At 47.0% G+C, this 57,671-nt stretch carries 55 protein-coding genes and 1 rRNA gene (1 of these 56 running past the window's edge); 29 read left to right on the top strand and 27 right to left on the bottom strand.

Translation table 11 applies throughout. The features are described 5' to 3' along the window. Positions 1-14 carry the 5' end (the start) of a pyruvate formate-lyase-activating protein gene (pflA, locus tag KNQ07_RS09920; protein ID WP_041261815.1) on the bottom strand. The gene continues 709 nt to the left of window position 1, outside the view, so 14 of the gene's 723 nt are visible here — the first part of the coding sequence; it begins with the start codon at positions 12-14; its stop codon lies off the left edge, out of view. A gap of 24 nt (positions 15-38) precedes the next feature. Beyond that, a complete protein-coding gene (gene pflB, locus KNQ07_RS09915; RefSeq protein WP_214766411.1) occupies positions 39-2,288 on the bottom strand; it encodes a formate C-acetyltransferase in 2,250 nt (749 codons plus the stop codon). A gap of 347 nt (positions 2,289-2,635) precedes the next feature. Here pflB and KNQ07_RS09910 point away from each other — a divergent pair, with 347 nt between their 5' ends. From KNQ07_RS09910 to KNQ07_RS09900, 3 genes are read left to right on the top strand one after another with little or no spacing between them, the layout of a single operon-like run. Then, the gene (locus KNQ07_RS09910; RefSeq protein ID WP_214766409.1) at positions 2,636-3,067 is read left to right on the top strand and encodes a hypothetical protein; all 432 of its coding nucleotides are present in this window, start codon (positions 2,636-2,638) and stop codon (positions 3,065-3,067) included. Positions 3,068-3,095: 28 nt separating this feature from the next. Continuing rightward, complete coding sequence (locus tag KNQ07_RS09905) at positions 3,096-4,271, top strand: DEAD/DEAH box helicase (protein ID WP_012369514.1); 1,176 nt, start codon at positions 3,096-3,098, stop codon at positions 4,269-4,271. Then, on the top strand, positions 4,268-4,909 hold the full coding sequence (locus tag KNQ07_RS09900; RefSeq protein ID WP_012369515.1) for a hypothetical protein: 642 nt from the start codon (positions 4,268-4,270) through the stop codon (positions 4,907-4,909). Before KNQ07_RS09905 ends, KNQ07_RS09900 begins: the two co-directional genes overlap by 4 nt. A 58-nt stretch (positions 4,910-4,967) precedes the next feature. Here the strand turns inward: KNQ07_RS09900 and KNQ07_RS09895 are convergent, their stop codons facing one another. The 5 genes from KNQ07_RS09895 to KNQ07_RS09875 form a co-directional block, all read right to left on the bottom strand. After that, positions 4,968-6,761 carry a GGDEF domain-containing protein gene (locus tag KNQ07_RS09895; protein WP_214766407.1) on the bottom strand — a complete coding sequence of 598 codons (1,794 nt, stop codon included), beginning with the start codon at positions 6,759-6,761 and terminating at the stop codon, positions 4,968-4,970. A 135-nt stretch (positions 6,762-6,896) separates the two neighbouring features. Further along, positions 6,897-8,792: an ABC-F family ATP-binding cassette domain-containing protein gene (locus KNQ07_RS09890; RefSeq protein ID WP_012369517.1), complete on the bottom strand. Its 1,896-nt coding sequence runs from the start codon at positions 8,790-8,792 to the stop codon at positions 6,897-6,899. A gap of 1 nt (position 8,793) precedes the next feature. Beyond that, positions 8,794-9,492 carry a lysophospholipid acyltransferase family protein gene (locus KNQ07_RS09885; protein ID WP_012369518.1) on the bottom strand — a complete coding sequence of 233 codons (699 nt, stop codon included), beginning with the start codon at positions 9,490-9,492 and terminating at the stop codon, positions 8,794-8,796. Between the two features lie 78 nt (positions 9,493-9,570). Further along, positions 9,571-9,828 (bottom strand): hypothetical protein, encoded by a 258-nt coding sequence (locus KNQ07_RS09880; protein WP_012369519.1) that lies wholly within the window; start codon positions 9,826-9,828, stop codon positions 9,571-9,573. 43 nt (positions 9,829-9,871) lie between these two features. After that, positions 9,872-10,177 (bottom strand): hypothetical protein, encoded by a 306-nt coding sequence (locus KNQ07_RS09875; RefSeq protein WP_012369520.1) that lies wholly within the window; start codon positions 10,175-10,177, stop codon positions 9,872-9,874. A 504-nt stretch (positions 10,178-10,681) separates the two neighbouring features. On the opposite strand from KNQ07_RS09875, the gene KNQ07_RS09870 reads away from it, so the two are divergent. The 6 genes from KNQ07_RS09870 (at position 10,682) to KNQ07_RS09845 (ending at position 17,517) form a co-directional block, all read left to right on the top strand. Beyond that, a complete protein-coding gene (locus KNQ07_RS09870; RefSeq protein ID WP_214766405.1) occupies positions 10,682-11,536 on the top strand; it encodes a S1-like domain-containing RNA-binding protein in 855 nt (284 codons plus the stop codon). A gap of 338 nt (positions 11,537-11,874) precedes the next feature. Beyond that, complete coding sequence (gene cshA / locus KNQ07_RS09865; RefSeq protein WP_012369523.1) at positions 11,875-13,467, top strand: degradosome RNA helicase CshA; 1,593 nt, start codon at positions 11,875-11,877, stop codon at positions 13,465-13,467. Between the two features lie 95 nt (positions 13,468-13,562). Next, positions 13,563-13,829 (top strand): hypothetical protein, encoded by a 267-nt coding sequence (locus KNQ07_RS09860; protein ID WP_012369524.1) that lies wholly within the window; start codon positions 13,563-13,565, stop codon positions 13,827-13,829. A 73-nt stretch (positions 13,830-13,902) separates the two neighbouring features. Beyond that, the gene (locus KNQ07_RS09855) at positions 13,903-15,093 is read left to right on the top strand and encodes an EAL-associated domain-containing protein (protein WP_012369525.1); all 1,191 of its coding nucleotides are present in this window, start codon (positions 13,903-13,905) and stop codon (positions 15,091-15,093) included. A gap of 14 nt (positions 15,094-15,107) precedes the next feature. After that, complete coding sequence (map, locus tag KNQ07_RS09850) at positions 15,108-15,854, top strand: type I methionyl aminopeptidase (RefSeq protein WP_290829809.1); 747 nt, start codon at positions 15,108-15,110, stop codon at positions 15,852-15,854. Positions 15,855-15,973: 119 nt separating this feature from the next. Beyond that, a protein-coding gene (locus tag KNQ07_RS09845) for an IS3 family transposase (RefSeq protein WP_214766401.1) occupies positions 15,974-17,517 on the top strand; the annotation gives its coding sequence in 2 pieces (ribosomal slippage) (positions 15,974-16,604 and positions 16,604-17,517; 1,545 coding nt in all). A gap of 75 nt (positions 17,518-17,592) precedes the next feature. Here the strand turns inward: KNQ07_RS09845 and menC are convergent. From menC to KNQ07_RS09815, 6 genes are all read right to left on the bottom strand, one after another. Further along, the gene (menC, locus tag KNQ07_RS09840; protein ID WP_214766399.1) at positions 17,593-18,672 is read right to left on the bottom strand and encodes an o-succinylbenzoate synthase; all 1,080 of its coding nucleotides are present in this window, start codon (positions 18,670-18,672) and stop codon (positions 17,593-17,595) included. Beyond that, positions 18,669-20,042, bottom strand: a complete 1,374-nt coding sequence (gene menE, locus KNQ07_RS09835; RefSeq protein WP_214766397.1) for an o-succinylbenzoate--CoA ligase — start codon at positions 20,040-20,042, stop codon at positions 18,669-18,671. Before menE ends, menC begins: the two co-directional genes overlap by 4 nt. 73 nt (positions 20,043-20,115) lie before the next feature. Beyond that, a complete protein-coding gene (gene menB, locus KNQ07_RS09830) occupies positions 20,116-20,940 on the bottom strand; it encodes a 1,4-dihydroxy-2-naphthoyl-CoA synthase (protein ID WP_012369530.1) in 825 nt (274 codons plus the stop codon). Continuing rightward, a complete protein-coding gene (gene menH, locus KNQ07_RS09825; RefSeq protein ID WP_214766395.1) occupies positions 20,937-21,734 on the bottom strand; it encodes a 2-succinyl-6-hydroxy-2,4-cyclohexadiene-1-carboxylate synthase in 798 nt (265 codons plus the stop codon). Before menH ends, menB begins: the two co-directional genes overlap by 4 nt. Beyond that, positions 21,731-23,377: a 2-succinyl-5-enolpyruvyl-6-hydroxy-3-cyclohexene-1-carboxylic-acid synthase gene (gene menD, locus KNQ07_RS09820; protein ID WP_214766393.1), complete on the bottom strand. Its 1,647-nt coding sequence runs from the start codon at positions 23,375-23,377 to the stop codon at positions 21,731-21,733. Before menD ends, menH begins: the two co-directional genes overlap by 4 nt. Then, positions 23,367-24,746 carry an isochorismate synthase gene (locus KNQ07_RS09815; RefSeq protein WP_214766391.1) on the bottom strand — a complete coding sequence of 460 codons (1,380 nt, stop codon included), beginning with the start codon at positions 24,744-24,746 and terminating at the stop codon, positions 23,367-23,369. Before KNQ07_RS09815 ends, menD begins: the two co-directional genes overlap by 11 nt. A gap of 160 nt (positions 24,747-24,906) precedes the next feature. On the opposite strand from KNQ07_RS09815, the gene KNQ07_RS09810 reads away from it, so the two are divergent. From KNQ07_RS09810 to KNQ07_RS09795, 4 genes are all read left to right on the top strand, one after another. Next, the gene (locus KNQ07_RS09810) at positions 24,907-25,800 is read left to right on the top strand and encodes a 1,4-dihydroxy-2-naphthoate polyprenyltransferase (protein WP_214766389.1); all 894 of its coding nucleotides are present in this window, start codon (positions 24,907-24,909) and stop codon (positions 25,798-25,800) included. Between the two features lie 196 nt (positions 25,801-25,996). Next, a complete protein-coding gene (locus KNQ07_RS09805) occupies positions 25,997-26,908 on the top strand; it encodes a guanosine-inosine kinase (RefSeq protein WP_012369535.1) in 912 nt (303 codons plus the stop codon). Between the two features lie 27 nt (positions 26,909-26,935). Continuing rightward, on the top strand, positions 26,936-27,361 hold the full coding sequence (locus tag KNQ07_RS09800; RefSeq protein ID WP_012369536.1) for an NUDIX hydrolase: 426 nt from the start codon (positions 26,936-26,938) through the stop codon (positions 27,359-27,361). 87 nt (positions 27,362-27,448) lie between these two features. Next, complete coding sequence (locus KNQ07_RS09795; RefSeq protein ID WP_012369537.1) at positions 27,449-28,357, top strand: YihY/virulence factor BrkB family protein; 909 nt, start codon at positions 27,449-27,451, stop codon at positions 28,355-28,357. Between the two features lie 83 nt (positions 28,358-28,440). Here the strand turns inward: KNQ07_RS09795 and KNQ07_RS09790 are convergent, their stop codons facing one another. Next, positions 28,441-30,390 carry a heavy metal translocating P-type ATPase gene (locus KNQ07_RS09790; protein WP_214766388.1) on the bottom strand — a complete coding sequence of 650 codons (1,950 nt, stop codon included), beginning with the start codon at positions 30,388-30,390 and terminating at the stop codon, positions 28,441-28,443. Between the two features lie 187 nt (positions 30,391-30,577). On the opposite strand from KNQ07_RS09790, the gene KNQ07_RS09785 reads away from it, so the two are divergent. Beyond that, entirely contained in the window at positions 30,578-31,507 is a 930-nt protein-coding gene (locus tag KNQ07_RS09785; protein ID WP_214766386.1) for a DMT family transporter, read from the top strand. Positions 31,508-31,669: 162 nt separating this feature from the next. After that, positions 31,670-31,957 carry a hypothetical protein gene (locus tag KNQ07_RS09780; RefSeq protein ID WP_214766384.1) on the top strand — a complete coding sequence of 96 codons (288 nt, stop codon included), beginning with the start codon at positions 31,670-31,672 and terminating at the stop codon, positions 31,955-31,957. Positions 31,958-31,997: 40 nt separating this feature from the next. Here KNQ07_RS09780 and KNQ07_RS09775 read toward each other — a convergent pair whose 3' ends face one another. From KNQ07_RS09775 to yfkAB, 3 genes are all read right to left on the bottom strand, one after another. Continuing rightward, the gene (locus tag KNQ07_RS09775) at positions 31,998-33,182 is read right to left on the bottom strand and encodes an MFS transporter (RefSeq protein ID WP_214766382.1); all 1,185 of its coding nucleotides are present in this window, start codon (positions 33,180-33,182) and stop codon (positions 31,998-32,000) included. Between the two features lie 40 nt (positions 33,183-33,222). Then, on the bottom strand, positions 33,223-33,405 hold the full coding sequence (locus KNQ07_RS09770; RefSeq protein WP_012369542.1) for a hypothetical protein: 183 nt from the start codon (positions 33,403-33,405) through the stop codon (positions 33,223-33,225). 79 nt (positions 33,406-33,484) lie between these two features. Continuing rightward, positions 33,485-34,597, bottom strand: coding sequence for a radical SAM/CxCxxxxC motif protein YfkAB (yfkAB, locus tag KNQ07_RS09765; RefSeq protein WP_214766380.1), 1,113 nt, complete (start codon positions 34,595-34,597; stop codon positions 33,485-33,487). An 86-nt stretch (positions 34,598-34,683) separates the two neighbouring features. Between yfkAB and KNQ07_RS09760 the strand changes: the two genes are divergently transcribed. Together KNQ07_RS09760 and rlmD are read left to right on the top strand one after the other, a co-directional pair. Then, on the top strand, positions 34,684-34,896 hold the full coding sequence (locus KNQ07_RS09760; RefSeq protein WP_012369544.1) for an SE1561 family protein: 213 nt from the start codon (positions 34,684-34,686) through the stop codon (positions 34,894-34,896). Between the two features lie 37 nt (positions 34,897-34,933). Next, positions 34,934-36,319: a 23S rRNA (uracil(1939)-C(5))-methyltransferase RlmD gene (gene rlmD, locus KNQ07_RS09755; RefSeq protein WP_214766378.1), complete on the top strand. Its 1,386-nt coding sequence runs from the start codon at positions 34,934-34,936 to the stop codon at positions 36,317-36,319. A 91-nt stretch (positions 36,320-36,410) separates the two neighbouring features. On the opposite strand, the gene KNQ07_RS09750 is transcribed toward rlmD, so the two are convergent. From KNQ07_RS09750 to KNQ07_RS09720, 7 genes are all read right to left on the bottom strand, one after another. Beyond that, positions 36,411-37,292, bottom strand: coding sequence for an aldo/keto reductase (locus KNQ07_RS09750; protein WP_214766376.1), 882 nt, complete (start codon positions 37,290-37,292; stop codon positions 36,411-36,413). 53 nt (positions 37,293-37,345) lie between these two features. After that, positions 37,346-37,936 carry a TVP38/TMEM64 family protein gene (locus KNQ07_RS09745; protein WP_214766374.1) on the bottom strand — a complete coding sequence of 197 codons (591 nt, stop codon included), beginning with the start codon at positions 37,934-37,936 and terminating at the stop codon, positions 37,346-37,348. 47 nt (positions 37,937-37,983) lie between these two features. Continuing rightward, positions 37,984-39,378: a sensor histidine kinase gene (locus KNQ07_RS09740; protein WP_214766372.1), complete on the bottom strand. Its 1,395-nt coding sequence runs from the start codon at positions 39,376-39,378 to the stop codon at positions 37,984-37,986. Further along, the gene (locus KNQ07_RS09735) at positions 39,375-40,061 is read right to left on the bottom strand and encodes a response regulator transcription factor (protein ID WP_012369549.1); all 687 of its coding nucleotides are present in this window, start codon (positions 40,059-40,061) and stop codon (positions 39,375-39,377) included. The genes KNQ07_RS09740 and KNQ07_RS09735 overlap by 4 nt, the downstream gene beginning before the upstream one ends. Before the next feature lie 136 nt (positions 40,062-40,197). Next, a complete protein-coding gene (locus KNQ07_RS09730) occupies positions 40,198-40,755 on the bottom strand; it encodes a GNAT family N-acetyltransferase (protein WP_012369550.1) in 558 nt (185 codons plus the stop codon). A gap of 259 nt (positions 40,756-41,014) precedes the next feature. After that, a complete protein-coding gene (locus tag KNQ07_RS09725) occupies positions 41,015-42,160 on the bottom strand; it encodes an amidohydrolase (protein ID WP_012369551.1) in 1,146 nt (381 codons plus the stop codon). A 15-nt stretch (positions 42,161-42,175) separates the two neighbouring features. After that, the gene (locus tag KNQ07_RS09720) at positions 42,176-43,084 is read right to left on the bottom strand and encodes a TIGR01777 family oxidoreductase (protein ID WP_214766370.1); all 909 of its coding nucleotides are present in this window, start codon (positions 43,082-43,084) and stop codon (positions 42,176-42,178) included. A gap of 126 nt (positions 43,085-43,210) precedes the next feature. On the opposite strand from KNQ07_RS09720, the gene KNQ07_RS09715 reads away from it, so the two are divergent. The 5 genes from KNQ07_RS09715 (at position 43,211) to KNQ07_RS09695 (ending at position 48,846) form a co-directional block, all read left to right on the top strand. Then, entirely contained in the window at positions 43,211-44,032 is an 822-nt protein-coding gene (locus KNQ07_RS09715) for a RecX family transcriptional regulator (RefSeq protein WP_214766367.1), read from the top strand. Between the two features lie 347 nt (positions 44,033-44,379). Beyond that, the gene (locus tag KNQ07_RS09710; protein ID WP_012369554.1) at positions 44,380-46,107 is read left to right on the top strand and encodes an ABC transporter ATP-binding protein; all 1,728 of its coding nucleotides are present in this window, start codon (positions 44,380-44,382) and stop codon (positions 46,105-46,107) included. A 17-nt stretch (positions 46,108-46,124) separates the two neighbouring features. Next, complete coding sequence (locus tag KNQ07_RS09705) at positions 46,125-48,185, top strand: ABC transporter ATP-binding protein (protein ID WP_214766365.1); 2,061 nt, start codon at positions 46,125-46,127, stop codon at positions 48,183-48,185. 59 nt (positions 48,186-48,244) lie between these two features. Next, positions 48,245-48,559, top strand: a complete 315-nt coding sequence (locus KNQ07_RS09700; RefSeq protein ID WP_214766363.1) for a DUF1811 family protein — start codon at positions 48,245-48,247, stop codon at positions 48,557-48,559. A gap of 2 nt (positions 48,560-48,561) precedes the next feature. After that, positions 48,562-48,846 (top strand): YfhJ family protein, encoded by a 285-nt coding sequence (locus KNQ07_RS09695; RefSeq protein WP_214766361.1) that lies wholly within the window; start codon positions 48,562-48,564, stop codon positions 48,844-48,846. 54 nt (positions 48,847-48,900) lie between these two features. On the opposite strand, the gene KNQ07_RS09690 is transcribed toward KNQ07_RS09695, so the two are convergent. Next, entirely contained in the window at positions 48,901-49,884 is a 984-nt protein-coding gene (locus KNQ07_RS09690) for a metal-dependent hydrolase (RefSeq protein ID WP_214766359.1), read from the bottom strand. A 114-nt stretch (positions 49,885-49,998) separates the two neighbouring features. Between KNQ07_RS09690 and mutY the strand changes: the two genes are divergently transcribed. The 4 genes from mutY (at position 49,999) to KNQ07_RS09670 (ending at position 53,930) form a co-directional block, all read left to right on the top strand. Next, positions 49,999-51,015: an A/G-specific adenine glycosylase gene (gene mutY / locus KNQ07_RS09685; protein ID WP_012369559.1), complete on the top strand. Its 1,017-nt coding sequence runs from the start codon at positions 49,999-50,001 to the stop codon at positions 51,013-51,015. Further along, complete coding sequence (locus KNQ07_RS09680; RefSeq protein ID WP_012369560.1) at positions 51,015-51,440, top strand: SRPBCC family protein; 426 nt, start codon at positions 51,015-51,017, stop codon at positions 51,438-51,440. The genes mutY and KNQ07_RS09680 overlap by 1 nt, the downstream gene beginning before the upstream one ends. Positions 51,441-51,557: 117 nt before the next feature. Next, positions 51,558-52,100, top strand: coding sequence for a nucleoside tri-diphosphate phosphatase (gene ntdP, locus KNQ07_RS09675; RefSeq protein WP_012369561.1), 543 nt, complete (start codon positions 51,558-51,560; stop codon positions 52,098-52,100). 42 nt (positions 52,101-52,142) lie between these two features. Next, the gene (locus tag KNQ07_RS09670; RefSeq protein ID WP_214766357.1) at positions 52,143-53,930 is read left to right on the top strand and encodes an ABC transporter ATP-binding protein; all 1,788 of its coding nucleotides are present in this window, start codon (positions 52,143-52,145) and stop codon (positions 53,928-53,930) included. Between the two features lie 53 nt (positions 53,931-53,983). Here KNQ07_RS09670 and KNQ07_RS09665 read toward each other — a convergent pair whose 3' ends face one another. Then, entirely contained in the window at positions 53,984-55,282 is a 1,299-nt protein-coding gene (locus KNQ07_RS09665) for a glutamate-1-semialdehyde 2,1-aminomutase (RefSeq protein WP_214766355.1), read from the bottom strand. A 174-nt stretch (positions 55,283-55,456) separates the two neighbouring features. Here KNQ07_RS09665 and perR point away from each other — a divergent pair, with 174 nt between their 5' ends. Next, on the top strand, positions 55,457-55,879 hold the full coding sequence (gene perR / locus KNQ07_RS09660) for a peroxide-responsive transcriptional repressor PerR (RefSeq protein ID WP_251027441.1): 423 nt from the start codon (positions 55,457-55,459) through the stop codon (positions 55,877-55,879). A 16-nt stretch (positions 55,880-55,895) separates the two neighbouring features. Here perR and KNQ07_RS09655 read toward each other — a convergent pair whose 3' ends face one another. Beyond that, positions 55,896-56,258, bottom strand: a complete 363-nt coding sequence (locus KNQ07_RS09655) for a DUF2614 family zinc ribbon-containing protein (protein ID WP_012369565.1) — start codon at positions 56,256-56,258, stop codon at positions 55,896-55,898. Positions 56,259-56,392: 134 nt separating this feature from the next. On the opposite strand from KNQ07_RS09655, the gene KNQ07_RS09650 reads away from it, so the two are divergent. Together KNQ07_RS09650 and KNQ07_RS09645 are read left to right on the top strand one after the other, a co-directional pair. After that, positions 56,393-57,262, top strand: a complete 870-nt coding sequence (locus tag KNQ07_RS09650; protein ID WP_012369566.1) for a nucleotidyltransferase-like protein — start codon at positions 56,393-56,395, stop codon at positions 57,260-57,262. A 347-nt stretch (positions 57,263-57,609) separates the two neighbouring features. Further along, positions 57,610-57,671: ribosomal RNA gene (locus KNQ07_RS09645) — 16S ribosomal RNA — on the top strand; the annotation flags it as partial.

Below are 57,671 nucleotides of genomic sequence, written 5' to 3'. Positions count from 1 at the left end.
GTTCCGTGTGTCATAGCCATTTCAGTCCTTTCTTTCAGTTAAAGTGCACCGTGGAACGTCCGGTTGATGACGTCAATTTGCTGTTCGCGGGTCAACTTGATGAAGTTGACGGCGTAACCGGAAACGCGGATCGTCAATTGGGGATAAAGTTCCGGATGTTCCATCGCATCGAGTAATGTTTCCCGGTCGAAGACATTGACGTTTAAGTGATGACCTTTTGAAGTGGTTCCGCCCATGTAGCCGTCAAGCAGTCCGACTGTATTACGGATTCGTGTCGGTTCATCTTTCCCGAGTGCTTTCGGGACGATGGAGAACGTGTAGGAAATGCCGTCAAGGGCATGTTCATACGGTAATTTCCCGACGGAAGTTAACGCGGCGACGGCTCCCTTCGTATCCCGGCCATGCATTGGATTGGCTCCCGGTGCGAATGGTTCACCAGCCCGTCGTCCGTCCGGCGTATTACCGGTTTTTTTGCCGTAAACGACATTCGAAGTAATCGTCAAGACGGATTGAGTCGGTAAAGCATCACGGTACGTCGGATGTTTCCGGATTTTTTCCATAAACAGTTTGACGAGATCAACCGCCATCTGATCGACACGGGCATCATTATTTCCGAATTTAGGGAAGTCACCTTCGATTTTAAAATCAACCGCGATTCCATCCGCATCACGAATCGGTGAGACTTTAGCGTAACGAATGGCGGACAGGCTGTCGGCCACGACGGACAGACCGGCGATACCGCAAGCCATCGTCCGTAAGATTTCCGGGTCGTGCAACGCCATTTCGATGCGTTCGTAACTGTATTTATCATGCATGAAGTGAATGACATTCAATGTATTGACATAGAGTTCCGCCAACCAGTCAAGCTGACGGTCGTAAGCAGCCATGACCGTTTCATAATCCAGGACATCATCTAAAATCAGGTTCGTCTTTGGAGCAACTTGAATTTTAAGTTTTTCATCGATGCCGCCGTTTAACGTATAGAGCAACGCTTTTGCTAAGTTCGCCCGTGCTCCGAAAAATTGCATCTGTTTCCCGATTTTCATGGCGGAAACACAGCATGCGATGCCGTAGTCGTCGCCGTAAATCGGCAACATCAAATCATCATTTTCATACTGGATCGAACTGGAGAGAATCGACATCTTGGCACAGAATTCTTTAAAGCCGCGCGGTAGTTGTGTGGACCAGAGGACCGTCAGATTCGGTTCTGGAGCCGGACCTAGATTGACAAGTGTCTGCAGGAAGCGGAACGAACTTTTTGTCACGTTGGAGCGACCGTCCTCACTCATCCCGCCGATTGATTCCGTGACCCAGGTCGGATCACCGGAGAATAAATCATTGTAGTCCGGGGTCCGGAGGAATTTAACGATCCGCAGTTTCATGACAAAATGATCGACCAGTTCCTGGGCAGTCTGTTCCGTCAAACGTCCTGACTGCAAATCCCGTTCGATATAGATGTCAAGGAACGTCGAGACGCGGCCGAGTGACATCGCTGCCCCGTTTTGTTCTTTGATTGCAGCGAGGTAAGCGAGGTACATCCATTGGAACGCTTCCTGGGCGGTTTCAGCCGGACGGGATAAGTCGCAGTCATATCGTTGACCGAGCTCGGTCAGTTCCTGTAACGCCCGAATTTGTTCGTTCATCTCTTCACGGTCGCGAATCATCGATTCCGATAAGAAGCCGCCACGGTCCTGTAAATCCTGTTTCCGCTGTGCGATCAGGAAGGAGGTACCGTACAGGGCAACACGTCGGTAGTCACCGATGATCCGACCGCGTCCGTATGCATCGGGAAGACCGGTGATGATTCCGGCTTTACGGGCGGCACGCATTTCAGGAGTATAGGCATCAAATACACCTTGATTATGTGTTTTCCGGTATTCACTGAACGTTTTGGTGACGAGCGGGTCCGCTTGAAAACCATAGGCTTCCAAGGCATCATTGACCATCCGGATGCCGCCGTTCGGGTGAATCGACCGTTTGAACGGTTCGTCGGTTTGCAGACCGACGATTTGTTCGAGCTCGCGGTTGAGATACCCCGGACCGTGAGACAGAATCGTTGAAGGTGTCGAGGCATCGACAGCGTAGACACCGCCGCGTAAACGTTCTTCACTTGTTAAATTCATGATTTGTTGCCACAGTGTTTCCGTAGCAACGGTAGGGCCGGCGAGAAACTGATCGTCTCCCCGGTACTCTGTCCGGTTGCGGCGAATGAAATCAGCCACGTCAATCTGATTGTTCCACGCGCCTGTTTCGAATTGTTGCCATGCTGGTGTTTTTTCAAGTAACATCATGAACACTCCTTTGGTTGTAAGGTGAACAGTGCAAGATACATCCCTTATGTGAATAGTGTAACAAACATAAAGCGGGAAGAGTTTTACATCCCGGTGAAAGCGTAGGAGACTTCAAAAACGTTGGTATAAAAGGGATTCTTCAAATGTGTACCAGTGGTCGGAAGGTGTCCGGAAAACAGAGAAAGGTCGAAATCTAGCCGTTTTTTCCAATCTGTATCACTATTTTCATCCTGTTCTGAACAAGACAGTTGGAATCGTGATAAAAGTCACACCGGGTTATCTTGTATTTTTATGACGTATCGTTGACAATGAAAAAGGGAATATAGACCGTGGAGGTGCATAAAATGGATTTTTCAATGTTGGAAGACCGTGCCGATTATAGAGCAGGTGATTGGGTGACGTTAAAGGTATCAACTGAAGGAACGCCGCGAACGGGTATGATTACGGAGTTTGAGGAAGACGGCTTTTGGATTCGTTTTGAAGATGACTTTGATTTTGAAGACTTCATCGGATACAACGAAAAATACTTGGCGAAGCTGATCCGCCGTCCGAGTGATGTCCGGTCCGATTATCCGGTACTCCGTCAGTTTCCGAAACTGGCGGATGAACTGCAAGACCGGGTCATTCAAGGGTTCGATATTTTGACGGAAGAAATAAAGAGTGACCAGGAAGTGGTCTATCACATCCGGCTCATCGACGCAGGGAATGAATATACACAAACGTTACGTGGTCTGCGTGACGAAACGACCGATCAATTTGAATATGTCACAGAATGATGCAGAAGAGAGTAGGAGAATACACGTTATGGACTTTATGAAACCTTTTATTACGGAAGCATGGGAACGCGCCCGCTTCGAAAAAATGATGCCGGTTCAAGAACAGGCAATCCCATTATTACGCGAACGAAAAGATGTGTTGGTCGAAGCACCGACCGGAACCGGGAAAACATTGGCCTATGTCATCCCGGCACTGGAATTGATTGATGAAAATGAACCGCATATCCAAGTCGTGATCACCGCACCGACACGTGAACTGGTCATGCAGATTCATCAGGTCATTCAACTGTTTTCGCAAGGAAGCGGCATTAAATCCGGTGCCTTCATCGGCGGTGTCGAACTCAAACGCCAGCACGAACGATTGAAGAAAAAACCGCAAATCATCGTCGGAACACCGGGCCGCCTCGTCGAACTGATTGATTCTAAAAAAATGAAGATGCATAAAGTGAAACTGATTGTTTTGGATGAAGCCGATCAAATTTATGAGAGCGGAATGAGTGCTTCGGCCACACGGATTGCCAACAGTGCATTGCGTGATCGTCAGCTGGCATTCATCTCGGCGACGTTGCCGGAACGAACGGCTGAATGGGGCAAAACGTTATTTGCGAACGAGCCGGAACGGATTAAAGTAGAACGTGTCATGAGTACGCAAGTGAAGTTCGGTTATATCGAGATGTCACGCCGCCTCAAACCGGAATACTTGCGCCGCCTGGCCAACATGCAGGGAGCGAAAGTGTTGACGTTCATCAACAACCGTTCATTCCTCGGACCGTTAAACGGTGAATTGAGTAAGTTCTCCTTAAAGTACCGTATTCTTGACGCCGAAAAAGGAAAACGCGAACGGATGGAGACGCTTCGTTCATATAAACGCGGAGAGTTCCCGTTACTTGTTACGACGGGGCTTGCCGCCCGTGGCCTCGACATCGAAGCGGTCACGCATGTCGTTCATTATGATTTACCCGAATCCTTCGATGATTTCGTTCACCGTTCAGGACGGACAGGGCGCGGGAACGCATCCGGTATGGTCCTTGCTCTTGTGACGGATCACGATTTGAAACACCTGAAGACATTGACTAAACAAATGGGTGTGGAACTAGAAGAAATGGAGATTTACCGTGGGGAAGTGATTCCGAAACGGGAAGAAACTGAACCAAAAACCATTAAACGCCCGGCGAACCCACACCGGAAAGGACCGACACGATGAAAAGCGAGCGAAAGATCATTCCTTTTCCAACGACCGTATCGGAAGCGGAGATGAATACGGCACTAAAAAAGATGTACCAGGAAGCCGCAACGGCCAGAAGTACGGATTGGGTCGCGTTCATCGAAGAGATTGCAACGGAAGGACGATGGTATTTAAAGGACGCTGAACTGTTCCGTGATCTATTCGTTGATTGGGCCATTTTCTATGAAACGGACGAACAAGGCAAAACACCGCACGGTCGTTTTTTAGAACAGGTCAAGGAAGACATGTCACCGAGTTTATACCGTGCTTTAAGAGGGTTGGCGGATCCGGTGCCTTCTCTGTTTCTTGTTGAGGAAGACCGGGTCGTCGACATCATGTCAAAGCAGACCTATCAGACCGATTTAGGAGAAATTGAAGTCGAACCGGGGGATTTACTGGTCGGTAAACTTCTTTATATCTCGGGGAAATGGCGTTTTGCGATTGCTTACATGAAAGTCGCCAAAGCATTAGTGCCGGAAGTCCGGATTCTTTTGGCGGATTTCGTGGATGAGGTAGGAGAAGATGCCTTGTTACGCCAATATCCTGAATTCTGTGCCGAGTTAATTGATTTATTACTCGATATTGAAGAAGGAAACATCGCCCCACGCCCGGAATGACAAAAAAATCGGCCTTTCCGTACTCATTCGGAAGGGCCGGTTTTTTGAGTGGAAATCATTATTCCATTTCGGAACGATACACACCAATCCCGTTTTTGTCTTGATGCTTCACACGATACATGGCTAAATCCGCCTGTTTGAGCCATTGTTCCAAATCGGCTTCCAAATCGTGGCGTGCCACACCGACACTGGCAGAAACACGTAACCGTTGTCCGTGATACTGGTACGGTTTCGACAACTGATTCAATAAAACTTTGCAGCGTCGTCTTAAAGATACTTCATCTTTCGCCGAGGTCAGCAGAGCAAATTCGTCTCCACCGAGCCGGTAAACCGATTCGTCAGCGGATAATTCTCCGGCAAGACGTCGTGCGACTTCTATCAGAATAAAGTCCCCGGCTTCATGACCGTACGTGTCATTAATTTGTTTGAAGCCGTCGAGATCAATCAGGGCGAGATAATTCAAGGTGGCTGTTTTTTCATGAAACGTTTTTTCCAACGATCGGCGATTGCCGATGTGGGTTAAACCGTCATGATAGGCATGGTATTCGATTTGCTGTTGACGTGCCATCCGCTCTGTTACGTCATGGAGGATCAAGAAGTGACCAAAGGCAGTATCGCCAATCTGAATCGGGATCGAAATTAATTCGAATTGTTGATTCGCTTCATTTTGATAATGATTCGACCCTATCTTCAAGGCAGTTTGAACATGGTGCAGTTCGCCCGTCACATAATCAATCGTCATGTCTGAAAGGCCAAAAATCCGTTGAGCAGCCTGATTCGCATAAGTCGGTTCCTGATTCTGATTAAAGCGAACGATTGGATCAGGATGTCCCATGAACAGCGGAATGACTTGTTGTTCACTGGCTTTGATTTGTTCAGTTCGTCGATCCACCCGTATCGCCAATTGTTCATTTCGGGTATCGAGTTGACGAACGATCGATGTATGTTGGCGCGTGATAAGAATCTGGCGAACAATCAATAAAAATAAGATGATAAAGACATCCTGTTTTTGTCCGTCCTCATCCAGGAAATAGTGAAGGAATAATGGTAAAGATAACAGCGGGAGCCAAGCACGTTGGACGATCGGCGACTTATTAACCCCTTCAGCGATATGGTCAATATGCCAAAGGATCGCTGCGCTCTGAGCCAAACGGATAAGGATGGGCGAGAAAACCAGATACTGCATCGTAAATGCCGGAAAATAAACGGACGATATTTCATACAGACCTCGAATGAAAATCGATAAGAACAGTAAAAATAGTGTCGTCCGGGATACCCAGTGGGTGTCCTGGATAAAGAAAAAATAAAAGAACACGAACAGACCGAGTGATGTATTGATGATGACGACAAGCGAATAAGGGAACGGATTGACAGCGGGATCGACCAGTTCATTCAGAATATGAAACGCAACTAAAGCAAGAAAGATGACTAAAATGATGGCATCGATAAAAGCCAAAAGGTGTTGACCGAAACTCTTTTTAGAAGCAATCCGGTAAAAAATAGCATACAAAAATAAATAATGAGACAAGGAAAATAAAGCGAGGCTGTAGAATCCGGAAAAACTTTCGGGCGGACTGAACAAATGAATTGTTTCTAAGACGGATCCGATGACGGATAGACATAAAGAACCAAGCGCAAGCAACCAGAAATTCCGTCTAGGAACGATGAGAAACTGTTCTTTTTTATAGGCGACTAAAATGAAAAAGGCAATCAAGATCATCGACAGATACTGCAGAATTTGTTCGACGACAAGGTTGGGAATCGATTCGTTTGCAGAGGAAATCACTACGAGCAGCGTAGAAATGATCAGCAACGGCGGAAACCATTTTATGAAATAGGGGGATCGTTGCATGAAACTGCCTCCTCACTTGAAGTGTGTTGTCCTTTTTTTTATCATACACTGCTTTTGTCCGGTTCATGTGAATCAAAAAAATAAATCGTATCCGTTCGTCGTGTTGACGAATGGATACGATTCTTAAGAAAAAAATTAGTTTTTATAGTTTTCGTATGCCTCGACTTTTTCGGATAAATAAGTCCAGTATTCCATCAACTGATCGATTTTTGCTTTCGCTTGTTCGATTTGCTGATAAAGATCGTTGACCTGACCTAAATCACTTCCGGAAGAAGCCAGTTGTTGCTCAAGAGATTCCGCCTGAAGTTCCGCTTCCTCGATTTGAGATTCAATCGTCTTCCAGTCGAGCTGTTCCTGATAACTTAGTTTTTTGGGTGTCTCGGCAGGCGGTGCTTCGACGGTCGGCACGTCTTTTACGATAGGTGCCTCGATGACGGAAGGGAGTTCCCGTTGCTCTAAATAATCGGTGTATTGACCGTAGTACGATACGATTTCACCGTTTTCAAATGCTAATAACCGGTTGACGACACGGTCAAGGAAATAGCGGTCGTGACTGACTGTGATGACGGTTCCCGGGAACGAGTCCAAATAATCTTCCAACACGGATAACGTTTCCGTATCCAAATCGTTGGTCGGCTCGTCAAGGAAAAGAACGTTTGGTTCATCCATCAAAATCGTGAGCAGTTTCAACCGTCGTTTTTCACCACCGGATAATTTACCGATTGGTTTATATTGTGCTTCCGGTTTAAACAAAAATTGTTCAAGCATCTGACTTGCCGTGATTTCCTGACCGTCCAGGGTCGTGATGACTTGGGCGATCCGTTCGACTTCTTCAATGACCCGGCGGTTAGGGTGACTGAATTCTGCGAATTGACCGTAAAAGCCGACTTTTACTGTTTCGCCGTGAATAACTTCACCGCTCGTCGGTTCCAGGCGTTTGGCAAGAATTGATAACAAAGTGGATTTTCCACTCCCGTTTCGTCCGACGATTCCGTATCGTTCCTTCCGGCCAAATAACCAGCTGAAATCATTGAACAACGTCCGGTCGCCAAATTGCTGACTGACATCCACCGCTTCGATGACTTTTTTCCCGAGTCGGGTGGAGCCGACCTGAACTTCGAGCGCTGCTTCGTCTTCTTCGTAAGACAGTTCTTGCAGAGCATCCACCCGTTGAATACGTGCCTTTTGTTTGGTCGTCCGTGCTTTCGCCCCGCGACGCAGCCAGGCGAGTTCCCGCCGAAGGATGTTTTGTCGTTTTTCTTCCATCGAGGCTGTCCGTTCCCGGCGCTCCGCCCGTTTCTCGAGGAATGATTCATAATTGCCAACATAGAAGTAAGCTGTTCCATTCGCGATTTCCATCATATGATTCGTGACACGGTTCAAGAAGTAACGATCGTGGGTGATCAGTAAGATCGCCCCGCGATATTCCTTAATTTGCGATTCAAGCCAAGTGATCGTCTCGGCGTCAAGTTCGTTGGTCGGCTCATCGAGGAGTAAGAGATCGGCTTCGTCGAGCAACGCTTCAGCCAGTCCGACCCGTTTTCGTTGTCCGCCTGACAAGGAACCGATCGTAGCTTCAAGATTCGTGATGCCGAGTTTATTTAAAATCATTTTGAGACGGGACTCAGTATCCCAGGCGTTCGCGGCATCGATTTCTGTTTGTGCGCTGATGAACCGTGTCAGTAACGTTTCATTTGCCGGATCTTGCTCAAGAGCCAACCGTGCAACTTCATAATGACGAAGCGCATTGATAGTGGGGGTATTGCCGGATAACAAAACCTGCATGACTGTTTGATCTTCCGGATAATCCGTTGACTGCGAAAGCAGGCGGATCCGGTAGTCATTTGGATGTTGAAGCTCACCGGCGTCCGGTGTTTCTTGTCCAGCTAAGATATGAAGCAACGTTGATTTTCCGGTACCGTTGACACCGATGATTCCGATCCGGTCACCGGGACTCACGGAAAAGGTGACATCCTCGAATACGATTTTATCGGCGAATTCTTTTTTTAGTTGATCGACTTTAAGTAACATGTCAGACTCCTTCTACAATTTCCTTGATTTGTTGTTCGACCAGAACGACCAGTTCTTTTTGCGACATGGATGTCGGGTCGATCGGTTTTAAAATCGTCACATCGACGGTCGCCGGTCGAATGCGTCCGGTTTCCTCCATGACACGATAGCTTCCTGAAATCGCAATCGGAACGACTAATGCTCCGCTCGATGTAGCCAGTGTAAAACTGCCTGCCTTAAACTCGGCGACAGGTCCTCCTTTAGAACGTGTGCCTTCGGGAAAAATAATCATCGATTGACCATCTTTAATCGTGTCGATTCCGGCCCGGATAGCTTTGAGAGACTGTCGGCGATCTTTGCGGTCAATCATGACACATCCCATCAGATTCATCCAGACATTCACAATGGGAATCTTGTTCACTTCAATTTTTGAGATGAAGGCTTTTGGTTTGTCGATTTTTCCGAGGAGGATCGGAACATCAAAATTACCTTGATGATTAGCGATGAAGACGACTGGTTGATCGGCCGGGATGTGTTCCTGACCCGTCATCCGGACCTTGACTCCGGCAAGCCGGAGTAATGAGTTTGCCCAGGCATGAGCCACTTTTTGTGTATAGGCGTAGCGTGCAGCGTGCGTTCGACGTTTTGCCCCTGGAAGAAACGGTAATGTAAGGGGTAGAACCAGTCCAAAATGAATGAACCAGATGATTGTGCGTAACATAGTGGCATCAGACTCCTTTTTTTGCTTTCAATGATTATTGTACAAAAAAAGACCGGGTATCGCACCCAGTCTTCGTCATTATTCCCAATAACGAGGTTCCGACTCTTCTTCGGTTTCTCCAAGTTCAAACGTCAAACGACGGGTCGTTGGGTCAATCGAGAAAGAAGCGTTAGTATTATCAATCTGTTTGATTTCCATCGACTCCTCGTCAAGGATCAATGTCAGTCGGACCTTATCTTCGTGATCGACAAGCAGGACGCCGTCTTCTTTTAACCACAGGTCGATGACAGGCGAGTAACGAAGGGTCCAACCGTTGGATAAGGGAATTTCATTCATAATGACTCAGTTCCTCCTAATCATACGAAGTTAAAGCGGTTCTTTATTTATCATGCTGTTCTGTCGCCGATAATGCAAGTGGTGGAATGGATTCACGTTGATCGTAAGACAATTGATACGACTGTTCCCGTTTTTTCATCCGTTCATACTGCTTTTTGACTCGGCGATGCTGCACATATTCATGATAGGACTGGTGAGATGTCCGAAGGAGCTGTCTGAAGGAAGAGAGCGATAAGCAGATGGCGAGTGTAAAAACGAATACACCGATTGAATCTGTATAATAGCCGGTCGTATAACTCAAATATGTACTGATGAGACCTGTAAACGTCGTGAAAAGATAAAACCACATGACACGCCCTCCTTATTTAGATGATATACATCTTCTAAAGAATTCGTGACGAAACCGTGATTTCCTGTATCGTCCTGTAAAACTTCGGGAAAAATAAAAAAATCCACACGCTTAGTGTAGATTTTATGGAGTGTCAATATGTTGAAGTGCAGGTGTCTTCGGAGACAGGTCTGTACTGTTCGAACCTTCTGCAAAAACGATTCCGATCGTTGCGAGGAATGCAAAAAAAGCAAATACCAATGTTTTTGTGAAGCGTCTTGCGAAAGAACGCGATTGAATGTTATGAAACATGTTTTTCCCCCATATTTAACTAAACTAAACCTTCTTTTTCCTATTGTTTTATCATATATCTTTTTTTCAAAAAAATCACTCAAATCAGAACCGTTCACAAAAATGTCATATTTGGTCACTTTTGCTTCATGTCGGAGAGGGGAGGAAAAAGAGTATAGTATGATAGGTGATACGCAGGAACAGATGGAAACAACAGAAGGGAGATGACCACTCATGGCATTACGCGCAGGACAGGTTGTCACATTAAAAGTAGAACGAGAAGCAGAGTTTGGTGTTTTCTTAAGCAACGGGGAAGAGGACATCTTACTTCATAATAATGAACAAACAAAAAAGCTCGAACTTGACGAAGAAGTGGAAGTCTTTCTTTATCAGGACAACGAAGGGCGTCTCGCTTCTTCGATGACGATTCCGGAAGCATCGTTTGAAGACTACGTCAAAACGACGATTAACGGTACGCGTTACAATACAGGCGTATTTGCAAACATCGGTATTCAAAAAGACGTGTTAGTATCTCTTGATGATTTGCCGCAACGCCGGACATTTTGGCCGGAAGAAGGAGATCAACTCTACATTCGTCTCAAACATGACCAAAAACTTCGTTTACTCGGAGATCCGGCTCCCTATGCGTATTTTAACTTACGGGCAAAACCGGCACCGGAAGAGTGGAATAACATGGATGTCGAAGGACTTGTCTTTGCTCAGCGGGATCCCGGCGTCAACGTCTGGGTCAATGAACAGACGATTGGTTTTCTCCATGAACAAGAGATGGAACGGTGGCCGCGACTTGGAGAAGTTATGAAATTACGGGTGACAAATGTGAAGCCAGATGGTACAGTATTACTTTCAGCAAGACCACGTGCTCACGAGGCAATCGACATCGATGCGGATTTGATCATGAATCACCTGCTTGAACATGGTGGTCAGATGTCGTATGGTGATAAGACACCTCCTGAGACGATTGATGAGGTATTTGGCCTAAGTAAGGCTGCCTTCAAACGTGCTTTAGGTCGATTGTTGAAAGACAAAAAAATAGAAAAACATGAAACGGGTATTCGGTTAACGAAATAAGTTAACCAACTTAAGCCTACGTTTCGAATAAATAGTTAGGAATTCATCATTTTGGTGGTTGCGGCTGGTACTTACCGGCGACCATTTCCAAATAAAACCCCATCACTAGTGGGGGCAAACGGCGCGAATTCAAGCGTTGTACGGTCCGGGCATCATGCCTTTCCCTCGCCCTTATGGCAACGATTATGATGGTGACTTCCCTAAACATTATTATACGCAGAAATAGCCCCTATCTTTAAGGAAGAGGTTCTGCTATAATAGGTAGTCGATTGTATTCGTTACGGTAGCGTCTGTTTAGTGGCAGACGCTTTTCATATGACAAAGGAGAGTATTTAGCATTGACAACATTTCGTGAATTAAATCTTAGTGAGGCACTTATCAAAGGTGTCCTAAAAATGGGCTTTGAAGAAGCAACTCCAATCCAAGCAGAAACAATTCCAGTCGGTCTTAGCGGCGTTGACTTAATCGGTCAAGCACAAACAGGAACAGGGAAAACAGCTGCATTCGGTATTCCAACGATTGAGCGTCTTGACGCAAAATCACGTTATATCCAAGCATTGATCCTTGCACCGACTCGTGAGCTTGCGATTCAAGTAGCAGAAGAACTTAACCGCATTGGTGAAGTAAAACGTGTTCATGCATTGCCAGTATACGGTGGTCAGCAAATCGACCGTCAGATTCGTGCGCTTCGTAAGAACCCACAAATCGTCGTCGCTACACCTGGTCGTCTAATGGACCACATGAACCGTAAAACATTAAACCTTGACCACGTCCAAACAGTTATCTTGGATGAGGCAGATGAAATGTTGAACATGGGCTTCGTGGAAGATATCGAAAAAATCTTGGGTACACTTCCGCCAACTCGCCAAACACTTTTATTCTCTGCGACAATGCCGCCGCAGATTCGTAAAATCGCAGATCGTTTCATGACGACTCCGACTCACATCAAAGTAAAAGCAAAAGAAATGACTGTCGAAAACATCGACCAATCATTCATCGAATTAAAAGAAAGCCAAAAATTCGACGTCCTTTGCCGCTTGATTGATACGGATTCTCCGGAACTCTCGATCATCTTCGGTCGTACGAAAAAACGTGTCGATGAGATGACAGAAGGTCTAATCCAACGTGGTTATACAGCTGACGGCTTACACGGTGACTTAACACAAGCAAAACGTGACCAAGTCATCCGTCGCTTCAAAAAAGGAACAATCGATATCCTTGTTGCAACTGACGTAGCGGCACGTGGACTTGATATTTCAGGCGTTACACACGTCTACAACTTCGACGTCCCGCAAGATCCGGAGAGCTATGTTCACCGTATCGGTCGTACAGGTCGTGCTGGTAAAACAGGATCAGCAATCACATTCGTTACACCACGTGAGTTTGGTCAAATCAAAACAATCGAACGTGTAACAAACAAAAAAATGTCACGTCGTCATGCACCGACGCTTGACGAAATCTTGGAAGGCAACTTGAAACTTGCTGCACAAGAGTTGATCAAACGTGTAGAAGCGAAAAACTCACAAGAGTATACAACACTCGCTCAAGAACTTCTTGAAGAGTATGAAGCGGTTGAATTAATCGCAGCAGCGCTTAAAGGATTAACGAAAGAGCCGGATGCAACGCCAGTTCAAATTTCGTCAATCGAACCAATCCGTGTTAAACGTTTTGGCAGCAACGGTGGCGGTGGTAACCGTCGTCCTTACGGCAACAAAGGTGGATCAGGTTCTGGTTCTTCTTCTAACCGTGGTGGCGGATACCGTGGCAGCAACCCACGTGGTGGGGAGCGCCGTGAAGGCGGTCGTCCTTCTGAAGGAAACCGTAGTTCTTCATCAGCGTCATCAGATCGCCGTGAAGGTGGATACGCTGGCCGTAACCGCAGTGAAAGTGATCGCAACCGTGGTGGACGTAAACCACGTTTTGAAAAGTAAGAAGTTTGAACCGATTTGTCACAGACAAGTCGGTTCTTTTTTATGAAATCTCGTGCTAAAATGAGCAATGAACGATATAGAGAGGGCGGAATTTTGTGTATATTATCTACGCTTTGGCATTTATTTGTCTCATTGTGCTAGTCGTCGCGACAAAACAGATCAGTGAGCGGACGACGAAAGGGCACTTCCGTTATATTCCTTTAGCAACCCTTCTGTTTGGCGGGATTATCTTTCTTGTCTTGGCGATTGGAAAAGGTGGGGCAACCGGTATTCAATACGGCGTGCTGAGTATCATCTATTTAACGGCGACATTTGGTGTCTATTTGTACATCGCAGTCAGAAAAGATACGACCTTATTTTAAAGACAGGACCTCTCTGATTACAGAGGGGTTCTTTTTTTGATAAGATGGAACAAGAGAAAAGGGGGGCAGAAGAATGGATGCCTTAGATGTCATTGTTCATCCCGAACAAATTGAAGCTTGGTTTCAGCCGATTGTCGGAGCGGCGCCTTTTAAAGTAGAAGGGTATGAAATTCAATCCCATTTCCGGGGAGAACCGTTAAAACCGTTTTTTCAAGAAGATGATGTACCAATCGAATACCAACTCGAAGTGATGAGTCATGTCATTCGACATGCCTTTCAAAAAGTACCGACGGATGCCCATTCGTTTGTTCTGGTCCGCTGTCGCCCGGCCTGGTTATTTGAGAACGGCGGCGAAGATTTTTTAAGTATTCTGCGTGATGCGCAGATTGATTTCCCGGAAGACCGGTTATACGTGACATTAACAGATGTTCAGGTCGATGATTTTGACCGCCTCGGCCGGATTGTCGCCTATTATCAAAATTCCGGTTTGAAGGTAGCGCTCGACCGGGCGGAAGCAACGAGTCTCGAACGGGTATTTTCGATGTCACCGGACATGCTGATTGTCGATTTGGCATCGATGATTGAGAAAAAAACGGTCTCGGCCAGTTACCCGCATTTATTGCAGACGATGGAACATCTCTGCGATCAGCTGGGTGCTCCGCTGCTGTACAAAAATATCAGCCACCTTGGTCAGTTGCGTTATGCCTGGCAGCACGGCGGACGTTATTACATGGGGAACCTGCTCGGTGAAACGACGCCGGACTGGGTGACGACTTGCCCGGGAATGGACATTTTGCTGCATGAGGTTCCGATGTTTTATAAATATGACCGGGAACAAATGAACCGGCTGTTTCAGCTCGAACAGGACTGGACCGTTCGATTCAACGAATATTGCCAGTCCGTCAGGCCGGAGGAAGACCTCGACAGCTGGTTGTTAATGTTAGCGAAAAAGATGGAGCCGGAATTCATTCGATTCTATATTACGGATGCCAACGGGTTCCAGCAGTCATCAAATATCAGTAAAAAAAGCGGCGAATGGAAACGTTATTCGTTTTACCAAGGATACAATTGGAGTTTCCGACCGTATTTCATCCGTACGACAGTAGCGATGGAACGACGGCATACCGGCTATTTATCGGACCGGTACGTCGACTTCAGTTCCGGGGAGCAGACACGGACTTTCAGTATGCCGCTGAATAATGGGATGTTCTTATTTGCTGATATTTCAGCAGACTATTTATATCAAGAACGATTGAGTGAATGAGGAGGAAATGAATGATGTTGGATTATGATTACGATGCATTACGTGAAATCGGACGGATTGTCGCCATTGCACGCGATGAGATGGCAGATGCCGTCAAACCGGGGATTACAACGAAGGAATTAGATGAGATCGGGGCACGGATTCTGAAAGAACACGGGGCGGAATCGGCACCGATCGTCATGTATGACTTTCCGGGAGCAACTTGTATCAGTGTAAATGAAGTGGCGGCACATGGTATTCCGGGAGCGTACGTCATCAAAGAGGGAGATATTGTTAATGTTGATGTCTCAGCCGTAAAGAACGGTTATTACTCCGATACCGGCAAAACGGTTATCGCAGGACAAGCCCGTCGTCCGGAAGATGTTCGGTTGGTCGAAGTTTCGTTGTCTGCCCTTGAAAAAGGATTGGAGAAAGTAAAGGCCGGAACGAAGGTCAATCAGATTGGGAAAGCGATTTATGCCGAGACACGGAAAAGCGGCTTTACCGTCATCCGGAACTTGGCGGGACACGGTCTCGGAAAGACATTACACGGCGAGCCGGAATCGATTTCGAACTACTTCAGCCGTGAGGAAAATGATTTGTTGAAAGAAGGACAAGTCATTGCCGTCGAAACATTTATCTCGACCGGCGACGAATTCTGTATGGAAGACGAGAAAGACGGCTGGACCTTATATACACCAAATAAAAGTCTCGTTTCGCAATTTGAACATAGCGTCATCGTCTTAAAAGACGGATATGAGATTTTAACGAAAGTCGATTGAGTCTAAATTTATGAACTGCTGAAAATAAACAGGAGTATCAAGTCCCTTTTGATATGCTCCCCAAAAAGTAGACAGTTGAAATAACAAAAACTGTCCACTTTTTGAAGGGAGCTATTTCTATGTCTAAATCTAAGTTTTCGCCGGATGAAAAATTACGGATCATTAGGATGTGTGAGGATAGAATGGACTCGATAAAATCGATTGCCTCGCTCTTCGAGCTTTCAGTCACGACCTTGAATAGATGGAGAGCAAAATATCGTACATACGGCTCCTCGTCACTCCGTGATCGAACAGAATGGACAGGTTATCCAGAAGAACTAAAAATGGAGACTGTACGCGCAGTTCTGACTCAAGAGGAATCGCTCACTAGCGCTACAGTACGGTTTAATATTTCGAGTTTAAGCGTACTTGCAAGATGGATTCGGAAGTATACTAGTCATAATACTCAAGGGAAACCATTGAAGGAGCGATCCATTATGACTAAAGGTAGAACCACTACGTTTGAAGAGCGTGTCCAGGCAGTTATGGACTGTATACAAAATGGGAAAGACTATCAAAACATCATGAAGACCCATCGGGTCTCCTATCAACAAATCTATAGCTGGGTAAGGAAGTTCGAGAAGGACGGAATGGACGCACTGATGGATCGTCGCGGACGTCAGAAGCCGGTAGCAGAATTGACGGATACAGAGCGTTTTGCGTTGGAACTGAAACGACTAGAGAAAGAAAATGAACGACTACGCATGGAGAACGATTTCCTAAAAAAGTTAGAGGAGATCGAGAGGAGGTCACGTTAAGTCAAATTCGTCTTCAAGATAAATATGAAGCCATTCAATCATCGGTAGAGCAATTCGGTTATCCGATCATCGCCCTATGTCATCTAGCGGATGTCTCGCGTGCTGCCTACTACAAGTGGTTGCGTCGTATAGGTATACCGAAAACACATGAGGCTGAGAACATGAAAATCATCGAAGAGATGAACCAGATCCACCTTTCGGTGAAAGGAATATATGGCTATCGACGAATGAAATTGAACTTGAAACGTCGTTTCGGAAGAAACGTTAATGCGAAGCGTGTCCGGCGCCTGATGCACATCGCGAGTATTCATTGTGTCATACGCCGGAAACGTCCTTTGTACATTCGTAATCGTCCTCAACAGATTGCCGAAAACATTCTGAACCGTGATTTCAACGCGGCAGGACCGAATCAAAAATGGGTGACGGATGTCACGGAATTGAAGTACGGTGCCTCTCAGAAGGCGTATTTGAGCGCCATCTTGGACCTATATGACGGCTCCATCCGTGCCTTCGTTCTAGGGCACTCTAACAATAATCAGCTCGTGTTTGATACATTCGAACTCGCCCTGCAGGGCGCATCCGGAAGTCGTCCCTTGCTTCATAGTGATCGAGGGTTTCAATATACTTCACATGCGTTTCGACACATGACACGCGTGGCAGGCATTACACAAAGTATGTCTTGGGTTGGTAAATGTATTGATAACGGTCCGATGGAATCATTTTGGGGCGCCTTGAAATGCGAAAGTTATTACCTACATAAGTTTGCGGAGTTCGACGAACTCCAGCTTGCGATTCAGAAGTATATTCACTTCTACAATGAAGAACGGTACCAACAACGATTAAACGGCTTGGCTCCATTAGAATAGAGAGCTCAAGCCGTTTAAGAGATTTTTATTATTTATCCTGTCTACTTGACGGGGAGCAGTTCAATACTCCTATTTTTAAAGTTTTTTTGTTGAAACGGCCAATCGTTCGAGCCGTTCCCGGGAAACCGGATGTTCAGCATATCGGATAGACCCGTTTTCGACGATATAGTCCTGTTCGAGTAAATCTTCAATGAAATACTGATCGGTTCCAGACATATCAATCGGATAAGCAAGTCCCGGTAAGGTGGCGAATGCCAACGTTTGGCGCCGTCCAATCCCGCTCTCGAACATGCCGCCTAACCAGTACGATGGCGAAATGCTTCGCACATCGAGCGCTGCTGTCAGACCGCCGAGACGAGCCGGCTTGATATTGATGATTTGACCCGCCTGCAATGTTCGCATCAGTAAAGCATCCTGTGTCGTCTGGATGGATTCATCGAGACAAAGCGGTGTCTTCAGTAAGGAGGCGGCATGCTGATGACTTAACCAGTCGTCAGCGGGAAACGGCTGTTCCATCATCAGCATCGAAAATGTATCCCACTCTTGAAGGAGCGGTAAATCAGCTACCTGAAAACTTCCGTTGGCATCAAACATTAACGGAGCATCCGGAAAAGATTTGCGAACCTGTTCCAAAACCGCAGTATCCGTCGGAGCGAGTTTCAACTTAATCCGTTCGAATCCATCGTTTAATGCTTGACCTACTGCTTCCACCGTTTGCTCGGCTGAGGAGCGACCGAGTGCTTTTCCGCACGGAATCGACCGGTTTTCGTCACCACCGAGGTAAGCGGCAAGAGAGGTCTGCTCCGCTTGGGCAAATAATTCATGAACAGCCCCGTCGAACATGGCTTTTGCCATCTGGTTTCCTTTAATCGGCTGAAAGCGTGCAGCAACGGCAGCGGGTGAGGATAAAGGTGCTGCAGCAAGCAAACGGTACAGGAGCGGGGACAAGGTACGAAGAGAATCCTGTGTTTCCGCCGTGTACCAAGGTGTCTCGAAAGCGACGCCTTCCCCGTAGCCGATGCGTCCTTCCTGGTCGGTCAGCCGTAAAATGGTCGTCCGTCGTTTCGACAAGGTAGAGATGGCGGTCTGCATCGGCTGGCGAAACGTCAGATAGACATCAAACAGCTCCGCACTGCGCAGGGTAATGGTCGTCATAGCGACTCCTTCAGTTGACGGCGAATCAGTTTACCGTTTGCATTGCGCGGTAATGTATCACGGTAAAAGTAGCTGACGGGACATTTATATTTGGCTAGTAATCGTTCCATTTCTTGCCGGACATCAGTTTCTGACAGTGTACTGACGATGAAGGCAACCGGTACCTGCCCCCAGACCGGATCAAACCGTCCAACGACACCGGCTTCCGTGATGCCGGAGATTGATAATAAGGCGGCTTCGACTTCTGCCGGATAAATATTTTCACCACCGGAAATGATCAAGTCGCTTCTTCGATCTAATACATACAGGTAACCGTCGGCATCGATCCGTCCGAGATCACCGGTCTTCAAATAACCGTCAGCAGTAAAAGCGGCGGCTGTCGCTTCCGGATTAGCGAAATATCCGTTCATGACAGTCGGTCCCTTGACTTCAATTTCCTGATACCGATTGATCCGGATTTCCGTCGGAGCGATGGCTTTACCGGCAGAACCGATTTTCCGGATCGCTTCTTCCGGCAGGAGTGTCGCCACTTGTGAAGCGGTTTCGGTCATACCGTATGTTTGCATGACGGGAATGCCGCGGTCTAACGCCCGTGTCAGAATCGGTAACGGGACAGGCCCTCCGCCCGTCAAAACAACGCGTAAATCAAACCGTCGTAATCCGGCTTCGAGCAACCGATCCAACATGACGGAAACTAGAGAAATATGTGTGATGTGTTCTGTCTGGATCCATGTAATGGTCTTGTTCGGTGAAAAATGAGGCTCAAGAATAAGCGGAACACCATAGATGACGGAGCGGTAAACGACGGCGAGACCGCTCATATGAAATAACGGCGTGACGACCAGGAACCGGTCATCCGGATAGGAACCGGTATGGCGGGCCGCATTCATGGCACTTGAAAAATGATTGAGCATTGTCTGTTCGACTGCTTTTGGCCGCCCGGTCGTACCGCTTGTAAATAACATCGACTGAATATAATGTTTTGGCATATGCCGGACGAGAACATCAGGTGCCGGCTTCACGACATGAAACGGCAGCCGTTTAACCGGCGGATCGATCGGACGATCTGAGATGACGAATCGGACATCGGCTTGTTGGAGTTGCAGATGGACTTCCGCTTGGCTCAGACGAATATTGATCGGAACAATCGTCAATTCAAGCAATTGAGCCGCGTGGACAGCAATGATATAGCTGCTGCTTGAAGGACCGTATAAAGCGATGCGGTCACCGCGTGACAGCAGGGGAGCCCAGGAACTGGCGAGTTCATGCGCTTTTGTATAAAGGGCAGACCAGGTCAGACGCTCGTTGTCCGTGATGAGGGCAAGATCATCCGGCTGTTCTTTGGCACGCGTGTAAATCCAAGGATACACGGATTGTCACTTCCTTTCTGAATGATGATAAGAAAAAGGTTCAAACGTCTTTCGACATTGAACCTTTTTTGTATTATGGGAATCGTGGGAACTGTCCGAAGTCAGGATCACGTTTTTCTTTAAACGCGTCACGGCCTTCTTTTGCTTCCTCTGTCGTGTAATACAGTAACGTGGCGTCACCTGCAAGTTGTTGAATACCTGCAAGGCCGTCTGAATCGGCATTAAACGCAGCTTTTAAGAAACGAAGTGCTGTTGGTGAATGCTGAAGGATTTCAGAACACCATTGGATTGTTTCCTGCTCCAAATCAGCCAGTGGAACGACCGTATTGACGAGACCCATATCAAGTGCTTGTTGGGCATCGTATTGACGGCAAAGGTACCAGATCTCACGTGCTTTCTTATGACCAACGACGCGAGCGAGGTAACCAGAACCATAACCAGCATCAAACGAACCAACTTTAGGACCAGTTTGTCCAAATTTGGCGTTGTCTGCTGCGATCGTCAAATCACAGACGAGGTGAAGAACATGTCCGCCACCGATTGCATAGCCTGCTACCATAGCGATGACCGGTTTCGGAATAACACGGATCAGACGTTGTAAATCAAGGACATTTAAGCGCGGGATTTCATCCTCACCGACATAACCACCATGTCCGCGAACTTTTTGGTCGCCGCCTGAACAGAAAGCAAGATCGCCTTCACCGGTTAAGACGATGACACCGACGTTTTGATCGTCACGTGCACGTGAAAAAGCATCGATCAATTCGTGAACCGTCTTCGGACGGAAAGCATTCCGTACTTCTGGACGGTTGATTGTAATTTTAGCAATCCCATTCCATTTTTCATACTTGATGTCTTCGTAGCTACGGGCAGCTGCCCATTCTGGAACGTATCTCATTTCAATTCCCCCATTTGATTAATTAAGAGTAGTTTCTCTACTATTGTAACAAACTTTTCCGGTTGGTCGATATGTGGGGCATGTGATGCACCTTCAATTAAATGAATTTTTTCCGATGGAGCGGCTTCGATGGCAATTTTTTTAAATTTATCATCGTCGTTTCCGACAATCCAATCAATCGAGGAGGTGTCAAGTAAATGCCAGACCGGAGCCATATTGCCGGTTCCTTGAGCGATCAAAGAAGCGGCCAGCCCCTCCGGTGATTGGGCAAGGCGTCCACGGCGAATCGATTCTTGTACTTCAACCGGCAGATGACGTTGGCTTGCAAACAGCGGGAGCGACTCCCAATAATCGATGAAATCGGCTAAACCATCTGTCAGTAAACGATCAGCGAGACGACGGTCGGCTTGACGGCGTAATCGTCGCTCATGTGCCGACCGGAGACCGGGAGTCGTGCTGACAGCAATCGTCTGCTTTACCTGTTTCGATGTCGCAGCAAGCAGAAGCGCGATTCGTCCGCCCATCGAATAACCGAGAACGGACCAGTCTTCCTTACGGGTCGCAAGCAAACTTTTTAAATCTTTTACTTGTTCCGTCAAGCGCATACGTTGATAAGAAGCGGATGCGGTACGGCCGTGGCCGAGCAAATCAATCCGGTAAACGGTATAGTCTGACTGCAACCGGCTTCCGAACAGATCCCATGTGGCACTGCTCCCGGTGAAACCGTGCAACAGCAAAAGCGGCGGACCGCTTCCGCTGATCTCGACATGGTATTCCTGATGCCGCAGTTTCATCGGAACGTCTCCTGCAGTGCCTCGTTTGTCTGCTCCCAAATCAAACGGTGCAGGCGGACATTCTCCGGACGATCGGTGACGATTTCCAAGACCCGTGTCGCAGTCGCTTGTTGTTGCAGGGTCGAATGAAGATGCGTAATCGAGGAAATCCGTTCATACTCGACACCGTAACCGGCAGCAAGATGACTGAAATCAACGTCTTGTGCTGTTCCGAATAAAGGTTCGAACAACGCCGGATCGAGATTTTGTTGCGGCAGAAAACTGAAAATCCCGCCACCCGTGTTATTCACTAACAGAATCGTAATCGGAACGGTCTGCGCCATCAGCAATCCGTTGATATCATGCAAGAACGCCAGGTCACCGACAAGCAGATAACGGTTTTCGGCTTCATAGGTCGCGCCGAGAGCACTTGAAAGAATGCCGTCAATGCCATTGGCACCCCGGTTGGCAAGAATACGAAGCGGTGTCCCCATCGGTAAAAAGGTATCCAAGTCCCGAATCGGCATACTGTTCGAAACAAACAGACTGCCGTCTGTTAAATCATTTAATGCCCGGACGACATTATATTCCGTCAGCTGATTGGCATCCAGAGAAGAAAAAACAGTCTGTACGGTGTTCTCTGCCCGTTGCAGGGTCTCGAGATAAGAGGTTTCATGCACGGTCACAGGAGCGGTTTTCAGTTGGCTCGGATGACCGCTTAAAAAATGAGCCTGCAACTGGGGATCGCGCCAGTTTCCGGGATGGCCGAGAACTGTCGTCGGAATTCCTTTTGACCAAAGCAGATACGGTTTTGAGGTCGGCATCGCACCGAATCGTAAAATGTGTTCCGGGCGGATTTTATCGTGAATCGCTGTTGCCTTTAACCACGTATCGTAATAGCCGAAAACCGTATCGTTGGAAGAACGGCGGCCTTGACTCAACGGATCGGCCAAAACAGGAATTCGTGCACGGTTTGCATAGTCCAGAATGATTTGTGTATCGGCAAGAGAAATTTGAGGTCCGATGACAATCAAAAGACGCGAGATTGATAAAATTTCAATGAGTTTTTCGGTAGGATTTTCCGCCTGTGGTTGATTCAGTTGTCCGACAGGCTGACCCGTTTGTAAGAGATCCAGTTCGGGAATTAATGGTTCCCGAAGCGGAATATTGATATGAACCGGACCGGCGGGCTCTGAAAGCGCGAGAAGAACGGCTCGTTCCGCCGCGTGCTGGACGTAAGGAAGAGCAGTCTCTTCCGGTAACGGCAAATCAAAGGCATGGCGGACCTGTTTTCCGTAGAGAGCGACTTGATCGATTGCTTGGGGTGCGCCGACACCACGCAACTCGTGGGGGCGATCCGCCGTCAATACGATCAAAGGCAGCTCGAAAATATTGGCTTCCGTCACGGCCGAATAATAATTCGTAGCTGCTGTTCCACTCGTACAAATCAGGGCGACCGGACGCAAGACATCCTCCGTCCGTGTCAAACCAAGGGCAAAAAAACTAGCCGACCGTTCGTCGATGAGGACGTGGGTACGGCTAAAAGGGTGAAGAAAGGCAGCGATGGCAAGTGGTGTCGAACGGGATCCGGGACTGATGACGAAATCCCGGACACCGCTTTTCACTAAATTATCGATTAATGCGTGCATCCATTTACTCAACATAAATATCATCCTTTTCTATCGTACAGAGATGCGACAGAGCCTGCAGCATCGGTGATAGTTTCGTTTCGGTTTCTTCGAGTTCACTGTGAAGAACGGATCCTTCGACGAGTCCACAACCGGCATAAAGAACAGCCGAGCGATCGGTAAACAGACCGGAGCGGATGGCGACGATGAACTCACCGTTTTCCTGTCCGTCCATCCAACCGACGGGAGAACCGTACCAGCCACGCTCGAACGTTTCAATTTCGCGGATGGCGGCGACGGCTTCCTCTTTTGGTTCTCCACCGAGAGCAGGTGTAGGGTGAAGTTTTTCAATCAGCTGAAAGAGACTGACTTCAGGTGACAGCGTAGCGTTGATCGGAGTGTACAGATGCTGGATGTGACGATTCTTCAGCAACATCGGTTCATCCGGTTTGTCGATCGTCGTCGAGAGTCCTTGGAGTGTCTGTTCGATTGAATCAACGACAATCGCATGTTCATGACGGTTTTTGTCGTCCTGTAACAGCGACTGTCCGAGTGCGGTATCTGTCGTCTCGATGGCATGTCGAGGAGCAGATCCGGCGACGGCAGCTGTCTTAAGTTCAAGACCGGATTTTAAAATCAATCGTTCCGGTGTCGCACCAAGGAAAGCTTCGTCTGCCGTCGGTTGAAAGAAGAAGATATAGCTGCCTGGCTGCGATGATTCGAGTTCCTGAACAAGTCCGGCCAAGTCGATCGGTTGATCAAGCTCGTAGACGACTTCACGGGCCAAGACGATTTTTTTGAGTGATGTTTTTAAGAGTTGTGTCGCTTGATGGAAAGAAGCTTCGAAAGCATCATTTCCGTCACGCGTCAGTCGAATCCGGGTCACGAACCGGTCGGATTTTGGAGTATGCAGTTCTGCATATTCGACAGCCAACTGATTGAGGATTTTTTCTACGTTAGATTGCGGTTCAACGAACGCAAAAACCGTTACCGTCGTACGACCATGTTGTTCCAGATAAAGATACTTCGGAATGGTCATTGAAGCTTCCCCAAAAGAAGACCAACGAAATTCAGTGTGTTTCAGTTCCGAAAAAGAGAAGCCGCAAAAGGCAAATAAATCGGTGCCGACATGATCCCGATTCAAATTTGACCACATGGACTGCATCCGTAAAAACCGGTCCTGTCCTGCTGTTTTTAATTGTTGCGTAATACCAAAACCGATGGCGCGCATCGATCGATCAGGTGTCGTAAAATAAAAGCGTTCTTCCGTCCCGAATGACAGCGCGCTAACATCCTGCGCCTCGACATTCCAAGAATACGCGGCGATGATAGACCGTTGATATGCATTCGCATGACCAACAGCACGTTCAATACATTGTTTAAGCTCATGTTGAGCGTAGGCCATACCGCTCATTGCCCCCTAGTCTAAAGATACTGTGATACGTTTCACTTATTCTCAGTGTAAACTTTTTATGTGAAAAAAAGAAGGAATAAGCTATCTTGGATTGAGCATTGACAGTAAAAAACGAAACCCGATACACTTAGACAGGAAAGGGGTTTATTATATGAATAAATCAATCGCTGTATACTGGCGAATGACACGACCACATACGCTGACGGCAAGTTTTGTACCTGTCGTCGTAGGAACGGCCATTGTGGCACCGCGGATCGAATCGTTACGGATGGATCTGTTTTTTGCCATGTTGATCGCATCGATGCTGATTCAGATTGCGACGAACTTATTTAATGAATATTACGACTACAAGCGCGGGCTTGATACGGAAAACTCGGTGGGCATCGGCGGATCGATTGTCCGTGACGGTTTTAAACCGGGAACGATTTTGGCGTTTGCCTTCTCGTTGTATGGTATTTCGGCCTTGCTTGGTATCTATTTGTGCCTTGAAACAACATGGTGGTTACTACTAATCGGCATCGTGTCGATGTTCGTTGGTTACATCTATACGGGCGGACCGTTACCGATCGCCTACACACCATTCGGGGAAATCGTCGCCGGTTTCTTCATGGGCTATGTCATCATCGCGATTTCAGCTTATTTGCAGATCGGGTATGTTCCGACGGAAGCGATCGCCATTTCGATTCCGGTATCGATTTTAATCGGCTCGATTTTGCTCGCAAATAACATACGGGATCTCGACAATGATAAAGTCAACGGCCGAAAGACAATCGCCTGTTTAGTCGGGCATCAAAAAGCCGTTTATGTCCTGATTGCCTTTTTTGCCGCTGCAATCATCTCACTTTTGATTGCCGTACTGGCCTTTAACGTCACCTGGTGGGCATTGCTTGCTCTTTTAAGCATTCCGCTGATGATCAAAGCCGTAAAATTATTCTGGCGTGATCTGCCACCGCAGGAATTGATGCCGGGTATGGCTCAGACCGGAAAGGTCAATACGATTTTCGGATTATTGCTTGCGATCAGTTTGACGATTGCCAACTTGTGACCGGAAAACTGTTTTTATGAACGGAATCCCGAATGATGGACGGATAAAACTGTCTTCGTCGGGATTTTTTTGTTGGTATAGTCAATGGTTTGATTGGTTGTAACAGTTTTGAAATTTTACTATAATGGAAGCAATGTGCCTAGAACGCGTATAAAATCCTTCGGGTTCATGAAATTTTTTTAGAGGTGGAACAGGAATGAATAAAATTGCGGTAATCGGAAAAGTATTCGTCGACATAAAAGGAACTTCGTTTGCGCCTTTGCATAAGGATGCCAAAAACGTCGGGGATATCACCTTCTCGAACGGTGGTACAGGACGAAACGTAGCACAAAATCTAGCTGTTCTCGGAAATGATGTTCGTTTTATCTCGACGGTTACGAACGATCAAATTGGTGTCGGGGTACTTGAAGAGTTAAAATCTTACGGCGCCAACGTCGATCATGTAGAGATGCTCGAAGATCATGGAATGGGAATGTGGCTTGCAGTGATGGACAATGAAGGAGATTTGCAGACGTCGATTTCCAAACAACCGGACGCCAAACTCCTTGAAGAAGCCATTCTTCGCCAATCTGTCTATGCGCTGGACGGAGTGGACGCAGTCGCAATCGATTTGGATTTATCGGTTACAGTGCTTGAACGATTGATTCACATCTGCCGCAAAATGGAGTTGCCGCTTTATGGTGTCTGTGGACATTTGAGTGTCATTGAACGCAACCGTCATCTGTTGCAAGGATTCACAGGATTCATCTGCAGCCGTGAAGAAGCTGAAATTTTATCGGATTTATCGATTGTGACGGTAGAAGACGCAATCCATGTAGCGAACGAACTGGCGAAAAAAGGAGCCCCTTTCACCGTGGTCACGATGAGTGAGTTAGGTGCTGTTTATGTCGATCGCCGGACGGCTACTTCCGGTCATGTCGGAACAAAAAAAGTGAAAGTAGTCGACTCAACAGGTGCAGGAGATTCATTCTTTTCCGCTGTTCTTTCCGAATTGACGGAATCGAAGCGGGCAGAAGAGGCACTACAGCTTGGAATGAAAGTTGCCGCACAAGTCATTGCATCGACGGAAAACGGACTGATTCCGGAAATGCTTGAGACCCTTCGTTGAGTCCTCAGCTTGTGAGGAGGAGAATCAATGCCGATTCAAAGAAGTGCGATTATTTTAATTAATGAAGCAGATGAAGTTGCCTTGATTCGTCGGGATAAACCGGGTGAGACGTATTATGTATTCCCCGGCGGTGGACGGGAAGCCGGAGCGACACTGGAAGAAACGGCGATTCGGGAAGCCCATGAAGAGCTTGGTGTGGACGTAGAACTTGAAGGTGTTGCTGCGAACGTTCACTTTAACGGCTTGGAAAATCCGTATTACTGGGCAAAAATAACGGGTGGTGTATTCGGGACGGGAACCGGAGAAGAATTCGAAGATGAGTCGTCCGGGTATACACCGTTGTGGATCAAACGCGAAGCGTTAACCGATTTACCGATTCGTCCGACATCGCTTGTGCAGGAATTGACTAAGATGACGGATCGTTTCTATAATATCGAGCTCAAGGATAATTGAGGTTTTAGTTGAAATAAACAGGGAAAAAGTATAGTAAGACAATGAGGTGGTCCTAGACTGCCTCTTTTTTATGAAGGAGAGATGACGATGGCACATACACGTGATCCTAAAGGATTAGCCTTGAATCTAAAGCAACGGATGTCCGATCACAACATTACGGATTATGCAGGAACACTTGCATATTATTGGTTTTTATCCATTTTTCCAGGTATCATTTTTGTTATTTCAGTATTATCATTCTTTGACATTGATCAACAGACGCTTGAATCCCAAATTCGTGATTTAGCGCCGGGTGGGTCGGTGAATACGTTTACTGATGTCATTTTCCAGGCCATTAAAGAACCACAGGGCGGTCTCCTATCCGTCGGTGCGATTCTTGCCATCTGGTCGGCGTCAAAAGGTGTCGATCGTCTGATTACGACCGCGAACCATGCGTACGGAGATTTCTCGCCGCGCGGATTCGTCGCAGCCCGTGGAATCGCCTTGATTTTAACGATTGTTCTCGGTATCGGCATGTTGCTGTTGATCGTCTTGAACGTTTTGGGCGGTCCGATTATCAGCTACTTAGCCAACTTTGTCATTCCGATTGATATGGGACAAAAAATTCTGCTGACGGTATTGCGGTATGCCATTTCCACTGTACTGTTGATTCTGATTTTGTCGATTTTCTACCGTGTTGCGCCGAAACGTCCCATTACATTTAAGGAAGCCATTCCGGGAGCTGTCTTTGGTGTCATCGTGTGGCAACTGTTATCGGTTGGATTCGGATTTTATGTCTCGAATTTTTCGAACTATAACCAAACGTACGGTTCACTCGGAAGTGTCGTCATTGTACTGTTGTGGTTGTATTTTACAGGACTCATCATTTTACTCGGATCTGAACTGAACGCCTCGTGGGAACGGTTCATGAAAAAAGCAGATCCGCAAAAAATGGAAGAAAAACGATTAAAAGAACAGGCGGATCTGGACTCGATTCCGACCAATACGTTTGGCTGATTTTAATCGTCCCGTATTTTGAGCGACCGTACCAAAAAAGCATCTACTGTCGATAATCCGACGGTAGATGCTTTTTGATTGGATTAAGCTGCCGCTTGTTTTGAAAGCGGAGCATGAATTTTCTGAGACGGCGTATCTTTTTGGAGCAGGCGTAATCCGTTCAAAATGACGAGGATTGTAGAACCTTCATGACCGACTACTGCAAACGGCATGATCAGGAACTGTGACAAGTTCGAAATGATTAACAACAGGATGACGCCGATGGCGAGCGTGATATTTTGTTTGACGACACGATTCATTTTACGCGCTTTGTTGACAGCGTAAGCGAGGCGTCCTAAATCGTTTTTCATCAAAACGACATCGGCTGTCTCAAGAGCAGCATCGGTTCCTTCACCCATTGCAATCCCGACGTGAGCCAAGGCAAGGGCGGGAGCATCGTTAATTCCGTCTCCGACCATCGCAACGGTTTTTCCTTCAGTCTGATACTGCTTGATATAACGGACTTTGTCTTCAGGAAGACATTCCGCTACATAATCCGTCAGACCTGCTTCTTTCGCAATCGCAGCGGCAGTCACCGGGTTATCCCCGGTCAACATGATCGTTGTGATACCGAGAGCATTTAAAGAGGTGATGGCTGTTTTGGCTTCAGGACGAATCGTGTCCCGTAATGCGTAAAGCGCAATGATTGATTGTCCGTTGCTGACATAAACCATCGTATTTCCTTGTTCTTTTAAGGTTTGCTCCATCGATAGGAAAGGATCAATTAATCCTTCGTGGAACGCATATTTTCCGATCCGGTATGTCTGACCGGAAACCGTGGCTTCGATTCCGTAGCCGGTCACATCCTTAAAAGTGGATGGGTCGATGATATCCGTTTTTAAATGCGTGACAATCGCTTGTGCGAGCGGATGATTCGATTGTGCTTCGATGGACGCGACCGCTTGTTTGACGGCGAATGCATCCACTCCGTCAGCATAATGGCTTTCCGTGACGACAGGTTTTCCGGTCGTTAATGTTCCGGTTTTATCAAAGACGATCGTATCGACTTGTCCGAGTGTCTCGATGTGTGCACCACCTTTAAATAAAACACCGTTTCGGGCAGAGGCAGCGATTGCTGCCAAAGCAGCTGGTGTAATCGAAGCGACCAAAGCACAAGGAGAAGCGACGACAAGCAAAATCATAGCCCGGTAAATGCTCGTTTCAAATGTCCAACCAATTAAGTAGTGGGGAACGACCATCATCAAAGCAACGACGAGTAAGACGATTTTGACATAACGGCTTTCGAACCGTTCAATGAATTGTGCAGAGGGTGATTGCTCGCTTTGAGCGTTTTGAACCATATGAATGATTTTTTGGAACAACGACTCGTCTGCAGCTTTTGTCATCTCAATCGTCAAAACACCGTTCATATTGACGGTTGAATTGTAGACGGTATCCCCGACATGTTTCTCGACAGGAATCGATTCGCCTGTAATCGAGGCTTCCTCAATGGCGGCTTGACCGCGGATGATCGTTCCATCGACAGGGATGCGTTCGCCCGGTCGGACATAGACCAGTTCGCCGACAATCAATTGCTCAAGGCCGACAACTTCAAGCTTACCGTCAGCGTTTAAACGAGTAGCTTCTTCCGGTTGCAGGGACATCAAACTTTGTAATGCCCGTTCGTTTTTATTCATCGTATAGGTTTCAAGGGCACCGGATAAAGCAAAGATGAAAATCAAGATAGCACCTTCCATCCAGTAACCGATCGCCGCTGCACCGATGGCAGCCAAGATCATCAACAATTCTACGTTTAAGGTTTTATCATGATACGTTTCGGTTAAACCTTCTTTTGCTTTCGCATAACCGCCGATCAAATAAGCGGAGAGATAAAGCGTGACATAACCGGCAGCCGGAATGTTGAGCTTCTCGAGTGTGTAGGCAATTAAAATCAATATTCCACTAAAGAGTGCTAAAATCAATTCGTGATGTTCCTCCCAAGCATGGCGGAGAGCGGAACGCTGATGGACATCAGTAGTAGTAGAGGTAGTCATATGGGAAAACTCCTTTCAAGTCTAAATGAGAAAAGAAATCATTATGTTAAAACAATGAGAATGTTAATTACCAACGTTTTCTCATGAATGATAATGAGTTTCATTGTCGCTAGATTATAATAATTATTATCTGTAAAACTACTATACCATGTCTATGTCAAAAGGAACAGGAAAGGAATCAGTAAAAATGAAAAAAATATTGACCGATCGATTTGGTATGGTTGTGCTCGCTTTAGTGACGACATTCCTTTGGGGAAGTGCATTTCCCTTCATTAAAAAAAGTTATGCTTTACTTGCCATCACCTCAACCGAATATGGAGAACAGCTGTTGTTTGCCAGTTACCGTTTTTTCCTCGCCGGTGTCTTATTGTTAATTGTCAGCGTCCTGATATTTAAACAGCCGATTACGTTGAAAAAGCGGACACTCGCTTACAGCCGGCTTGGTTTCTTCTTGACGTTTCTCCAGTATGTGTTTTTTTACATCGGGCTCTCCTTATCAACAGGCGTGCAAGGATCAATCATTGCCGGATCGACTTCCTTCTTTCAAATGTTGCTCGCTCATTTCCGGTATGAAGACGACCGGTTAAATCGATTTAAGGGACTCGCTTTATTTTTAGGATTTACAGGCGTCATTTTAGCGAACTGGCCGCAAGGGTCTGCCGGTGTCTCGTTTGGTGCCGGAGAAATCCTGTTGATTTTAGCGATGATTTCCGGGGCATTCGGAAATTTGATCGCCAAGGAATATTCAGCCAGTTATCCGGTCGCCCCGATGACAGGTTGGGCCATGGTCATTGGATCAATCGGCTTATTCACCGTCGGAGCGGTCTTAAATGGAGACTGGTTCCCGTTTAACTTCACCAGTACGACCGTCTGGATGCTGATCTATTTAGCGTTCTTGTCAGCGACGGGATTCACATTGTGGAATCTCTTGATGAAATACAATCCGGTCAGCCGGGTGTCATTGTTCATGTTTTTTGTACCGATTTACGGTGTGACGTTATCCGCGCTCATTCTCGGGGAATCCATTCCACCCCAGGCATTCCTTGGATTAGTATTTGTAGTCGCCGGTATTTTGGTCTCGACCTATCTGCCGGTTTGGTTTCAAAAGCGCAGTTGACGAAGATTCTGAATCGTGCAAAAATAGTCTCAATCAATCTGCTATTTTTAATCGTTCGTTGCTAAGCCGACTCGTTCGGCTTTTTCTGTACGGTCATAAAACCACCGATTCGGCCTTGCTGCAAAGGCTAGTGCAACTAAAAAACGAGAGGAGATGAAAGAAGTGGAACGGAATGAGATCGTTCGAAAGATCATTGCCAACCGTCGTCCGCGGGATGAGTTTGCCCGGTTTGTCGTCACTTGTGTCAGTCAACAATTAAAGGAGACGCATGGAAATGTCGGTGTGGAAATCGTTGAGGCGGAAAGAGGATACGACTCCATTTGGTCAATCAACGGTCGAGAGGTCGTCGTCTTGCTGGAAACGGAAGAATTGAAACGGGCAAAAGAACAACCGTATGCAATCGACGATAAGCTCTGGCGCAGTTTTCGACAAGAAGGAATCGTGAAATAAAAAGACGGTCGTTCCGCATGGGACGATCGTCTTTGTTTGTTTACGACGAGCGGGGAGTCTTTGACTGAAAAAGAAGATAGGCGAGTGTCGCGAGAACGAGGACGAACAAAATAAAATAAAATCCCGGAGGTAACATGACGAACAAACTACCGGAAATCGGTCCGAGAATCGAACCGAGACTAAAGGAAATCCCGGCAAGCAGGTTACCGGTCGGCAACAGATGACTGGGTAACTGTTCCGTCATGTAAGCGACGCCGAGCGAATAAGTCGAGCCGAGTGCCATACCGCTGACAGCAAAAATCATAAATAATGCTCCGTAACTTTGAAAGAAAAAACAGGCTGCCAAAAACGCAAACGCTCCGATACTGAGGACGGTAATCAGCGTCCGTCGTTTTCCGAAATGATCAGCGAGACGTCCGAGGGGTAATTGCATCAATAAAGAGCTGACGACAAATGTCGTAATTAGACTGCTTGTCTGAGATAATTCATAACCGTTTCGTGTTGCGAAGACCGGGAAGCTGGCATTTAATGTTGCTTCCAAAAAACCATAGGTGAAGCCGGGCAACAATGTAAACCAAGCGCTCGTCAGGACAAGACGGTAACGGGAAGCGGCGGACTGAAGTTCTTCTGGCATGATATCAGAAGGTTTTTCATTCGGTAACCGTCTTAAAGCAATCAAAACGAGAACGGTTAATGTTCCCGTCAGAACGAACGGCAGCCAACTGATCCAGTCGACAAGCGGCGCTGCGAGTGGACCAAGAGCGAAACCGAGACCAAAGGCCATACCGTACAGAGACATCGTCCGGCCGAGTTTATGATTGGGTGTAATCGATGTGACCCATACTTGAGAACCGTAATGGAGGGTTTGATCCCCGAAGCCGACTGCAAATCGTAACACCATCCAAGCGAGAACGCTTGGGATGAGCGGAAAAGCAAAGACGGCAACAGCCACTAAGATAAGCCCGAACGAGATGACAGGAACATACCCGTGGCGGCGTAACGGCTTTTCCATTAAAGGCGCTGCGACGATGACACCGACATACAGTACAGCAGCACTCAGTCCGTTTATGTAAGCAGGTGTTCCCTGACGTTCAAGCAAAATGGAAAGAAGAGGGATGAGTAACCCTTGAGTAAAACCAGAAATAAATACAATCGAAAGAATCAGAGCAAAACGACGTGACAAAACAAACAACTGCCTTTCTTTTTTTTTGTTTAAGCATAACATGCCCCGGCTGTACGATTGTACACCGGGGCATGTCACACTGTTATGGTTTATTTTGTTCAAAGCGTGTCGGGCGGGGCATGTGTAAAAGGTGCTCGTCCCAGTCCGTTTGGTCAAACACTTCGTCGTGTTCGATACTGTGAGACGCCCGAATCCCGATCATCATGATTCCAAGTACCATACTGAACATCCCGATAATTGCAACGATTCCAACAAGCCATTCCATTTTGAAACCCCCTTCGAACAAGGAAAGTGTGGCGACTTTGTGACAAACTTTTCCCGTTTTAAAAGAGACTCAAACCTGCTTACAGGCGACTGGATTGTTTCAGGAAATCGACTTCCGGATAATAGGCATTTTTGACGAGTGCATTTGGACCGAGGCACTGAACGGCAGGACAGTGACAGGATAAACTCTGATTGAGTTCTGTTTGTTGCCACATCGCATAAGCTTCGTTAAATGATGTGTCATGAATCGTTCCGAGTGAAGCGAGTTCGTCGCCGAAATCCGTCACGATGATTTCACCGTCAAAGATATTGACGTTCAGACGTGAACGACCGTCAGGATCATTTCGGACGGAAACATTTGGTTCCCGGCGGAGGCGGCGGTGGAGCGCTAAATCTTCTTCTTTCATCGAGCAGGCATAAAACGGCAGTGTCCCGAACAGCATCCAGACGTCCGGATCCCGGACATCAAGCAGACGATGGATGCCGTCACGGATTTCATCCAGACTGGCGGCTTCAATCATCGAGGCGAAATCGGCGGGGTACATAGGATGCACTTCATGCCTGACGCATCCCATTTCGACGATTTCCTGGTGGATGGCTTCGAGGTGAGGCAGTGTTCGTTTGTTAATCATCGTCTCGGCAGAAACAAGGACCCCGCGTGCATTCAGAATCCGGGCATTTTCCTTCATCTGTTCAAACAGTTTTGTCCGTGCTTCGCGCGACGGTTTCCGTTCCATCATTGCAAATCCGCCATCAATGAAATCGTCTGCGGTTCCCCAGTTATGAGAAATATGTAAGACGTCAAGATACGGGATGATCAGCTCATACCGGGAAAGGGGAAGTGTTAAATTTGAATTGATTTGGGTTTTAGCTCCCCGTTCGTGGGCATACTTAAGTAAAGGCACAACATATTCCCGGACCGATTTCATCGACAGCATCGGTTCGCCGCCTGTAATCGAAAAGGCACGCAGATGTTCAATCTCATCCAGTCGTTTGATAAGCAGTTCGACCGGAATCGTGGGTGTTTCGCTGTTCGACAACATATAGCCGACGGCACAATGTTCACAGCGCATGTTACAAAGGGTTGTCGTCGTGACTTCGATGTTCGTCAGTCGGGCTTGTCCATACTGTTCGATATCACGGTACGCTTCCCACGGATCATTTTTGATGGTGATGGGTGATTTTAATGACATGATACATTTTCCTCCTTTTTAGGCTCCACTACGTATCGTATGCTAAATGTATACAGGAATAAAGAACAAGAAAGGAAGTCAGAATAATGGGAAAAGCAAGAACTGATAAACTTGGACAGATGAATGTGCTAAAATCAAGAATGCAGCTTTTATGCCATACGATCGATTCATTGGATGAAACATCAGATATTGAGGATTTGGAACGTTTAGCCGTCTCCTTGGATCAGTTGAAAGCCAAGGTGCTTCGTTATGCAAAAGATATGAAGGAACATGAGGAATCAGAGAGCGGTTCGAAATGACCGCTTTTTGATTTGGATCATGGAAAGGATGAATGAGATGACAACTAAAATTAAATTACAGGTAGGAGAAGTTCGTTCCGTAACCTGCCTGCGTATGGGAATCAACGGAGAGGGGATTGCGACACTCGAACGACAAATCGTCTTCATTCCAGGTTTGCTCGTCGGAGAAACGGCTCAAATTGAGATTACGGAAATCCATAATAATTTTGCAAATGCAAAAATCTTAAAACGCGATGTCCGTTCACCGGACCGTGTGACACCGTTATGCCCGATCTACAGCCAGTGCGGCGGATGTCAGCTGCAACATATGAGTTATGAAGGACAACTCCGTTATAAGGAAGATATGGTCCGGAATGCCTTTACGAAATCAACGAAGTTGAATGTTGAGAAATCAGACATCCGTCCGACGATTGGCACGACGGAATGGGAATATCGGAATAAGTCACAATTTGCCGTCGGAAAAGAAGGCACACAAATCGTCAGCGGATTGTATTCAGCAAACTCGAACCGTCTGGTGGCAATCGACGAGTGTATCGTCCAGAACAAAGAGACGTTGCGCGTCAACAAAGCCGTGACGAAGATTTTAAATGACTACAATGTACCGGTCTATAATTCAGCGAAACAAGACGGCGTCATCCGGAATATCGTCGTTCGGACCGGCATCAAGACGGGAGAAATTCAAGTCGTGCTGGTTGCCTTTAAAGATGGTTTTAAGGATCTCGAAGGCTTATCACGCGATATTTATGATATTCCCGGCGTCATTTCCGTTGCACTCAATATTAACGATAAGATGACATCACGCGTGTTTGGAGAACAAACGGAAATTTTACGCGGTGTGGAACGAATCGAGGAACAGATGGGCGAGTTCACGTATCAATTGTCACCGCGTGCCTTCTTCCAGTTGAATCCGGAACAAGCGGAGCGGATGTACGGTGAAATCGTCAAAGCGGCAGCCTTGACGGGCGAAGAACGTGTCGTCGATGCCTATGCAGGTGTCGGGTCGATTGGTCTTTGGATTGCGAACGGTGCAAAAGAAGTCCGCGGTATGGAAATCGTCGAGGAAGCCGTCGAAGATGCAACGGCACACATGAAGCAATACGGATTTAACCATGCCCAGTACGTGGTCGGAAAAGCAGAAACCTGGATTCCGCGTTGGGTGAAAGAAGGGTGGATTCCGGACGTCTTCATCGTCGACCCACCTCGTTCAGGGTGTGATACACAACTATTAAACGCAATGATTTCGTCAAAAGCGAAAAAAATCATTTACGTTTCATGTAATCCGCAAACTTTGGCACGCGACTGCGATCATCTGATGAAAGCTGGCTACAAAGTCAGCTATATCCAGCCGTACGATATGTTCCCTCAAACGGCACATGTCGAAGCCATCGTCGTATTGGAAAAAAAGAAAAAGAAAAAGTTTTAAACGGATCGAACGGTTAGGAGAACCGATCTCTATGACAAAAAGGAAAACGGCTGAGTCGCCGTTTTCCTTTTTGTTTTGTCTCGCGATCTTTTTAAGTTTGTTGTAGCCAATTTTCATCCTGTTCCTGAAAACGTCGTTTAAGATCAGCGACCCGTTCTGCCGGTAAAGGTCCTTTTTCCAACAATCGGATATTTTGAACCAAATGCTCCGCATTTGCTGTTCCGATGATGGCACTTGTGACACCGGGTTCAAAAACGGTAAACCGGAGTGCGGTTTCAAGCCAAGAAGCTTCTTCAAGCGGGAAATCGAGTTGCTGTGCCCGTTCCCAATAAGGTTCGACATATTGCCCGGCCGGCCGGGACGCAAACCGCCATGGTGCATTGGCAATCGGACGTTTGGCGATGATACCTTTTTGTTGCTGATGAATCAGTGGAATCAAATCAGTCAATGCCCGTTGATCGTACAAATTAACAGACGTTTGAAAACTGTCGAATCGTCCTGTCGTGATGGCGTAGTCTAAGTCTTCCCGGTCACCGGAATACGCGATCAGGCGGACTTTTCCGGCCTGTTTTGCCCGTTCGAGTGCCTCGATGACGTCATCTTGAACCAGTATTTCCTTACTGCAGGAATGTAAATGAACGATATCAATAAAGTCTGTCTGCATCGTCAAAAGAGCCTGGTCAATTCCGCCGGCGACAGCCTGGAACGTCCAATCCTCCGTGCGCGGGACATCATACCCGACTTTTGTCGACAGGACGACATCGTGACGACGCTGTTTTAAAAATTGCCCGAGCCGCTTTTCGGATAAGCCGTAGCCGCGGGCGGTATCAAACAAACGAATGCCTGTATCCAATGCCTGATGGAGAATATAACTTGCTTCCTGATCGGATAAGTCATCGGAACCGATATGACCGGCACCGAATCCAAGAGGTGAGACCTGGATGTCGGTATTGCCGAATGAACGTAATTCCATACTGTTTCCTCCTTTAGTTACGTCTCTAACAGTATACGAAGAAAACGGTTGCATCAATCGATATCCCTCGATCGATGCAACCGTTTTTTATAAAGATACATCAGGTAGAACACCGCAAACAGTCCGACGATCAACCAAGGAAGCATGGAATCCCGTTCAATCAATTCATTGACGGCAAAAGCTTCGATGACAAGTGCCGGTACTTTCCCGATGGTGCTGGCGGTTAAAAAAATCACCGGTGAGACGCCGCTTGTCGCACTTAAGAACGTGACGAGTCCGGAAGGGGCGAACGGCAACAGCCGCAAAAAGATGATTGTCCAAAAGGCATCCCAACCGGTTTGCGCCGTCAGTTTTTCAAGCCACTTCAAGATGAACGGTGATTGAATCAACGGTTCGACCCGCCGGATACCGTAACGATACACGTAAAAGGCAACTCCGGCACCGAGGGCTTCGCCGAGAAACGACAACATCAAACCTTGCCAAAAACCGAAATACAGTAGATTGGCTGCCGTGACAAAGGCGCTCGGCAAAACACCGAACAGGCTGATGATTACACTGACTAAAAGACTGATTGGTACAGCAAACATTTCTGCCCGTTGCAACCAATCAAGGAGTGTGGCTTCGATAGTAAGACTTCCTTTCAACCTTTAACACATCAAGTCAACATCGTTTTTGGACTTACGAAATGTCATTAGGAAAATCCGTCGTCTTCGTCCGGCAACAATGGTAACGTAATCAAGACAGTTGTTCCTTGTCCGAGCACGGACTCGAAGGAGATCGTTCCGTCGTGCCGGTCGATGATGTGTTTTGTGATGGCAAGACCGAGACCCGTTCCGCCGTCCTTTCGTGTCCGGGATTTATCAACACGGTAAAACCGTTTCGTTAAACGCTCCAAATGTTCTGGTGGAATGCCTTCTCCTTCGTCCCGAATCGAACAAATCGTCTGTTCGCCGTCTGTTTTTGTCGACAGATAGATATGTTTTGAAGCAGGCGTGTAACGTAAGGCATTGTCCAGCAGATTTCCGATGACTTGCTCAAGCCGGTCATTGTCACCGAGGACGATTTGACTTGGATCGAAGTCGGTGATGATGGAGACACCTTTCGCCTTCGCAATCGGTTCCATCCGGTAGACGACATCTTCTAAAACCTGACTGAAGACAAGCGGTTGTTTTGTCATCGGGTACGAATCCCGTTCCAACTGGGCAAGGTCGAGCAGATCGTTGACGAGACGTTGCAACCGTTCCGTTTCGCGTTCGATGATTTGGTAATATTGATCGCGTGTTTTTTCATCGAGTGCTTTATCCTGCATCATTTCCGTATATCCCCGGATATAGGACAGGGGCGTCCGCAATTCATGACTGACGTTCGCCAAAAATTCCTTACGTTGTTCATCCACTTCACCGAGGGATTCTGCCATCTTATTCAGGGTTTCTGCCAATTCGCCGATTTCATCATCGGATTGAATCGGAATTCGATAGGCAAAGTCTCCTTGGGCATAGACGGTTGAGGCCCGCTTCATATCGATCAACGGGCGGATGATCGTATCAATGATCTGCCGGCCGAAAATGACGAGATTCAACACAATCAGACCAATCATGAAGAAAATCATCAGGCGAAGCGGTCGGAACGGTTCACTGATTTGACCGAGCTCCAAATAGAGAATCAGCGTTCCGACGAGCCGATTGTTTTCAATGATCGGGAAACCGGTCAGCAGGATGTCCGTTCCTTCAATCGGGTGGGTTCGGCTGGAGACGACGGTTTCACCATTGCGTAACTGTTCAATATCCGCATTCGTCAAGAACCGGAGACCGGCCGGATTTTTCTTCAGAAAGTCGATGAAAAAGACTTTGGATTCCGTTAATTCATTCGTATACGTCATCCCGTCATAAAACGCACCGGATAGTCCTTCTGATTCATAAATGTTAATCAATTTTTCGCCCCGATTGAGCAATAAATCTTCCTGCGTTTGAAGGTAAAACCGATCGTACAGATAAAATGTCAATAATACGAACAAAACGGCAGAAAAAACGCTTGTGAACCAAATCGTAATCCAAATCCGGCGGCGAATGGTATACCGCTTAATCATACTTCCTCGAATTTATATCCGATGCCCCAGACCGTTTGGATCGAGCCGCCGGCTTCACCGAGTTTCAGACGAAGTGTTTTGATATGGGTATCGACAGTCCGCAGATTTCCGATGTAGTCGGCGCCCCAAATTTGATCGAGCAACTGTTCGCGTGAAAAGACTTTATCGTTGTTTTGGACAAACAAATGGAGTAAGTCAAATTCCTTCCGCGTTAAACTGATTGGTTTTCCGCTGACGTGGACACTGCGGCTTTCTGTATCAAGCTCCAGTTTGCCGATCGTCAACGTCGCCGATTGATCGACTGTAAAACGATGGGAACGTCGCAACGTCGCTTCGATGCGGGCCAACAGTTCACGAGGGCTGAACGGTTTCGTGATGTAGTCATCGGCCCCAATTTTCAGACCGTGAATCCGGTCGAGTTCGTCCGAACGGGCCGTTAGCATGATGATCGGGACGTTCGAGAATTCACGGATTCGCATGCAAGCCGTCAAACCGTCCATTTCTGGCATCATGACATCCAGCAAAACGAGATGGAAGGCATCACGTTGCATTAAATCAAGTGCTTCTTGACCGTTCGAAGCCGTCGTCGTCTGATAGTTTTCTTTTTGAAGATTTGAGACAAGCAGATCACGCATTTGTGCTTCGTCATCTACGACAAGTATTTTAAAGGATTGTTCTGGCATCAGTTGATCACTCCATTTCATATGGGAAGAAGGGATGGCTTCTTCCGACAGGTGAATTTTCCTTATTATCATACCATTTGAAGCTTTCGATCCGCATCAAAAGTACGAACAAAAAAGCACAAGAGGCAGGTGCCTCTCATGCTTCGAGTTGTTGTTCGTAGACCGTTTCGAATTCGCGGCCGTGGATATACATTTGAAAACTTGATTTGGAGACTTCATAGAGTGTAAATTGAGTTTCTCCGGTATTCAGCTGTTCCAGTAATGCCGGTCGTAATGCATCGGCGCAAAAAGCATAAGGCAGTTTTTCCGCTGCTTTTTGTGAACGGATGTTAGTCTTGCGGATCTTCATGAAGACACTTTCGAAATCAAGGTCAAAAAATAGTTCTGCAAAAAATGCTTCTTTTGCAAGATTGTTATAACCTTTCCCATGATACGGTTTACCTAACCATGTACCGAGAAACCCATACTGTCCTTCGATATCGAGTAAACTGATTGTACCGATTGGTTGGTCAAATTCGTCTAGGATCGTGCGTGAGACGAGCTCACCGCGTTCTTCCTCTTCGATTGCCTGCTTTGTAGTAAACAGAAATTCATCAAAGTACCGTGTTTTTTGGCGGACGTACGGATATACGTCTTGATGCTGCATCAGTTCGAACAAATCAGCGCAGTCGCTCAGCTCCCGTTGCTTGAGCATACTTCCATTCCTCCTTCTTAAGACCGCTAGAATGATTGTCGAAAGCTACCTGTCTGACTCGTTTGAACCGCGCATGGTATGCCTTCTTCAGTTGTCGGATAAGATAATATTACCTTCTTTTTTTAAAAAAGCAAGTAAATAATTTTTGTGAAAAAACATACGAAAATAAGGCATTTCTTGCAAACGAAAAAGCCTCATTTTCATAACAAAAAAAGCCTATGATTTTCAACGATTTTCCGTTAAAATCATAGGCTTTTTTTTAAGACATGGATGTCAGATGAGTATGTTCAAAAATCACTTTTCCATCAATCATCGTCATCAAAGGCTTCGCGAGATAATCGAGCGGGAAGTGACTCCAAAGAACGAGGTCGGCATCTTTGCCGACTTCAATCGAGCCGACACGGTCTGCGACGCCGATCGAACGGGCCGGATTAATCGTAATCGCGCGAAGCGCGATGTCGACCGGCAGTCCTTCACGTGCAGCAAGACCGGCACATAAATTTAAATATTGAACAGGTGTATACGGATGATCGGTCGTAATCGACACTTCAAGACCGTGCTCATGAAGAATACGATATGTTTCCCAGGTCTTGTTCTTCAGTTCGATTTTTGACTTTCGTGTAAAGGTCGGACCGACTGTAACGTGTTCAATCGGTAATTGTTGCAGTTCTTTGGCCACGAGATGACCTTCTGTACAATGTTCGATCCGGACATCGAGCTCAAACTCTTCGGCAAAACGAATCGCCGATAAAATGTCATCGGCCCGGTGAGCGTGGACACGAAGCGGCATCTCTTTTTTGAGAACCCGTTCAATCATCCGGTGGGCAAAGGTATCAGCTGTCCGTTGCATCTTGACTTCAAGAAATGCTTCCCGCAACATACCCATGATGCCCATACGTGTCAGTTCACCGGCACGACCGGCACTATGGACACGTTTCGGGTTTTCTCCAAGCGCAATTTTTAATCCGGCATATTTCCGTAAAATCATGTCATCGATAAAACGGCCGTGTGTTTTAATGACACTCGTGACACCGCCGATGATATTCATGCTGCCCGGCATGACCTGGACCGTTGTGACGCCGTGTTCGATAGCTTCCTTGAATCCTTCATCGAGCGGATAGACGCCGTCGATGGCCCGCAAGTGAGGGGTCATCGCAAAAATGGTTTCGTTGGCATCGTTTCCGACCGTTCCGGTTCCTTCATCGTACAGTCCAAGGTGCGTATGAGCATCGATGAAGCCGGGAAGCAAGAAACGTCCTTCTGCTTCGATGACCCGTTCGTGCTCCTCGGCATCCAGCAACTCATTGATTTCGTGGATCTTTCCGTCTTTGATCCGGATATCGCCATAAAAATTATCTGATGTGATGGGAAAGATATGTGCATTTCGTATTAAAACATCCAACATTTTTCAACCCCTGTATTAGTTTGTGTGCTCGAGATTCTGCAGTGCATCCTTTAGTTCAGCATACCGAAACTTGTAGCCGTTTTCGAGAGCTTTTTTCGGAATAACACGGGCGCCTTCGAGAACGATGACACTTTTTTCTCCGAGAGCCAGCTCGAGAGCGAAACGTGGAGCCGGTAACCAGTGCGGACGGTGCAACACTTTTCCGATCGTTTGACCGAACCGTCGCATCGTTTCCGGATGAGGGGCTGTAATATTGAGAGGACCTTCTACAGAAGCGGTCGTCAGTGCGAACAGGAACATTTCGACGAGGTCATCGATATGAACCCAGGAAACCCATTGCTTCCCGTCGCCCATTGTCCCGCCGCCAAATAATTGATAAGGCAAACGCATTAATGGATAGGCACCGCCTTCTGTACTGAGGACGACCCCAATCCGCGGATGAACGAGCCGGACACCGCTTTCGGCAATCGGTTGAGCAAGCTCTTCCCAAGCGACACAGACATGGCTGAGGAAGTCGGCAGTCGGAGGCAGTGCCGTTTCTTCCGTAAAGGTTTGATGGCGGTCCTGACCGTAAATTCCAACGGCAGAAGCTGATAAGACGACGTCAGGTCTGGAATCAAGTGCTCTGACAATCCGGACGAGTTCTTTCGTCGAGTCGATGCGGCTTTCCAAGATGACGCGTTTACGCTCTTCTGTCCAGCGTCCTTCATTGATCGAAGCACCTGCCAGGTGGATGAAGGCATCCACATCATTCAGTTCTTGCTCCGGTGTTGCTTTATCCGTCAACCATTCAACGTAGCTGACGGCTCCCGCCGCAGCTTTCGGTGAACGGGTTAAAATAACAATTTGATGGCCTTCGTTAAGTAATCGTTTCGTTAGTGCCTGTCCAATCATTCCGGTTCCGCCTGTAATCGCGATTTTCATGGCGTGAATCATCCTCTCGTCCTGTCTGTAGTAATACTTGTACATATGTTCCCGTTTCTCTGTTTCACTCAAACCTGATTCAACATGTTATCGTTGCAAGAGAAGATAAAAAAAGGAGGAACCGACTTGAAAATCACACGGATTTCGACCCAAAAGAAAAATACGGAGCGCTTCAATATCTATATTGAACGTGAAGGTAAGGAAGAATATGCCTTTGCCGTCGATGCCGATATTTTGATCAAGTATAACCTGCAACGGGACAAGGAGCTTGACGATGATTTCGTCAAAGAAGTACTGACAGCGGAAGAACAGCAAAAAGCATACCGTTTATCACTCAATCATTTATCATACCGAATGCGGGCGACGAGCGAAGTCGAAGCATACTTGATGGAAAAAGAGACACCGGAACATGCCGTCAAGCATGCCATCAAACGATTGACCGACCAAAAATATTTAAACGATCAACAGTTTGCCGAGGCGTATACAGCGACAAAAAAAGCAACGACACCGCAGGGACCCGGAAAAATCCGGCGTGATTTAGAAGCGCTGAAAGTGAACAAAACGTACATTGATCAAGCGCTGGAATCATTTACGGAAGAAGAGGAACTAGAAAAGGTATTGAAATTTCTCCAGCAAAAACAAAAAGAACTTGCCCGCCGGTCGGTTCGGGAACTGAAACAAAAACTGCAACAAACATTGATGCAACGCGGATTCTCATCAGAGGTTTCAAAACAGGGGATTCAACTCGTATTTGAAGAAGTCGAAGCAGAGACGGAAGAATCGGCTGCTTTATACCAAGCGCGGAAATACTATCCGAAGTATCGGAATCTGGAACCGTTCGCCCGAGTGCAGAAAACGCAACAGGCGTTAGTTCGAAAAGGATTTCCGTATGCACTCGTGTCGGAAGTGATCGAACAGGTCAAGCAGGAAGAAGCGGACGGAATATAAGTTTCGTCTTCATTTTAAAAGATTAGACACAAAATTGACAATTGTTCGATAATTATGCTATTCTACGCTCAGATTAAGAAAAGGAGGAACCGTCAAATGAAACAGCCAATTGTAAACGCACTTATCAAACAGCTGAATATGGCGGAGACTCTCGAACTCGTATAAACACTATTTTCAGTGTGCGATTGACAGGGAATCCGTTCCCCGAGCACGCAGACCATATCGTCGATTCACATCGTCTTTAGAAAGGCAGATGGATTCTCGGACTGCTCCGGAAATCCGTCTGCCTTTTTTGCGTGCTTGGAAACAACGTAACACCATTATGAACGACAAAGGGGGGAACCATCGTGCGATTGTTTCGCCAACTCAGCTGGTTTCTGAAGGAACATAAAAAATCATATTTGATTGCCGTGTTATTGCTGATTGTGACCGGCTTCATCGACTTGACACCACCATGGTTGATCGGAAAGGTGATTGACGGACTGCGTTCCGGATCCATGGATCGGACGACATTGATTCAGTATGTGGTCGGGCTGACCGTTATTTCCATTATGTCCTTTATTCTGACGTATTTATGGCTTGCGAAATTATTCGGAACAGCCTTTTTACTCGAACGGACATTACGAAGTCAATTTTTTACGCATTTATTAAAGTTAACCCCGACCTTTTATCAACGTAACCGCACAGGGGATTTAATGGCGCTTGCGACCAATGATTTGAAAGCGGTCGAACGGACAGCCGGTTTTGGTGTCCTGACGCTCGTTGACTCGCTGAATATGACGGCCATTACACTTGTCGTCATGGGAGTAGCGATCGATTGGAAACTGACGCTTGCCGCCTTATTGCCGATGCCCATTCTTGCGTACGCGATGAATAAACTCGGCAGTCAGATCCACGGCCGCTTCATGACAGCACAGGATGCCTTTGGCACGATGAATGATCAAGTCGTGGAGTCGATTTCCGGACTGCGGGTCATTCGTTCATTCGTTCAGGAAGACATCGATGTTAAAAAATTTGATGATGTCACGACGGATGTATTTGATAAAAACATGCATGTCGCAAAAATTGATGTCTTGTTCGAGCCGATTATTAAATTACTCGTCGGAATCAGTTATTTGATCGGTCTATCGTTCGGGACGTACCTCGTCTTTACGAACGATATTACGCTTGGACAACTCGTCGCCTTCAATATTTATCTCGGAATGTTGATTTGGCCGATGTATGCGTTCGGAGAGCTGATCAACGTCATCCAGCGCGGAACAGCGAGTCTCGATCGTCTTCAGGCGACGATGCGGGTCAAACCGTTGATTTCATCGACTCCTGTCGTAGAGATTACTACTCCTGAAACGATTGTCTTATCGGATTTGACGTTTACGTACCCGGGAACGAAACAGCCCGCATTGCGCGGCATCAACGTGACGATCGAACAAGGAAAGACAATCGGGATTGTCGGTCCGACCGGTGCCGGGAAAACGACGTTGCTTCGCCAATTTTTACGCGAATATCCACTTGACCGTCATATGCTGCAAGTCAACGGTGTTCCCTATGAAGACGTCGCTTTGGAAACGGTCCGGGGATGGACGGGTTATGTTTCGCAGGAACACCTTTTGTTCTCGAAAACAGTGCGGGATAACATCCTCTTTGGCGCCGGAACGGCAACGGAAGCCGAACTGCAGGAAGCAATTCGTCTGGCGTCATTCACAACGGACATTACCATGCTCGATCAAGGTCTTGAGACGTTGGTCGGTGAACGTGGTGTCACGTTATCCGGCGGTCAGAAGCAACGGCTGTCGATTGCCCGGGCGATGTTGAAAAAACCGAAATTATTATTGCTCGACGATTCGTTGTCTGCGGTCGATGCAAAAACCGAGTCGCATATCATTGAAGCGATTCGAACCAATCGGGAGCAGGCGACGACATTGATTGTCGCACACCGTCTGTCTGCCGTTGCCCATGCGGACGAAATTCTTGTCTTGCAGGACGGTCAAGTGACAGAACGGGGTACGCACGAACAGTTGATGGATCATAAAGGGTGGTACGCCGAACAATTCGAACGGCAAAGTGAAGAAACGTAAGGTAGGAGGTGTCGAACGTGAAGGAAGAAGAATTATATCTATTAGATCCCGTTCGTCGGAAAACGACGATTCGATCACTTGTTCGTTATGCGATGTATGAAAAACAAGCAATTTTCCTCGGATTATTTCTCTTGATTCTGGCAGTCGGAGCAGAATTGACCGGACCATATATTGCGAAAGTCATCATCGATGAACATATTGTTGCGATTGAAAAGGATTGGGTTGAAGTGAAGGACGGAGGAAGGGTCGAGTATGACGGGCGCCAGTTTGCGAAGAAGCAGGATGTGCCGTCTTCCGATGTCATTCAAGCGATTTCAGTTGTTCAATCGAAGAGCGGTTATTATTTTGTGCCCGAACAAGTCGTCAGCGGAGGAGAACGCAACGTGACCGGTGGAACGTTAACCGTCACGCGTGGGGAAGAAACGTTTCGTTATTCGGGCGTCAAGAAGCTGACGCAAGGACAGGTATATGATTTTTATGCCTCTGACTTAAAAGCGGTCGGCTGGCTGTCCTTGCTGTATATCGTCCTGCTGTTAATCGCGGCCGGTTTGAACTGGGTCCAACAAATCCTGCTTCAGCGGTCGGCGCATAAAATCGTCAAACGGATGCGGCTCGATGTCTTTACACATTTACAACGGTTACCGGTCCGCTATTTTGACCAGACACCGATCGGAAAGATTGTCAGTCGTGTCACAAACGATACGGAAACAATCCGTGATTTGTACTTGGGTGTGCTCGCACGCGTCTTTTCAGGGTTGATTACGATGGCCGGAATTTTAGTGGCGATGTTTTTCCTCGATGTCCGTCTCGGACTCGTTTCGCTGTTGATTATTCCGATCGTCTACTTCTGGATTCAGCTGTTCCAGAAACTTGCAACGGAAAATAACTTCAAGGTCCGGTCGCTTGTCGCAGATATGAATGGTCAGTTAAACGAGAACATTCAAACGATGCCGATCATTCAAGCGTATGCGCGGGAAAAAGAAGTGTTGGCGGAATTTGAACAAAAAAATGAAGAGAATTATCAAACCCGTTCGAAGTTGTTGCGGCTTGATGCCTTGATGTCGCATAACTTATCGTATTTCCTGAAAAACCTGACGCTGGCCTTATTGATCTGGGTCGTGGCGGGTAAAAGCCTGACCGACGGAACCTTTTTATCGCTCGGGATTTTATATGCCTACATCGATTATGTGTCACGTCTCTTTGAACCGGTCACACAAATCATGAATCAGTTGTCGCCGTTGCAACAAGCACTCGTTTCAGCAGACCGGATGTTCCAACTGCTCGACGAAAAGGGAGAAGATGTCGGAAAAGGACGTTTACCCCGTTTCGCCGGACGTGTGGAGTTCAAGCAGGTCGGTTTCAGCTATGATCCGGGTCATCCTGTCTTACAGGACATCGAAATTGACGCCCGTCCCGGAGCGACAATCGCTCTCGTCGGACATACGGGCAGCGGGAAAAGTTCAATCATGAATTTACTGATGCGCTTTTATGATCCGTCATCCGGTCAATTGTTGATTGACGGACAGGATGTCACGTCACTGCCGAAACAGGCGGTCCGCGATCATATGGGCATCGTCCTGCAGGATCCGTTTTTGTTCACGGGAACAATCCGTTCGAACATCACGCTCGGCAATCCGATGATTTCCGAGGAACGTATTCGGGAAGCGATCGTCGCCGTTGGGGCAGACCGGTTCATCGACCGTCTTCCTAAAGGTCTTGATGAACCCGTCATCGAAAAAGGCGCGACCTTGTCTGCCGGCGAACGGCAGTTGATCAGTTTTGCCCGGGCTTTGGCGTTTGATCCGGCCATTTTAGTTCTCGATGAAGCGACGGCGAGCGTCGATTCGGAGACGGAAGCGATGATTCAGGATGCCTTATTGACGTTGACGAAAGGGCGCACGACCTTCATCATTGCCCACCGTTTGTCAACGATCAAAGACGCCGACGAAATCATCGTCCTCGACCATGGACGGATATCCGAACGCGGAACGCATGAAGAGTTACTCAAAAAACAAAAAATCTATGCCAAAATGTATGCGTTGCAAAGTAAACGCAATCTCGAATTGAAATCAAGCTAACTCCATCATTTTTCTTCTCCTTTTCGTATATACTAATGACGAAGAGGGGGAGTTTTTTTATGGAGACACGTATGAGCCAGTTATCAAAATATGAATTAGAGATGCTCGTGACGAAATTGAATGAGCAAAAACGTAAAGCGGAGCAACACGGGAACATGAGTGAAGTCGAGGTGATTATCCGCAAGATTGCGATTGCCCAAAGTTATCTCGTCGACACAAGCCGGTTTGAGACGGGTCGCTTTTACCGGATTGATGGAGAAGAGACACGATTTGAACTGCATTTCGTCAACGGTGTGATGGGCTGGGGACATTTTGAGGGAACGGTCAACGAAGTGGCGATTCCGCTCGCATTGATTCAGGAAGAGGAGGAATGAAGATGGATCAAAATCGTACAGAAGCATTAAACGAATTGGCGGAAGAATTACAAAAAGTCAATGAGACATTGACGCCGCTTGAAGCCTTGACGTGGGTCGAAGTCTTATGGGAAGATTTCGAAGCGACACTTGCAAAGGCGGGAGAAAAATATCAGGGTGAGGCAGTTGCCGTTCGTTTCGTTCAGCAACAAATCAAGCAACATGGTCCGATGCTTCACCGTTTTAATACAACAAACGAGAAGTTCAAGCATTTGATGATTGGGCGCGACGATCAGTCAATCAATTAAAAAAGAACTCGCGGTTCGGAAAAGAAACTTTTCCGAACATGGCGAGTCCTTTTTTTATAATGCAGGTACAAACAATTTTTTTTGCAACGTCCGTTCGCTGAAAACCCATCCTGTATAGGAACTGACAATTTGGCGTGACGTTGCATCAATCCGGACGACCGCGACGAACGGATAGACTTCTTTCGTGAAATAACGTAAGTTCGTGAACCGGTATTCGACGATTCCGTCTTTTCGGGAAACCGTATACGTATGAATTTTTGAAAATTCAAGGAACGCCTGTAGATCCGCGTTCTCCTTGACGATGTCATACAATTCATCCCCATGCGGTTCATTTTTGATCCGGAAATTACCGCACTCGACGACTGTTCCGGAATTAATCTTGACGACCGCATATTCATTTCGAAGACGTGCTGCGACATGCCACTCATCCCATTTCATGCCGGGAGAAATGAATAGCTTGTGTGCTCCGCCGTAATAACGAGCGGCCGTCGCCAAAGCATCGTTACGCAACTTAAATTGAACCGCATAATAGATGATGACGATCGCAATCAAAATCGGGAAAATGACCATCGTGGCACGGGTCAACAGCCAAATGCCGAACGCCCCGTAATACATCGTGAACAGGTAAGGGTCAAATGTATTGATGACGCCCCAACCAATCCAGGTTTTCTTAAAGGGATGAAGCGCCTGCGTGCCGTAAGCATTAAACAGATCGACGAAGACATGAAGGGCGACAGCAATCTGTGCCATCAGCCATAATGAAGTAGGCGGAACGCCGAACAGGGCGCCGATGACGATCGATAGTAACAACGGCCAGGCAATCAAGGCGATCAGACCGTGGGATTTACCACGGTGCTGTCTCAGGTAGGCACTGTTGCCTTTAAATTTAAATACAGTATCAAAGTCTGGAGCATGGGAACCGACCAACGCCGTAGCCGTAACAGCCGCAAACAGCGTAGCGCTTGCTGCGATATCCGGTTCAAGTGTGGAAATGGCGGCGAGGCAAAGTCCCATTCCGATATGCGTCCCAGTATCCAATGCAAATTCGCTCCTCTATCAAAGTATTCGAAATCATAATAAACGTAAATTGATTTTAATTTTTAAGGTTAATTGAACTTACTATAACGTATCAAACAGAAAAGAGGTAATATTTTGACTCTTGTCACAGAATATTTCAGAAACTTTAATAAACAGCATTTTACGACGGAATTGGTGCAGTGGTTCTTGCGGGAACAACGACAGTTACCGTGGCGTGAAACCAAAAATCCTTATCATATCTGGATCAGTGAAATCATGCTGCAACAAACACGGGTCGATACAGTGATTCCATATTACCAGCGGTTTACGGAACGGTTTCCGACACCCCACGATTTGGCGTCGGCCGACCAAAGTGAAGTCTTAAAATATTGGGAAGGCTTAGGGTACTATTCCCGGGTTAAGAACCTTCAAATCGCAGTTCAGGAAGTTGTTGAAAAATATGACGGGATCGTACCGGATGAAAAAGAACGGTTTGAAAGTTTACGGGGAGTCGGTCCCTATACGACCGGTGCGGTTCTCTCAATTGCCTACGGCCACCCGGAGCCTGCCGTCGACGGGAACGTCATGCGTGTCTTATCGCGTGTCCTCGGAATTTATGACGACATTGCCGCACCGAAAACACGAAAAGTCTTTGAAGCGGCCGTTCATGAATTGATTGATCATGCGGATCCGTCAAGCTTCAATCAAGGGTTGATGGAACTCGGTGCAATGGTCTGTACACCGAAATCACCGATGTGCGGACTGTGTCCGGTCAATGATGTCTGTTTTGCTTACGACCGCTCGGTTCAGGCGGAATTGCCTGTCAAAACAAAAAAAGGTAAAACACAGACGATCCGGTACGATGCATTGGTCTATGAAGAAAACGGACAAGTCGCCGTCATGCAACGTCCGGAAACGGGACTGTTGGCCGGCATGTGGCAGTATCCGTTAGTGGAATCGACGGAAGAGCAACCCGGAATGCAAATCGGCAGTGTAAAACACATCTTTTCGCACCGGATATGGGATATTACGGTTTATCGTGTTGCGACACAACCGGAAGGAACCGTTCTGATGGATGAACAGACATATGACAAGCAACCGATTTCGGTCGCCCAAATGAAGATTGATCGCCTATTAAAGGAGGAACTCTGATGAATCGTTTTTATTCAGAAACGAAAGTGCCGGCGACAAAAGACCAAGCCTGGTTCTTTTTAAGTGATGCCAAAGCCTTGACGGGAATGACGACGTTTCCGAAAGTGCAGACCATCGGGGACACCCGGACATATGCCGGCAATACAATTCAGCTGAAGGTCGGTGTTCCACCGTTTTTTGTAAAATGGGATTCGATCATCCCGATGGTCGGCAAAGATGCATTTGTTGACGTCGGAGTGAAGGTACCGTTTCCTTTCTCTGCGTGGTGTCATACACACCGTGTCGAAGAGCGCCCGGACGGTGTCTATATGATTGATGACTTAATTTATAAATCGTATTTACCGAAAGTACTGGTGGATTTATTTATTTTGAAACCGATGTTTCAGCAACGGAAACAGGCGATTTTACATCATTTTTCAAGTTAAATACCAGTCATTTTCCTGAAAAAGTAGCCTTTCGTTTTTCATGTGTTCTGAAAATGGGTATAATAAGCACGAGAGTATTGAAAAAACTGAATAAAAAGCTTCAGAAAGGAGTAGCACATGAGTCGATTCCCAAAAGAAAGTAGCAAGATTGAGATTCAAAGTTTCAAACATAACGGCAGCTTACACAGAGTTTGGGAAGAAACGCTCGTGCTTAAATCGACGGAAGAAGAATTGATTGGATTCAATGACCGGATCATGGTCAGTGAATCGGATGGTCGTCAGTGGCGGACACGAGAACCCGCGATTTGTTATTTTTCGACAGAACTTTGGTTTAATGTAATCTGTATGATTCGTGAAGACGGTATCTACTATTACTGCAACTTGGGTTCACCTTCGACGTTTGATGAAAAGGATCGAGCAGTCAAGTACATTGATTATGATTTAGATATCAAAGTCTATCCGGACATGTCTTACATGATTTTGGATGAGGATGAGTACGAGAAACACCGCCGGGAGATGAACTATCCGAAAGCGATTGATCGTATTCTGAAAGACAACGTTCAGATTTTGATTCAATGGATCCGCAGTCGCAAGGGTCCGTTTAACCCGGCATTCGTTGAAACGTGGTATCGTGAATACGAAACAAGGTATCGGAGATGATGGTTCGCCATCGTCTTTTTTTAGTGGAAAGAAGGGGAACACATGGGTAAAGCAAAGCGAAAACAGTTAAAAAAGAAGGGTTCCATCAGACGGTACATGGAATTCGTCAAACCGTATAAAAAACAAATTCTTTTGACGGTATTCGTCGGGATCATCAAGTTTTCGATTCCGCTCGGATTGCCGCTTCTCTACAAGTACATCATCGACAATCTGCTCGATAATCAAACGGTTCCGCTCGCGGAACGCAGTAAAGAACTTGCCTATTTGATCGGCGCCGGATTCTTCGTTTTTCTCGTCATCAAACCGCCGCTTGAATACATCCGGCAGTATTTGGCCCAGTGGTCGGCATCAAAAATTTTGTTTGATGTCCGGAACCGGCTGTTTGATCATGTCCAGAAGCTGTCACTCCGCTTTTATTCGAACACGAAGACCGGGGAAGTCATCTCCCGGATCATCAACGATGTCGAACAGACAAAGGATTTTGTTGTTACCGGGTTGATGAACTTATGGCTCGACATGATTACGATTTTGATAGCGATTGCTATCATGTGGACAATCGATCCGAAGCTGACGCTCGTTGCGATCATTCCGTTGCCGTTTTATGCACTCGCGGTCAAGTTCTTTTATGGACGACTCCGCAGTCTGACACGTGACCGTTCGGCGGCACTTGCTGAACTGCAGGGGCACTTGACGGAGCGGGTCAACGGAATGGCGGTCATTCGCAGTTTTGCGCTTGAACCCCATGAAAATCAGGCGTTCAAGAAACAAAACGATGGCTTCTTGACGGCAGCATTACGTCAAACGAACTGGAATGCCCGGACGTACGTCGTCGTCTCGACGATTACCGATTTTGCCCCGATTCTGATTTTCGGCGCAGCGGCTTTCCTTGTGCTGAACGGTCAGGAATCACTCGGCACGATGGTCGCCTTCATCGCCTATATCGATCGCCTGTACGCGCCGCTCGGTCGTCTTGTCAACTCGTCGACGACATTGACGCAGTCGATTGCCTCGATGGACCGGATGTTTGAGTTTTTGGACGAACCCTATGATATTACGGAAAAAGCCAATGCGAAAAATCCGGTTCATGTCAAAGGGAACGTCCAGTTTGAAAATATCAGCTTCTCCTACGAAGAAGGCGGCGAACGGGCGATTGACCGGTTGACGCTCGATGTACAGGCGGGAGAACGGATTGCCTTCGTCGGGATGTCGGGCGGCGGGAAATCCACGCTTGTCAGTCTGATTCCTAGATTTTACGATGTGTCGTCCGGGCGGATCACGCTTGATGGAGTCGATATTCGTGATTTGAAGTTACGTGGTTTACGCGATCAAATCGGAATGGTCATGCAGGAATCGATTCTGTTCAGTGAATCGGTCGAAATGAACATTAAGATGGGGAATCCCGAGGCGACGGATGAAGAGGTGGTCGCGGCAGCGAAGGCGGCCAATGCCCATGAGTTCATCGAACGACTGGCGGACGGTTATAAAACACCGGTCGGCGAACGGGGGGTCAAATTATCAGGCGGTCAAAAACAGCGTTTGGCAATTGCCCGGGTCTTCCTTAAAAATCCACCGATTTTAATTTTGGATGAAGCGACGAGTGCCCTGGATCTCGAAAGTGAATCGATGATTCAGGACTCGCTTGCGCGTCTTGCGAAAGGACGGACGACGTTTACCGTTGCCCATCGTCTTTCGACGATCACCGATGCCGATAAGATCGTTGTCATTGAAAACGGTCAAATCACGGAAATGGGACGTCACGAAGAACTGATGCGAAAACGCGGCGCTTATTTTGAACTGTATGCGATTCAAAACCTCGAGCTGGTTGAATAAAAAAAGGCTGTTCCGCGAAAAACGGAACAGCCTTTTTGTTATGAAGGACTGACTTACAGTTGGGCAAACGCACGGTTGACAGCAACGATTGTTTCGTCGATGTCTGCTTCCGTGTGAGCCGTTGTCAAGAACCAGGCTTCGTATTTCGAAGGCGCAAGGTTGACGCCTTGTTCGAGCATTAATTTGAAGAACCGGCCGAACATTTCACTGTCGGCACGTTCGGCACCCAAATAGTCGACGACCGTTTCATCCGTGAAGTAGACCGTCAATGCACCTTTGAGACGGTTGATTGTGATCGTGACGCCATGTGTATCGGCAGCTTTTAAAATGCCTTGTTCGAGTTTAGCACCGAGGCGGTCGAACTCTTCATACACACCCGGCTGTTCGAGTAATTCGAGGCAGGCAATACCGGCTGCCATCGAAGCTGGGTTTCCGGCCATCGTACCTGCTTGATACGCCGGACCAAGCGGAGCGACGTGTTCCATGATATCCTGGCGTCCACCGTAGGCACCGATCGGGAGACCGCCACCGATGATTTTTCCGAGTGCCGTCATGTCCGGGCGGATGTTCAGAAGTTCTTGGGCACTGCCGTACGTAAATCGGAAAGCCGTGATGACTTCATCATAGATGACGAGTGCGCCGTGTTCATGCGTAATTTCGTTGATGGCCTCGAGGAACCCGGGTTGCGGTTCGACGATGCCGAAGTTCCCGACAATCGGTTCGACGAGAACGCAGGCGACCTGATCGCCCCATTCTGCCATGATTTGACGATAAGATTCAATATCATTGAACGGTGTCGTAATGACCTCTTTTGCTGTTGCTTTCGTCACACCGGCTGAATCGGGTGAACCGAGTGTTGCCGGACCGCTTCCTGCTGCAATCAGCATCAAGTCTGAGTGACCGTGATAACAGCCGCTGAATTTCACGACGAGTTCACGTCCTGTATAAGCACGGGCGACACGGATCGTCGTCATGACGGCTTCCGTCCCTGAGTTTGTGAACCGGACTTTCTCTAACGATGGAATCGCCTGTTGCAGTTTATGGGCAAAGTCGATTTCTAGGCGATGAGGTGTACCGTATAATAACCCGTTGCGTGAAGCATTCGTGATCGCTTCCGTAATATGTGGATGCCCGTGACCGGTAATGATCGGACCGTAAGCTGCTAAGTAATCGATGTAACGGTTGCCGTCGACATCATAGAAGTAAGCTCCTTCTCCTCGTTCCATATAGACGGGCGCACCGCCTCCGACTGCTTTATACGAGCGGGATGGGCTGTTCACACCTCCGACGATACATTTTTGGGCCACTTCATATAAGGATTCCGAAGTAGGACGTTTTGTATGAGTTGACATGATGATTCCTCCAATCATTGATACGTGAAAAATATCACGATATGATTGTATCATGTCCGTCAAACGTAGAGCAGAGCCGTTGACGGAAAGGAAGAATGTAGGTAGACTAATTATAAAGATTACAATCTAATAATCAATGAAAGATAGAAATGAGGGGATGACGTGGCGAACGAGATGCTAGATGATGCAGTACGCTCTTTACGTGAATCAGGCGTTCGGATGACACCACAACGTCATGCGATTTTGGAATATTTAACGACGGGACATACACATCCGACAGCAGATGAAATTTATCGTGCGCTCGAACATCGTTTTCCAAATATGAGTGTGGCGACAGTTTATAATAATCTACGGGTCTTCCGTGAAAAAGGAATCGTAGAAGAGATGAATTATGGAGATGCTTCCAGTCGTTTTGACTTCGTCACGACGCGTCATTACCATATGATTTGCGAAGGATGCGGAAAAATCGTCGACTTCAATTACCCTGTCCTGGATGACGTCGAGACTGTTGCGGCGCATTTAACAGGCTTTAAAGTAGACCGCCACCGTCTTGAGGTTTACGGGACTTGCCCGGATTGCCAATCGAACGTGCATTAAAAAAACGAGCTTCCTTTTAACGGGGAGCTCGTTTACTGTGTTTGTTGTACTTTTCATCGAATTCTTTTCCTTCAAGGTTACGATCCATCGTCAGAGGTTCGTCGCAGTGCATACATAAATCAACGCGTCCGAGGACTTTCGTTTCTTTACCGCAATTCGGGCAGGTGACGACGGCAGCTTTCGTCGAAGTAAGTCCGATCAGGAAATAGAGCGCTGTGCTGGCAAGGACCATGACAAACCCGACAAGCATTAGGATGACCATGATGATTTCGAATTGTTTTAACAAAAGACCGCCATACATGACAAGCATTCCGCCGAATACGAGGAACATTGCCAAGTTACGGGCCCGGTTTATTTTATTCTTACGTTGTTTTTTCACATGAATTCCCCCTGTAGCCAGTCTAGCATATTGTGGGATCGAGTCAGAAGCAGGAACGATTGATTTTTTGTCGAAAATGGTAACGGACGAATGATCAGAGTAACGAGTACGGAGTAGAGAAGGGTGAGAAGGAAATGGAACAGGCAACACGAACAATTTATTCAGAATATGCGGCTTATCCGGAGACACAGGGAATCATCGCCGTTGAGAAAAGACAACCGAGAGACTCTTTAACCGATCAATTTGATGTTTTACTTTTAGTCATTACACGAGATCCTTCCGTCGAGTGGACCGTTAAGCATTATCGATTGAATACATTGCGGGTTTCATTACATCTTGTGCATGAACAAGTCCTCTCCCGTTGGTTAATCTTAAATGCAAATCGCCGGGCCGTCCATTGGGTGTCGGAAGGAACCATCATTTTTGAACGGAATGATTACTTAACGGATTTGAAAAAACAATTACGCAACTTCCCGGAGACGGAACGCTGCTTACAGATGTCGTTGTCATTCGCTAAATTACTGCGTCGTTTTCAGGATGGACGGAATCTATTCAGCCGCGGTAATTATTATGATGCTTATACGCATGTCCATCATGCATTGCATCATCTGGCCCGGCTTTCCGTTCTCGAAAAGGGAGCGCATCCGGAAGTCGTCGTTTGGGAACAGGCCCGGTTGGACGATCCGGATGTCTATAAGTTATATGAACAACTTCTGTTGAGTGAAGAAACATTGGAACAACGGATTCACTTGGCGTTAATCGGATTAGAACATCTGTTGCAGTCAAAAGTCTTGTCTGGTGGTAAATACTTATTTGAAGTCATGCGAGAGCGGGATCGTCCTTGGACGATGCATGAGTTGATGGAAGAAAGTCGTCTGACAGAATTGAAGGTTGATTTAGGGAGCCTGGTTGATTTTTTCATTCGGAAAGGATTGATCCGAATTTCGTATCAACGGACAAAAGGACTTGGTGTGGAACTCGTGACATACGAACCGGTCGTGTGATAGACCGGTTTTTTTGTTTTTTTTTTTTTAATAAATATAGAACCAGCATATATAGAAGAAAAAAATAATGAAAAGAAAAATTAAGAAAAAGCATTGACGTTATTATCTCGAGATAGTATATTAATAGATGTCGACAGGCACACGCCATTGACGCGATGAAAAAAACAAGAAAAAAACGGTTGACGCATAAGTTATTCCGTGATATCTTATTAAAGTCGCTGAAAACGACACGACGAACTTTGAAAACTGAACGATGAGGCAAAAAACGTATCTTCGGATACAAACAATGAATGAAGCGCAAGCTTCGTCAACGTGACTCCGGTCACAAAAACGAGCAAGTCAAACACTTTATGGAGAGTTTGATCCTGGCTCAGGACGAACGCTGGCGGCGTGCCTAATACATGCAAGT

The organism is Exiguobacterium sp. s145, from assembly GCF_018618835.1.
Taxonomy (GTDB): Bacteria; Bacillota; Bacilli; order Exiguobacteriales; family Exiguobacteriaceae; genus Exiguobacterium_A; species Exiguobacterium_A artemiae.
Note: the sequence above shows the minus strand (reverse complement) of the source record. Positions and strands in the feature narration are given on the sequence as shown.

Coding starts and splice junctions, on each gene's coding strand:
- pflB (WP_214766411.1), bottom strand. CDS start 2,288: ATGTTACTTGAAAAAACACCAGCATGGCAACAATTCGAAACAGGCGCG.
- KNQ07_RS09910 (WP_214766409.1), top strand. CDS start 2,636: ATGGATTTTTCAATGTTGGAAGACCGTGCCGATTATAGAGCAGGTGAT.
- KNQ07_RS09905 (WP_012369514.1), top strand. CDS start 3,096: ATGGACTTTATGAAACCTTTTATTACGGAAGCATGGGAACGCGCCCGC.
- KNQ07_RS09900 (WP_012369515.1), top strand. CDS start 4,268: ATGAAAAGCGAGCGAAAGATCATTCCTTTTCCAACGACCGTATCGGAA.
- KNQ07_RS09895 (WP_214766407.1), bottom strand. CDS start 6,761: ATGCAACGATCCCCCTATTTCATAAAATGGTTTCCGCCGTTGCTGATC.
- KNQ07_RS09890 (WP_012369517.1), bottom strand. CDS start 8,792: ATGTTACTTAAAGTCGATCAACTAAAAAAAGAATTCGCCGATAAAATC.
- KNQ07_RS09885 (WP_012369518.1), bottom strand. CDS start 9,492: ATGTTACGCACAATCATCTGGTTCATTCATTTTGGACTGGTTCTACCC.
- KNQ07_RS09880 (WP_012369519.1), bottom strand. CDS start 9,828: ATGAATGAAATTCCCTTATCCAACGGTTGGACCCTTCGTTACTCGCCT.
- KNQ07_RS09875 (WP_012369520.1), bottom strand. CDS start 10,177: ATGTGGTTTTATCTTTTCACGACGTTTACAGGTCTCATCAGTACATAT.
- KNQ07_RS09870 (WP_214766405.1), top strand. CDS start 10,682: ATGGCATTACGCGCAGGACAGGTTGTCACATTAAAAGTAGAACGAGAA.
- KNQ07_RS09855 (WP_012369525.1), top strand. CDS start 13,903: ATGGATGCCTTAGATGTCATTGTTCATCCCGAACAAATTGAAGCTTGG.
- map (WP_290829809.1), top strand. CDS start 15,108: ATGTTGGATTATGATTACGATGCATTACGTGAAATCGGACGGATTGTC.
- menC (WP_214766399.1), bottom strand. CDS start 18,672: ATGACGACCATTACCCTGCGCAGTGCGGAGCTGTTTGATGTCTATCTG.
- menB (WP_012369530.1), bottom strand. CDS start 20,940: ATGAGATACGTTCCAGAATGGGCAGCTGCCCGTAGCTACGAAGACATC.
- menH (WP_214766395.1), bottom strand. CDS start 21,734: ATGAAACTGCGGCATCAGGAATACCATGTCGAGATCAGCGGAAGCGGT.
- menD (WP_214766393.1), bottom strand. CDS start 23,377: ATGTTGAGTAAATGGATGCACGCATTAATCGATAATTTAGTGAAAAGC.
- KNQ07_RS09815 (WP_214766391.1), bottom strand. CDS start 24,746: ATGGCCTACGCTCAACATGAGCTTAAACAATGTATTGAACGTGCTGTT.
- KNQ07_RS09810 (WP_214766389.1), top strand. CDS start 24,907: ATGAATAAATCAATCGCTGTATACTGGCGAATGACACGACCACATACG.
- KNQ07_RS09805 (WP_012369535.1), top strand. CDS start 25,997: ATGAATAAAATTGCGGTAATCGGAAAAGTATTCGTCGACATAAAAGGA.
- KNQ07_RS09800 (WP_012369536.1), top strand. CDS start 26,936: ATGCCGATTCAAAGAAGTGCGATTATTTTAATTAATGAAGCAGATGAA.
- KNQ07_RS09795 (WP_012369537.1), top strand. CDS start 27,449: ATGGCACATACACGTGATCCTAAAGGATTAGCCTTGAATCTAAAGCAA.
- KNQ07_RS09790 (WP_214766388.1), bottom strand. CDS start 30,390: ATGACTACCTCTACTACTACTGATGTCCATCAGCGTTCCGCTCTCCGC.
- KNQ07_RS09785 (WP_214766386.1), top strand. CDS start 30,578: ATGAAAAAAATATTGACCGATCGATTTGGTATGGTTGTGCTCGCTTTA.
- KNQ07_RS09775 (WP_214766382.1), bottom strand. CDS start 33,182: ATGTTATGCTTAAACAAAAAAAAAGAAAGGCAGTTGTTTGTTTTGTCA.
- KNQ07_RS09770 (WP_012369542.1), bottom strand. CDS start 33,405: ATGGAATGGCTTGTTGGAATCGTTGCAATTATCGGGATGTTCAGTATG.
- yfkAB (WP_214766380.1), bottom strand. CDS start 34,597: ATGTCATTAAAATCACCCATCACCATCAAAAATGATCCGTGGGAAGCG.
- KNQ07_RS09760 (WP_012369544.1), top strand. CDS start 34,684: ATGGGAAAAGCAAGAACTGATAAACTTGGACAGATGAATGTGCTAAAA.
- rlmD (WP_214766378.1), top strand. CDS start 34,934: ATGACAACTAAAATTAAATTACAGGTAGGAGAAGTTCGTTCCGTAACC.
- KNQ07_RS09750 (WP_214766376.1), bottom strand. CDS start 37,292: ATGGAATTACGTTCATTCGGCAATACCGACATCCAGGTCTCACCTCTT.
- KNQ07_RS09740 (WP_214766372.1), bottom strand. CDS start 39,378: ATGATTAAGCGGTATACCATTCGCCGCCGGATTTGGATTACGATTTGG.
- KNQ07_RS09735 (WP_012369549.1), bottom strand. CDS start 40,061: ATGCCAGAACAATCCTTTAAAATACTTGTCGTAGATGACGAAGCACAA.
- KNQ07_RS09730 (WP_012369550.1), bottom strand. CDS start 40,755: ATGCTCAAGCAACGGGAGCTGAGCGACTGCGCTGATTTGTTCGAACTG.
- KNQ07_RS09725 (WP_012369551.1), bottom strand. CDS start 42,160: ATGTTGGATGTTTTAATACGAAATGCACATATCTTTCCCATCACATCA.
- KNQ07_RS09720 (WP_214766370.1), bottom strand. CDS start 43,084: ATGAAAATCGCGATTACAGGCGGAACCGGAATGATTGGACAGGCACTA.
- KNQ07_RS09700 (WP_214766363.1), top strand. CDS start 48,245: ATGGAGACACGTATGAGCCAGTTATCAAAATATGAATTAGAGATGCTC.
- KNQ07_RS09695 (WP_214766361.1), top strand. CDS start 48,562: ATGGATCAAAATCGTACAGAAGCATTAAACGAATTGGCGGAAGAATTA.
- KNQ07_RS09680 (WP_012369560.1), top strand. CDS start 51,015: ATGAATCGTTTTTATTCAGAAACGAAAGTGCCGGCGACAAAAGACCAA.
- ntdP (WP_012369561.1), top strand. CDS start 51,558: ATGAGTCGATTCCCAAAAGAAAGTAGCAAGATTGAGATTCAAAGTTTC.
- KNQ07_RS09670 (WP_214766357.1), top strand. CDS start 52,143: ATGGGTAAAGCAAAGCGAAAACAGTTAAAAAAGAAGGGTTCCATCAGA.
- KNQ07_RS09665 (WP_214766355.1), bottom strand. CDS start 55,282: ATGTCAACTCATACAAAACGTCCTACTTCGGAATCCTTATATGAAGTG.
- perR (WP_251027441.1), top strand. CDS start 55,457: ATGCTAGATGATGCAGTACGCTCTTTACGTGAATCAGGCGTTCGGATG.
- KNQ07_RS09650 (WP_012369566.1), top strand. CDS start 56,393: ATGGAACAGGCAACACGAACAATTTATTCAGAATATGCGGCTTATCCG.